The following is a 57,671-nucleotide window of genomic DNA, read 5'->3' on the forward strand; positions in this document are numbered from 1 at the left end:
TAACCTGATTCATGTTACCTCTCAACTGCATGTATGATTTCGATGATTCCCTAATTGAAATGGGTACTTTGGCAGGGTGCCTAGCAATAGCCTGCATTTCTAGAACCAATTGCCGTTTAATTCCCAAAAATAAGAATAAAAAGCAAATTAATCGCTATTAATTCTCGTAATTTGAGAAAAATGTGAACATAAGCCCTCACACGAGTCACGATTAAAAAAGGTTGCTTATAGCCAAACAACTTAGAGTTGCAGATAGGCGGTAAGTGAGTGACAAATTTGAACAGCCGTAGGCTGGCCTTTGGTAAGAGCCACGGATGGATCTCATCATCCCCATGAGCATGGATAGGCTATGTGATTGGGTGAGCGAACATAGCCAACACCCCTACAGCTGCCAGTAGGAAGGGTATATGAACAATCTCAGAAAAAGAGAAAGGAAAAAAGCAAGCCCAAGCGGCGTTTAGCAACTTGGGCTTGCTTTCTATTAGCGGTAATTTAAACGCTAACCTCAGTCATCGTCTCAATACAATCGTTAACCAAAAAAGCTGATATAGCCCTGCAAGACGATCAGGTTAACAATATCAATGAAAAAAGCACCGACAATCGGCACGACCATAAAGGCTTGTGGTGAAGGACCATAACGATTGACAATCGAACCCATGTTCATCACTGCCGTTGGTGTCGCTCCTAAACCAAAACCACAATGTCCACCAGCAATGACTGCTGCATCATAATTGCTACCCATGAATTTAAAAGTCACGTAGTAGGTAAAGAAAGCGAGGACGATGGATTGAACGGTGAGGATAATTAAGAATGGAATGGCTAAATCAAGTACATTCCACAGTTTTAAACTCATTAACGCCATCGCCAAAAATAAGGACAGCGAGACGGTTCCCAGCATGTCGATGGTTTCAGTATCAAGTTTACGAACTTTCGTCACTTCGAGTACGTTAGTGATGATCACGCCGATAAATAAGGCATAAACGAAATCAGGGATCATCAGCCATTGGATTTCTAAAGTACTTGCCCATTGTGACACGTATCGCGCTCCAACCACGCAAACAATCAAAAAGAACAGTTGTTCAACCACTTTCTTTCCGGTGACTTTATCTTCTTCATTTTCGTTATAAGTGATAATTTCAGGATGCCGTTCATGAGTTTTAGAGCTTCGACCATACTCGGATTCCATATTATGTTTGTTCACCAAACGTTGGGCTACTGGGCTACCAATTAAGCCGCCAATGATCAAACCGAAGGTGGCCGATGCCATGGCTATCTCAAGCACATTATCAAGGCCATACATCTCTTGGAAAGTTTGCGACCAAGCGGCACCAGTACCGTGTCCGCCAGAAAGCGTAATTGACCCTGCCACTAAGCCCATTAAAGGATCTAAACCCAACGCGGTCGCCATCGAGACACCGATGCCATTTTGAATAATGATATAAAACGACGCGATGGCCAAAAACAGAAACACCTTGGCCCCGCCTTTGATAAGTTGCGTGTAGTTCGCCGCCAAGCCAACAGTGGCAAAGAACATCAGCATAAAGGTATTTTGCAGCGGTAAATCAAACTCTAAATCCATACCATAAAAATGCAGCATGCTGATCAGGCATGAAACGATTAAGCCTCCGACAATCGGCTCTGGTATATTGAATTTATTTAAAATCGGTAGCCTAGCATTAACAAAGTGGCCTAAAAACAGCACGCTGATCGCCACTAAAAAGGACTCCAGTGCCCCAACTGAAATTAAATGATTCATACAACCTCATCATAATATGCTCTTCATCCTCCATGATGATTGAGGGTTAATGGGATAGTCTATTCGATAGCTCACGTTCACAAAGATACGTATCTCAACCGTTGTTGTGCGCCTTAGGCTGATTTAATGGGTGGAATAAGCGATGGTTAACTCACGCTGTTTACCCTTTAAAAGGTAAAAAGGAGCACACCACAAGTCGGTGGCGGCGCTCCTTTTTGCTGTTGAGCGTGCGCGAAAGCGGGTCTTTCTGGACTAATAGGTTCCTTTAGAGCAACAGAAATGACCGATGCTATCGGATAGCGTTGTGGCTATAACCTCTATCGCCAAATCATTTGGGATAGAACAAGAGAAGATGTCCCTAGAGCGCATTCACCTTTAGCTATGCGTTTTCAGCTAAAAATCAACACGCCCTAGCCTGCAATTTACTTGTTCCTATCGTAGTGGAATACTCTGACTCATGGATAGGTTGTGAGTCGAAACCAAGGAAAAACTCAAGTTCGCAACAGGCTGCATGGCTATAACCGGGCCGGACTATAGCACAGGAATCACGATTTTAGGTAATCCTATCCCGTTGGCGGAAGGCACATTATTACAAATATGTGACAAAAATATGAATTAGGATAATCACAAAGGTAAATGATTCTCACCAATCGTCATTGAACGATGGCGCCACCACCTGTATTGGGAAGCCATTTTGCGCAGCAATCGCCGCTCGAGCTCGCGAATCCGAATGATTGGATGCGCTCAACCACCAGGTTAATTCAATGGGTAAATCAAGAGATTTTTTACTCCCATCACTGCGAGTTAAAGGCTCATGAACTTCAAGGTATACACTGCGATCTGGCTCTAAGGTGACTTTTATCGGCTCATCGATGATCCGCACTTTGACTCCGCGATCCACTTGATGAAAGAGCCACTCAATGTCTTTCGGATCCATACGAATACAGCCAGCACTCACACGCATACCAATCCCAAAATCTTTATTGGTGCCATGAATAAGATACTCTCCTGAGCCATAAGCTAAGCGCATCGCATAGTTACCCATCGGATTATCTGGACCAGCGGGAACTACCGCGGGTAACTCTATGCCACGCTGCAAATACTCATTACGTACTGACTGAGGCGGTGTCCAAGTTGGATTACGGCGCATTTGGCTGATTTGTGTGGTCATTTCTGGCGTATCACGACCAATTCGACCAATTCCAACTGGGAAAATATGCACCTGCTGAGTATTCGGCGGAAAATAGTACAAGCGCAGCTCAGCAAGATTGACCACAATGCCTTGATACTCAACCTCAGGTAAAATGACTTGTGAAGGAATCGTCAACACTAAACCCGCTTGCGGTAGAAACGGATCAACGCCTTTATTGGCTGCCATTAAAGCCAGAAAACCGACATCATATTGACCTGCTATCTGCGCTAACGTTTGTCCCTCTTGCACCTCATGATAGTGCATGCGGCCGACTAAGCGGCTGCCTTCTTTAGGCAAGTCATACACTGCCGCCTGCAAAGAGGCGAGCCCACTTAACCAGAGTAAGCCAATAAGAAACCCGTTACGCCACATCAATATGATTATCCTTTGCTTCTTTATAGAGACGTAAGGTTACTTCTCTTTCTACTTTATGATCAACCATCGGTGAAGGATATAACAGAGACTTAACACCCGGCCATTTCCAAGGCGTATGAATATAGGCAGCAGGCACACAGGCCAGTTCAGGCACCCATTGACGAATAAATTGTCCACTGGGGTCAAACCGCTCACCTTGCGTGATCGGGTTAAAGATTCGAAAATAGGGCTGACCATCGCACCCCGTTGAAGCGCACCATTGCCAACCACCATTATTCGCAGCGTAATCACCATCGATTAATTGCTGCATAAAGTAGCGCTCTCCCCAATGCCAATCGATATGCAGATCTTTGGTCAAAAAACTCGCCACGATCATTCTTAATCGGTTATGCATCCAACCGGTTTGATTTAATTGCCGCATAGCCGCATCAACAATCGGATAGCCAGTGTTACCTTCACACCAACGAGCAAAAGCTTGCTTATTATCCGACCATTGCAGTCGGTCACCCCATGAATGAAAAGCTTTGCCTTTCGATAATTTACTTTCAAACACCAATAGATGCTGATAAAACTCGCGCCAAATCAACTCGCTCAACCATGTTTCTGCACCAGACGATAATAAGGCAGATTGTGCTTGCGCATACATTCGCGCCATACATTGCCGAACCGAGAGCATGCCAATCGCTAAATAAGGAGAAAGCCGACTCGTACCTTCCTGCGCCGGAAAATCACGTTGCTGATGATAATCATCGATCGATTGCTGGCAAAACTGACGTAATTGACGGCGTACAGTTTCAAAATCTACAGGCCATTGATCACTTGATACTCGTGGATAAGCAAAGTCTTGCCTCTCATTCCACAACGCGTTGTGTTCAGAACCTAACAACGGATTGACTGCGGCAGCTGAAGTTGAAGCGATGACTGGCGGTGTAAACCGACTCAACCAGGCCCGTTTGAAAGGAGTAAAGACTTTAAAATACTCCCCTTGTTTATTTAATACCTGCCCAGGCGTAAGCAGGCACTTATCATCAAACGCTAACCAATCAATCCCGAGCGTACTTAGTGCCTGTTCAGTTTGGCTATCCCGCTGCTGTTCATTCCATTCATAGTCGCGATTGACCAACACTTGATTGACCGACAAGCTTTGGGCAAACTCACTGACCACTTGGCTTGCTTGCTGATAATCATCAACCTGTTTGTAAAATAAAGGAATATTTAACGCTGCTAATTCTTGCTGCAAAGTAAACAAACGACGATAAATAAAATCGGCTTGGATCGGAGCCAAGTCATGACGTTGCCACTGATGAGGGGTAGCAACGAAAAGTGCCGAGACCGATTCACCACTAGCAATCGCCTGCTGTAGTGCCGTGTTATCCACCGAGCGTAAATCTCGGCGTAACCAGACCAGTTTCATGACTCATTCTCCTGATGAGTTAAAATGTCCAGTACACTGGATAAAACTAAGTGATCCTGCAATTGAACTTTTAGCTGAGCCAACGCAGAGCGCTGCGTTTCAGCCAAACTTCGATGTGAAAACACACTCACCCGTTGCCAGTCGTGCAAACTCTCGTGCTGGAGTAAGCCACTGATATCATCAACGCCTTCAATAAAGGTGACTTGATAGCCTTTTTCGGCCCATGTCACCGCCCAAAGCCAAGCGAGAATGCTGCCATGTCCATCAAAACTAATACACAGACAAGGGCCACGATGCGCCGCTTTATTTTCCGATTCAAGAATACTCGATAATTTACTGAGCATCAGGCTAGTAAATAGCCCTTTTTGCAACGAGCGCAACGGACCTTTGACCTTTTCCAGAGCTTCAATCACCGGCAACACAAACTGCGCCTCAACAATATCTAAAGGGTATTCTTTCATTACTGTCGCAATCACATTCGCAGCTTTGGCTCGTTTCAGTTTAGCCAAGGCGTCCAGTAACGCCGAACACGCTTCTAACTCTCCCTCTGCTTCAAGTAGCTCACTTTCCGGTAGCTGATTACTGTGTAATAACTGACTGACTTTGCCAATCGAGACCCCTTTTAGTAACCAGCTCTGAATGGTTTGGATAGTTTGAATATCCTGTTCGGTATACAGCCGGTGCCCTTTCTCTGTGCGTAAAGGTTGCAACAAGCTATAGCGTCGCTGCCAAGCGCGTAACGTCACTGGCTTTACGCCAGTTAACTCGGCGACTTCTCGAATCGCATAATGTTTCTCTTTATAGTCCATAGCGTAATCTCAATGCTTGTGGGTGTGGGTCTAAATAACGCTGCTGGCTAAGGTATTCATCCGGATACATGGAGAGATAGTGCTTAATTAATGTTAAAGGGGCGAGTAGAGGCAATAGCCCTTGACGATATTCGTCAATCACTCGCGCTAACTCGGCTTTCTGCTGCGCAGTCAAGGATCGTTTAAAATACCCTTGGATGTGCATCAGCACATTAGTATTATTTTTGCGGCTAATACGGTGAGTAAGCGCTTGCATTAAGCCTAAACGATATTGCTCAATAAAAGTTTCGGTCGGATATTTGGTTACTTCCGCAACTAATCGTCCTAAGGCTTTATAAGACATCGGATGATGAGCCATCAAGGCAAGTTTGTAGCGAGAATGAAACTCTACCACTTTACCGGCCGTTGGCTGCGAGCCAAGCGATTGGTAGAAATCATTTAAGCAAAAAACGCGGGTGATAAAGTTTTCTCGCAGCACAGGATCATTTAATCGACCATCCTCCTCTACGGGTAACCAAGGCATACGTTGCATTAATTGTTGTGTGTACAATCCGACGCCATTTTTTTCTGCGCCACCTCGCTCACTGTAGACTTTGACTCTTTCCATGCCACAAGTCGGCGATTTAGCACACACGATATAACCGGATAAATGCTCAGATTGCAGCTGCTCTATTTTCTGCTCAGAATAATTGAGTAAGGCCGCCGTATGATCACGGCTGGCATCTTTTGTCTCAACCAAAGCGATACGTTCATTATTCGACATTAAACGTATGGTTGGCCGTGGCACTGGTAGCCCCATACCCACTTCGGGACAAACGGAAACAAATTCGAAGAAGTTGGCTAACTCCTTGGTGACAAAATTGCTTACCTTATGGCCTGAGTCAAAGCGAACCGGCTCACCAAGAACACAAGCACTAATGCCAACGCGAACAGGGATCGATTCCATCTTCTTTTCTCCTAATGACGATAATGTTGGGTAACATCACTCATGGTTGTACAATTATTTTATTTGTATAAGGTATAGCACAGCTCCGCAAAGTTATACAAATTATTTTTTTGTACATGAAAACGGGGCGTCGTCAGTTTCCCTATTCGATCAAGCCGCTAAAAACCTAAAATGACAGCGAGGAAACGAGTGTTTTGTGATTCAAACGATTAACAAATCGATTGCGCCATCACATTAAACATATTTAGTTATCAATAAGGCAATAAAATGGTTATCTACGTATTTTTGTGACTTAGTTCTCATGGAGTACTGGTAGGACAAGATAGTATTGCTGCAACTGAACATTCATCAGTCAACAATAATCGTAATTAACTATTGTGACTGATTAACTCTTGGAGAAAAATGATGGCGACCCCACATATCAACGCACAAGCAGGCGCATTTGCAGAAACGATTTTGATGCCTGGCGATCCCCTTCGCGCAAAATTCATCGCCGAAACCTATTTAGATGATGTGACCCAAGTTTGTGATGTCCGTAACATGTTCGGTTACACTGGTTTTTACAAAGGTACCAAATTGTCGGTCATGGGCCACGGTATGGGTATTCCATCTGCGAGCATTTATGTGCACGAACTGCTGGCCGAATATGGCGTAAAAAATATCATTCGTATCGGTAGCTGTGGTGCTGTTCGTGATGATGTTAACTTAATGGATGTGGTGATCGCGATGGGCGCATCAACCGATTCAAAAGTAAACCGCATCCGTTTTGGCGGACACGATTTTGCTGCTGTGGCCGATTATGAATTACTAGAAACCGCGGTTAACCAAGCGCGCGCTCATCAAATTCCAGTTAAAGTCGGTAATATTTTCTCTGCCGATCTCTTCTATACTCCAGAGCCAGAAATTTTTGAAAAGATGAAAAAACTAGGCATCTTAGGTGTCGATATGGAAGTCGCTGGTATTTATGGTGTTGCGGCTGAGCATGGCGCTCGCGCACTCGCTATTCTCACCGTCTCTGATCATATTTTACGTGGTGAAAAACTCAGCTCTGAAGAACGTCAAAAATCGTTCCATGAGATGATGACCATTGCACTCGATACCGCAATCAACCTTTAAATTTTACCCCGAGGGGGAGATCGTGTCTAACGACCAATTACCGGCGGCCGCTGAAGGTTTGCAACTCAACTTTTGTAAAACATTGGCGTGTGATAACTTTGGCTTGAGCGACGCAAAACATTATGTTTTGCAACATGCAAATCCAAAGCGACCAACGATGGTTTGTCGTGAGTGTGGAGCTTTCCCCCCCTTACTTAACAATCGCGATGTGCTCAATGAGCTGCATCGTTTGCGGCAACAGCACAGTGACGGTTTACCAGCATGCCGACGGGATAGTTGCCAAAACTTTGGCTTATCGGTGCATACCCATAAGCACCTTTATCACGCTTTTGGTTACAGTGGTGACAGACAGCGTTACCGCTGTAAACAGTGTCACTCGACTTTTGTCGACAAATGGTCAGGATCTAATAATAAGCTTTCATTACAAGAGAGCTTACTCGGCTTACTGTTCACCGGATATTCTGTACGCGATATTTGCCGCAAGTTACACATCAATCCTAAAACCTTTTATGATCACGTCGAACACATTGCCAGCCGATGTCGACGTAAATTAGCCATGATTGACGCTCGATGGGTCAATCACGCCAAGACGTATCAGTTAGCCTCTTATTATTTGCCGCTACAACCTCGCAGCAATAATGGCGCGCTGTGGATGGCAACGGGTGATGCCAAAACCGGTTATATTTTGTGTCAGCATGTCAACTATTCAATCCATGAACAGGCGCAAGGAACGAACGATCACGATCCTTATCATCTACCTGCCCGTTTTGTCAGTAAAGATTACTCTTCAGAATCAAACCTGCCACTGTCAGTTTCTTCATCTATTTTACGGGAACGGATTGATCAAAAATATCAAACGATTTTAGCGCGAGGCAATGTTGAAGACCCAATGGGGAATTTAACGCGTTTTGATTATCCATCAAAAGGAGCATTGATTCGCCCGCCCTATACCGCGTATGCTCATTATCTGCATGTGCTCGATCTGTGCCACAGTGATAAACCTGTGACAATTTTTATGCCCCAAGATCCTTTACTACGCTCTGCCTCAATGAGTGTCTGCTTACCTCGCATTCAAAATAACACGGTACATCTGATGTACGTTGAAGAAGATGAAAATTGGTCAAATCATCATCCATTCAACAAAATTGATATCGTCCTTATGGGCTGGTGGCGAGATCGATGGGCGATTATTCATCACCAGAATAGCGCGAAAGGGATCTGTTATTTAGCGGGTAATCAGCCCGATCCCGAGCATTGGCTATCGATCGCTTCCACCCGTCAAATAGCTTTCTACCAACAGCGTTTCCAATTACTGTTTGAATCGCTAATTAATGAGCCGCGTCGTAAATTACGTCCCGGTGGCATCTTGCCGTTATTGGATATTTTCCGAGCTTGGCATAACCTCTGTTATCAAGATAAATATGGCTTTACCGCCGCACAAAACTTAGGTGTAACTCAGCATCCTTTAACATTGAAAGAGCTCTTATCGTAACGCTGCCTTGCGCGACATTTAAATGTTGTCCTCGTTTTCACCATTTGGGACAAGGTTCAGCACAACATTACGTTTATCGAACTCAATCATCACGGTTCGATTCAGCGAGCATTCGTATTAAACGAAGAAGAGAGAGCGTCTTACTGATCCTGAGAGTGAATCAAGAAATGTGAACTGAGATCAATAAATACGGTGCCATCAAGTAATTCACAGTACATTACGTGTCGATAAAGATAAGCTTAAGCCTAAAGATCATACATAAAGAGGCTCAACCCTCCTTGGTTAGGGAAAATGGCCTAAGGTTAATAATAAGTATGGTACTGATAAGGACGATCATTTGGATAAGCATCAGCGCCTCCTCGAGCAGGAAATTAAGCCGTTAAAATCGCGCATTGATTCTGAGCCACATCAGGTCATCGCTATTGCTCAGCAATGTTTATCTCGAGCCGAGCAGTTGGATTATTCTCAAGGTATCTTACAATTACAGATCATTCTCTCACGTTGCGCTTGGGTCAATGGTGATTATCGCCTTGGTTTGAAAATCATTAAGCAAGCGTATCTCCACCAACACAGCCAAGATAATGATGACTATCTTGCTGAGATCTTCCATGTTCATGCTCTGCACTTTTGGGGACAAGCAAAATATTACACCGCACAACAATATTGGATTAACGCGCTGGAACAAGCTTCCCTTGTCGATGATACCGAAATCCTAATCGAAAGCCTTATCGGACTGGGTAATATTTGGCGCATGACCCATGACTATCAACTGGCTTGCTCCACCCATGAATTAGCCGTTAAAGTCGCCAATAATTGTCGAATCGCTTGGTTAGAAGGCAAAGCTCGAATTTTATGGGCTTGGGACCTTTATCTACTGAATCACTATTTAGATATGCTTTCCGTACTCGATGGCGCAGAAGAAGCCTTACAAACTCATGCTGATCAAACTTGGCAAGCAGAAATATGGGATTTTCGTAGCCTCGCATTATTAGGGCTAGAACGCTTAAAAGATGCCGAACAAGCCACACAACGCGCGCATGATTTAGCTGAGCGACATAACCTGCCCTGGATGAAAGCTCATGCTTATATTAGCCGCGCACGATTAGAATTATTGCGTAAAGACATCGATAAAGCCGGTCAGTTACTCGCTTTGGCCGAACAATCTGCAGAAAAATTCGATGATCGAGAGCTGCTCTCGCAAATTTGCTATCAACAATCGTTAGTCGCGGAAGAGTGTGGTAATTACCCGCAAGCCTTGGCCGCTTTTCAAAAATATCGACAGCTTTCTCTTACCATGCAACGTGAACACACCGCGCACCTAGTGTTAGATAAGGCGCGTCTCTCAAAACGGCAATTAGAGCAGCGGGCGAGAAAACTCACTCACCGTATCCGCTCCCAGTATGAATATGACCCACGGAAACATTTATCTAATGTGGTGTCCGAAAACTACTGGTGGGAGCAACTGATGCTTTACAAAGCGGAATTAAAGCAAAGTAAACATTGCGTGTTGATCATTCGTCATGACGATCCCTCCTATTTAGATACCTGCACGGAAATCATCCATACCTTATGTGTCGCGCCGGATTTATTATCCCGTTTAAGCCCAACACGATTAGCGTTATTGTTGGCAGAAACCGGTCCTCAAGCCCAGCAGTTTTATCATACGCTAGAGCAAATATTGGATGTCTATCCATGGCAACGTAAAGGATTAAACGGGCCAAAACCGCGCTTAACTTGGCATGATATTTTGAGTTTTCCGTTTACTTTGGAACAATTAGAACAACTTCAAGCACAGGAAGAGATCAATGGAAACACTGCTCAATAAAATTCAGGATGCAGGGTTAGATGTCACCGCCGTGAATGGAGAAGAAGCGATCATCTTTTGGCGTCATGTTTATCAACATCTCGCCAATTCCCCTGAAGAAAAAGCCTTGTGTCTTACATTAAGTGCCGAGTATCGTGCAGAGCTTCACCAATTAGCAGCCAGCTCAGAGGAATTAAACGCAGCGCTGGATCTACTTAGCGCAAGCAAAAACATCGAGCTCATTTTGAATATTAAACAGAGTCTCAGCGAGCGCTTAATCGAACTTAGCCACTATCATGCGGCACTCAACGAATACGTGACGATCTCGCACCTTGCCGTTACTCATGGCTATATTGATGATTTTGCACAATCTGTACTGGGGATGGGGAGCTTATGTGAAGCCTATGGCGACCATAACCGTGCACTGCGTTACTACCAAAAAATTGATGCACTGGACCACGCTCTCAGCAGCCGATCATTACGCTTACGCTATAAATTACATATGCTGTCTTGCTATTTGCACCTGCAACGCTTTTCTGCTGCCCATGATCTGCTCAAAGAGTGTGAAGAGCTTAGTATCTTAGTCAGTGATAAAACCTTGATGGGGCAAATCGCGCTGTATCAAGCGAAGTTATATCGCCAACATGGTCAACTGGAAAAAGCAGTCACTCGACTATCCCATGTCCAATACGTGAGTGGTAACGTCCATTCGATGTGGCTATCTAACATGATACGCATTGAACAGGCCTATTGTTTGTTAGAATTAGATAAAGCCCACATGGCCGCACTGCTATTAACGACGACGGAAAAACGTCTTAAGAAACTTAACGTACCGATTTTAGAACAGAGCCTCTATGCGGCATTCAGTGAAGTATGTGAACGGCAAGGCGACTATCAACGCGCTTTATATTATGAGAAAAAAGGCTTTCGTTTAGAATCTGATTTAGTAAAACGTATTCCGATTGGCGAGCTAGGAGCAGCTCAATTGCGCCGCTTGGCTCGCTTCGAACCACAGTTAAAACTGATTCTCTCTGAACAAGAAAACCGCGAACTAAAAGAGACGACTGAGCACCAAAAAAACACCGTCGCCCAATTACAGCAAGACGTCTTCACCGATCCATTAACCCAATTACATAATCGCCGTTGGTTAGAAATAAAACTGAAAGATTTACTGCTCCACGAGACGTCTTTTGCTTTTTTAGTGGTAGATATTGATCACTTTAAATCGATTAATGATGAATTAAGCCATTTAGTCGGCGATAAAGCGATCACTCATGTCTCTGAAACGCTTGCCGACTATTTTAAGTTTCGTGGCGCCTCCTGTGTACGCTTTGGTGGGGAAGAGTTTTTAGTCATACTCGAGGGCTGCTCATTAGACCAAGCCATTATGCACGCCGATACCTTTCGTGAACGCATCGTCCATTATGATTGGCAAACCATATTAGGCGAACGAGGGCTTACCGTTAGTATTGGCGTCACCCTCCACCGCGAGGGTGAAAATACTCAACGCACTTTCTACCGCGCCGACAAAGCGCTTTATAGAGCGAAAGCCAATGGCCGCAATCAAGTTTGTAGTGAATAGCTAAACACAACAAACTTGATCTAAAACGCTTAATTTTTGCTTAAACTGCTTGGAAAAGACCCCGAATCCACCTAGGATCGGGCCTTGAACATTTTTATAAATTTCACAAAAAGCGAATTCAGACCCCATAAAAAATCGACAAAGCAACGATTGCACCCAAAAAGTCTGAACGCGGAGCATTTATGCATACAACGTCATTAATCAATCATGAAAAACTGGCTCACCCGAAACCACAATCAGCGGCCGATATCGTCACCACGGTCAACAGCATTGATGCTTTAGCGATGGTCGAACATGGCAGTGAGTTAACGTTGAGTATTACCACACCGGTAGGAACAAAATTTCTTTGCAAAACAGCGTTCATTGGTACTCATTCAGACACTTATTTACTGATTGAAACGCCTAAGATCTCAACCGATGACTTGAATTACTACTTCCAGCAAGGTTTTTGGATCCATATTCGCGCCATTTCATCACGCGGTGAAGGTGCAAAAATTCATTTCCGTAGCCAACTGCTGCATACGATTCAAGATCCTTTAGCCCTCTTGGTGCTTTCTATCCCCAATACCATGCAGGTAACACAATTACGCCAAGAACCCCGTTATGAGGTTAAATTAGCAGCTCGTGTGATTTGTGAAAACCAACGTTCTGAATGTGAAGTGAGAGACTTATCGAAAAATGGTTGCCGTTTCATCACGCCGCCATTGGCAAGTTGGCGATCATGTCAGTATTGATATCTCGACTGAGCGGCAACATAGTCAAGGTTTTTCACCTCTAACTGGACGAATTTGTAATCTACAGCACTCGATTCACCACGTTCGGTATGGCTTGAAATTTGACGAGTCAGGAAGAGAAAGTGCGAAAACACTGCTCGGACAGTTGAAATTCAATGGCACCAAACTGATGCTGACGACATTACCTCAATAAAGCTCAATAAAGCTCAATAAAGCATGTCGTTACTAAGGACAAAAAATAGCCAGTCGCAATACAGCGACTGGCTTGTATTGGGTGAACAAATTGTCGTTCACTAACAACGTCAGTTGATTAAAACGGCCCTCGGCTTAAGAAGGGCCGCAACAAATTATGCACTAGGTTTAATTATATTTAAAGTTGCAATCAGTGACTGGCGTTATATTTACTAATATTTTCATTCGGTTAATTGCAAAAAAGCATCATTAAACTCAGAAAAACAAGGTTTAGATCACACTCAAACACGATAGCGATGAAAGCATTACAGGTCCGTGATACATCGCCGTTAACAATAACAATAGTAGGATGGGCAAACGAATTTAACTATACTTCTCTGCCGCTCAATCTCCACCACCTTCAGGTCAGTATAATGAATTATCTCAGCACATTTTTAAAAGGGATCGCTATGGGAGCAGCGGATGTTGTTCCTGGTGTTTCTGGTGGCACCATCGCTTTTATCACTGGTATTTATGATACGTTACTAGAAAGTATTCGACGCATTAACCCTCACTTGATTCAACATTGGCGACAACATGGCTTTATCGCGACTTTTCGGCATATCAATGGCGGATTTTTATTGGTTTTATTCAGTGGCATTTTCACCAGCATACTTACCTTAGCGAAATTCATTTCTTGGCTCTTAAGCAGCCATCCTATTCCAACATGGTCGTTTTTTTTCGGATTAATTATGGTCTCGGTGTGGCATATGCTGCAGCAAATAGAAAAACGACAGGTTTCTCGTTTACTGGCTTTGGTCGTCGGTGGTGTCTTCGCTTATACCATCACCATGATTAATCCTATTCAACTCGATGTGACAACATTCAATGTCGTGCTAGCAGGCAGCATTGCGATTTGTGCAATGATTTTACCTGGCATTTCAGGCAGCTTTATTCTTCTATTACTCGGCATGTATACCCCGATCCTCAATGCCGTCAAGACGTTACAAATTGATATGCTGAGTTTATTTATGTTTGGCTGTATCCTAGGCATCACCAGCTTTTCCCATCTTTTATCATGGCTACTCAAACGTTATCGAGATGTCACTCTGACTTTTTTAACGGGTTTGATGATGGGGACACTACCTAAAATTTGGCCGTGGAAAGAAACGGTGACGTGGCGAACCAATTCCAGTGGCCAAGAAGTTCCGGTATTACAGCACAACCTATTGCCTTGGGATTACGAGCAACTCACCACTCAACCAGCACAATTAGGCATCGCCATACTATGCATGTTAAGTGCGGTGATCGTAGTCCTAGGACTCGAAAAAATTGCTCAGCAAGAAAAAAGTGATTGAAGTACGCTCGAAAATCCAAACTCTACGCAACACACCAAAAACAAATTCGACACAAGCCGACAACATAAAGCCAATGCAATTACTTTCATTTTACATTGATATTTTTCATGATTGTGAGTAATTAAACCTAGACAGCAGATATCGGGTGATTATCATTGGCTACCTTCATTGAATCATCACTGAAGTAAATAGCACGGATTGATTTTTCGAACAAAAGTCGCTGCAGCTAACAATGCCTTGAAACGGATGATGACAGCCCTATAGGTTCGTTTAAGCCTCTTATCCATCGTTAAACACCGATAAGAGACATCCATGGATTCCGTTTCAAGGTTCGATACTCTAATAATTACATTTAAACACAGGGATAATTATGCAAAGCAACTCTCTCCTTGCCCGTTTTGCTCGTGGAAATCTGGTATTACAAATTTTAGCTGGGATTGTGCTAGGTATTGCACTAGCTATTATTTCACCAGAAAGAGCAGAAAGTGCGAGCTTGATTGGTAATCTATTCGTCGGCGCACTTAAAGCCGTAGCACCGATTTTAGTTTTTATCTTGGTTGCCGCTTCAATTGCTAACCAAAAGAAAAACAAACACACTTATATGCGCCCGATTGTGGTGCTTTACCTTTTCGGTACCTTTGCGGCTGCATTAACGGCGGTTTTATTAAGCTTTATGTTCCCAACCACATTGACACTGGTTGCTGGAGCTGAAGGAGCAACACCACCTCAGGGCATTAGCGAAGTCATCCAAACGCTTTTGTACAAGTTAGTCGATAACCCAGTCAACGCGCTGATGTCTGCCAACTACATTGGTATTCTTGCGTGGGCGGTTGGCCTTGGCTTAGCACTGCATCATGCTTCTGCAACCACGAAATCCGTATTTGAAGATCTTAGCCATGGTGTATCGCAAATTGTTCGCTTTATTATCCGCTTAGCTCCATTTGGTATTTTTGGTCTTGTTGCATCCACCTTTGCCTCAACCGGGTTTGATGCACTCATCGGCTATGCTCAACTGCTGGCTGTCTTGCTAGGCGCAATGCTCTTTATTGCATTAATTGTCAACCCTGCCATCGTTTATGCAAAAACAAAAAGTAACCCTTACCCATTAATCTTCCAGTGTTTACGTGAAAGTGGAGTAACCGCCTTTTTCACCCGTTCAAGCGCAGCAAATATTCCTGTGAATATGGCACTGTGTGAGAAATTAAAGCTTGATGAAGATACTTATTCTGTTTCGATCCCCCTTGGTGCCACCATTAACATGGGTGGTGCGGCAATTACGATTACCGTATTAACGCTGGCAGCCGTTCATACCATGGGCATTGAAATAGATATTTTCACCGCATTATTACTGAGTGTTGTCGCAGCAATTTCAGCCTGTGGTGCTTCTGGTGTAGCGGGGGGGTCACTACTTTTGATACCACTTGCTTGTAGTTTATTTGGTATTTCGAATGATGTGGCAATGCAGGTGGTCGCTGTTGGCTTTATTATTGGCGTGATTCAAGATTCTGCTGAAACAGCACTGAACAGCTCAACCGATGTGGTGTTTACTGCTGCCGTTTGTCAGGCGAAACAAAACCAAGCTTAACCCCATTAGAAAGATTTGCTACAAAACAAAAACGCCTCTTCCATTAAGAGGCGTTTTTACTGAATGAACCGTTATCGAACAAAAATAACCAATTTATCGCATTCGCTCGCTAGCCATCTCTTTATAGGTTATCGAGATTAAGGGACTTTCGGTTTATCCATCGGCGATTTATCGATTGGGCTGTGTGAAAAGTCCAATGGTGCTGATGCTGGTGCTGATTCTGTTTCAACTTGATCAGTTAATACATTTACTTGAGAACTACCTTCATTTTTAGGCTCTTCCACTCGCTCCTCTTGATCAATATCTTCACCTTTTTTAGGGATAGGTACCGAGCGCTTATAAAATTTATTCAGTGCACGAATAATACCGTGATTACTGACGGCATAAGTGGCGATTTTCCTTTGCAGTGGCTTGGCAAGAAATTGCAACTCAACAACCGAATCGACGCCAATCTTAGTCCCCACCTGATCACGTAAAGAAATCGCTGGCTTATGACCAAAAGCCGCCGACAAAAATAGCCATATATAAGCGACTTCATTACCATTCGCTCCCTGCTCTATCCATGCTTTACCAGCAAGATACATCGCCTCAGGATGACCTTTCTCTGCGGCCCGTTCTAACCAATAGCAACCTTTGGCATGATCTCGTACCACACCCACACCATCGAGGTAATTAAGGCCGAGTTTAATCATTGCTTCTAAGCTATTGAGCTCTGCCGCTCTTGAATACCAATAAAACGAATCTTGTGGTGATGGCGACAAATTATCTTTCGATACACACCAGTCCCCCATAAACAGCATCGCGTCAATGTGTTGGCTTTCTGCCGCCTCTTGAATGAGCTCAACGCCTTTGGCAACGTTAACTTCTGTTCCTCGGCCATAAATCAACGCCTCTCCAGTAGCAAGTTTTGCGGCCAAATCACCTTCAACAGCTCGAATAAATTGCTGCCAAAATTTGGTTTTTTCTTTAATTAACACATCTTCACGAATTTTCCCACAGACCCGCACTACGCCATACATACCATTAATATTGTCGAAATTCGCTGCACGTTCATACCAAAACAACGCTTCTTTGAGGTTATTTCGTTCCGCTTCTTTAGCAAGGAACAGCATCGTCGGTACATGACCAGACTCCGCTTTAAAAAGCCGATCTTTTTTCTCCTGCTCACGCATTCGTTCTAGCGTTTTACGATATGCTTCTTCACGCGCTTTCTTCTCTGCTTCTAGGCGTTTTTTACGAATTGATAGTGAAATCATCCAGATAAAAATCAGGATGAGTGAAAGACCGGTAGCGCCAATAGCAATTCCAATGGTGTTCATGTAATAAAGTTCTTAATCCGTGTTTTGACTAATGATAGCGTGAAAAATAATGATGCTGGTGTATAAGGTACCTTAATAATCATCAAACTGCTTGTTCTTCCTTACGATAACGATTAGGACATGAAGAAAGCGACACGTTGGTATTGACCATTAAACCAAGGCAGAATAACACATCCGATGATTAAATAAGAACATGCCGCATTTTTCAATGCGGCATGTTCATGGCTTAGAAATCAATCTCAGCATTACCCAAAGTAATCTTAAATACTCACTGGTTAGTTCTGCTATTAACCGCTTTAACAAATACCGCTTGTGCGCTATCGATACCTAAGGCTTTGGCTTCATCGAGTAAACCAAGCGCTTTAGGGATATCATTCGCAGCAACCGCTTGTTGGATAGCTGAGTGATAATAATTTTTAGTATCTGTCTGAACGGTTGCTGCTTTGGTTGAGACTGACGTTTTAGATGGGGAACGATTGAACGACAACCAACTTGGACCGGCAACATCAAGCTCAATAGTTCCCGTTAGATGATGAGGTATTGGAATATCTTTAAGTTCAGGCATATAGTTACCGCGAGCCTCTGCATCAATGCGGCCGGGATGTGCAACATACGTACTAGCCTGAAGATCAGATGGTTTTGTGTAAACAATTAAATAGAGTGTGCTATATCCTTGAGGTGGAAAAAAGTCTATTTCTGAAACTAAGCGATTTCCTTTATTAAGCCGAGGTTTACGATACTCAAAACTCGCGCTATCAAATGACTCAATCACTTGACCTTGCTTGTCTGTAACCATAACGTGTGGATAAAAAACAGAATCTTTAATTTCACTCGTTATAGTTAAAGAAAGCTGACCTCGATCTGCTGGGATTTCAAACATCGCGACAGGGCTAGAAATAAGATCATTCTTTAAATATTGTGTACTAGGCGTGATAGAGACCTTTGTTGTGCTAGGCAACCTCACTTTGGTAGCTTGTAATTGAGCAACCATTTCAAATTGTTGTCTTGCTGAATCTGCAGAAGTCTGTTCGATAAGCGGGTTAGACTGACACCCTGCTAAAGCAATCCAGCCTCCTAATAATAATGCTCGAAAATACATAAGGATCCCCTATTTTATTTTTTTAAAGATTCGCATAAACCTTTAAAAAAATAGCTGACCTAAGTCAGCTATTTATCTATGGACTTAATAATGTGAAACTTTTAGCAGTTTACCACCAAGCTTCTACTTGCACACCAACAACAAACTCTGAATCATTACCTGTACCGAAACGATCATCATTTTTTGTATCATGCAGGTAGCTGCCATAAACGCGTAACTCAGGACGAGACCAGAAACTATCACCCATTGCCCAAGCTTGAGCAACAGTTAGTTTAGCATGACCAAAGTCTTCGGTTTCTGTACCTGCAGCTTTCTTACCACCGTGATAACCGGCTTCAAAGACAGTGCGCATCGTATCATTCCACTTATACATCGGACGTACTACTGCCGAGTATTGGTCTGTACTTAACTTCGCGGCGCTGATATCTGAGCCGTTCATATAAGCTAATTGGTGGCCCATTTCCCACTGTTCGCCAAGGCTCATTACACCCCAGTTAATCAAACGAAACGCGCTTGCATCATTATTAGCTGACGTACCACGGTTATACCACGCACCTGAGCCAAAATCCGCTACTTGATTTCCGTAACCATTAGTGCCGTATTGTAGGATAGTTTGGTTAAATCCATTGCTTAAACCTTGATGTAAAATCGCACTGAGTAGTACGCCATCGTCTGCTTGCTCACTGACATTATCTTTATCAGTAGCAAAGTTATAAGCAACAGCAAGTTCTAAAGAAGCGTTATCCCATACACCAATATTCGCTAGACGAGCATCAAAAATATAGCCCGTTGAGTTCTCATGAGCACCATCTTGAATCAATGCAACAGAGAGCTTTTGATCACCGATAGAAACATTTTCAATACCACCACCAGTACCTGATGTGTTTAGGAAGTAGAAATCCGTAATGTGGATATCTTTACGTTGGTAGTAGCGTTTACCAGCCCAAAGAACAGCGTCAGGATCTGAGGCAAACAAACCTTTTGCTTGTACGTTAAACTGAGCAACGTTAATTTCTTTGCTCTCCCAACCACTCTTACCTTCGTCCGAGCTGGCAATCATTGATTCAACTTTCCAAGTTTGCTCACCAGTTTCTAACTCTTTAGCAAAACCGAACTCGTAATAGTTATCATCTTCATTACCTAGACGACCTACGCCATTTTTTTCAAACGCTTGATCACCAGTACCATGATTGCTGATGGCCGTACCAGCACGCATGTAACCATTAAAATCGACAGCAAAAGCAGAACCTGCTGCTAAAGAAGCAGCCACTGCGGCAGCAATTACACTTACTTTTTTCATTGTTAACTCCATTTAGGGTTTTCTTTTATGACTTTATTTTTATCCTCAACCATGACGTGACTCATAAAGGCAGAAATGAATAACGAAAAGTAGAGGTGAGACGGGATGAATCCCCTGTTGTTTCAGCTGTTGAGCAGGTTACTAAAAGTACATAAGGGTGACGTCCTCCACCCTAACTATATTTAGGGGGGATGAGAGAGGATGAGATATTTTACCGTATGGTATTTTTAATAGATTGATCACGAAATTAGGGGGGAGAGCAGTACCAAGCAAGACCATTAATTCATACAAAATGTATTAGTGATCACTGTTTCACAATAAGTTAACCGCAAAGATGAAATAAAATTACATAATAATATTTGTGACTAGGCGCTTGACCTTATGCTGACAAAGCCTTTTACTTAATGAGTCAGTGACTGAAAATAGAATAACAACGGTAACTTACCATGAAAGCCATGCTCTCTCAGCCGTACCCACTCGGCGCGACACTCGATAACGATGGATGCAATTTTGCTGTCTTCGCCCCCGCTAACAAAGATATGGTGTTAGCGCTTTTTCATGTCGACGGCAGTTACCAAACTCACCCTTTGGATCAAGAATATGCGGGTATTCAACATACCTATGTGGAAGGCATTAAAGCGGGACAACGTTACGGTTTTATTACTCAGGTCGAAGGGGAGCTATTTTATCTGTCCGATCCTTATGCTCAAGCTTTAGATGGCCCACTGACCTATCAGCCGCCGTTAACACCAAGCGGTAGTTTTGATTTGCCCAAATGTGTCGTGGTCGACGATCAATTTGACTGGCAAGGTGTGCAACGGCCTAAACGGCCACGTGATGAGATGGTTATTTTTGAAACCCATGTTAAAGGGCTGACTAAACTCAATCCTAATGTCCCTCAATCGCAACGCGGTACCTACTTAGGGTTAATCAGTGAACCCATGCTGACCTTTTATCGGCAGCAAAATATCAATACATTACAACTACTGCCTATCGCCGCCTGTATGCATGAGCCTCATCTACTTGAAATGGGCAAAGTCAATTACTGGGGCTATAACCCATATTTATTTATGGTGCCCGACCCACGTTACGCCAAAAGTGATGCGGTACAAGAGTTGAAAACCGTGATCCGCGAACTGCATAAGCAAGGCATCGAAGTGATCTTAGATGTCGTCTATAACCATACCGCTGAGGGGGGAGAAGGTGGTGCCGTTTTTAATTTGAAAGCCCTCGATCCCAATTACTATCTTAAGCATGGCTCAATGTACGCTAATTTTACCGGATGCGGCAATACGCTTAACCTCACTTATCAACCCACCTTAAATCTCGTTATGGATACTTTGCGCTATTGGGTCAATGAGTATCAGATTGATGGTTTTCGTTTCGATTTAGCCGCCACTTTGGGGCGTGATGGCGATAATTTTAGTCGTGAAGCGGCCTTCTTTAAAGCCGTGGCTCAAGACCCTGTTTTACAACAGGTGAAATTGATTGCCGAGCCATGGGATATTGGTCCAAATGGTTATCAAGTCGGTAATTTTCCTTTTGGCTGGAATGAAACCAACGATAAATTACGAGATATTTCACGAAGTTTTTGGCGTGGCGATCAAGGATTTTTAAAAGAGTTTGCCACACGAATCATGGGGTCACGCGATTTATACAGCGCCTCACAGTGGCCCTATAAATTAACCGTCAACTACATCACCTATCATGACGGCTTTACCCTACAAGATCTCGTTTCTTACAAACATAAGCACAATGAAGCCAATGGCGAACAGAATCGTGATGGTCATGGTGATAATCGCTCGGATAACTATGGCTTCGAAGGCGATACCGATAATATGGTCATTCGTACCATTCGTGAGCGACAAAAACGTAATTTTATGGCCAGTTTATTGTTTGCGTTTGGGATCCCCCATATTCTTACTGCGGATGTCGTCTCACATACTCAACAAGGTAATAATAATGCCTATTGTCAAGATAACGAGATCAGTTGGCTAAACTGGCAATTGACGGAACGTAAAGAGTATTTCAGACAATGGTTAGGTGAGATGGTTGCTGCTCGTCAGCGTTATATGGTGCCGTTTATTCGAGCCTTCAGTGGTGAAACACGCAATTCAAACCGCGTTTTTTGGCGACGTAATGATGGTACATTAATGGAGCAAGATGACTGGAATCAGCGCAACTCCGTGATACTGCATATTGGCATTGGTGATCATGGCCAAGAGCTCGCTTATTTGATTAATCAAACCAACGCTAATACTCGCTTTACACTGCCAGGAGAAACGGATCAAGAATGGTGCGTTATCTGTGATACGAATATGCGTACCGTACATCAAGACTCGGTAAAAGATGAAGTTGTTCTCCTACCGATGTCGATGGCGATTTTACACAGCCATCCACGGAAAAAATCACCTAAATAGCGTCAAACAAGTAGGTGTTCATCGATTTGGCCACCTACTTGCTGTCGATAATAGCGATTTTGATCTCCCACACCACTTCTGTTATAACAGCGCTTCCTCATTGATGTCCCCTATTTATTAGAAACGCTATTTCTCTCAAACTATAGAGCGTAGATTAAGGTTTTTGCATGTATAAACGATTTGAAAGTTTGACGGATGCTTTCCCCAAACAAGAGCCACAACGGCCACCCAATACCTTATGGGCCTTTTGCTTACACTACACCAAAGGTTTTGAAAAACCGTTGATCACTATGGCGCTATTAAGCACCTTGATCGCGGTCATTGAAGTCTCTCTATTTGGTTTTATGGGACACTTGGTCGACTGGCTATCCACCAGCCAGCCAGAGACGTTTCTCAGTGATAATCGCAATACACTGATCGGTCTAGGATTACTCCTTTTAGTGGGGATGCCGCTGCTCGTTTCGGTGTATTCACTATTAATTCATCAGACCATGTTGGGTAATTATCCGATGTCGATTCGCTGGCTCGCGCATCGTTATTTACTCAAACAAAGCCTATCTTTCTATCAGGATGAATTTTCCGGACGAATTGCCACAAAAGTGATGCAAAGCGCTTTAGCGGTACGCGAAACGGTCATGAAGACACTGGATGTTTTTGTCTACGTGATTGTTTATTTCTCAGCCATGCTGTTTATTTTAGCTCAAGCCGATTGGCGACTCATGCTGCCGATGTTGCTCTGGCTTGCCGCTTATATCGCGATTCAAGTGCACTACGTGCCGAAATTAAAAAAAATCTCTACCGAGCAAGCCGATGCTCGGTCGCTAATGACCGGACGAATTGTTGACAGTTATACCAATATCATGACCGTCAAACTGTTTTCTCATAGCCGACGTGAAACCGATTATGCCGAACAAGGTATGGAAGGGTTTCTCGATACGGTGCACCGCCAAATGCGCTTAGTCACTGGCTTTAATATTTGCGTCGAAATCGCCAATTATGTTTTGGTCTTTACGATTGCTGCTATGTCTATCTATTTATGGATGGGCAGTGCGATCACCGTTGGAGCGATTGCGATTGCCATTAGTTTAGCGCTACGTATCAACGGCATGTCAAAATGGATAATGTGGGAAGTCGGTGCTCTATTTGAAAACATGGGTACCGTTGTCGATGGCATGAAAATGCTATCCAAACCAATTGCGATAGAAGATAGTCCTAATGCCCAAACTTTGCAGGTACGGGAAGGAAAAATCGAGTTCGAAAACGTCAGTTTTCATTATGGTGAAAATAAAGGGGTGATCAATCACCTTAACCTGACCATCAAACCTGGAGAAAAAGTTGGCCTCGTCGGTCGCTCCGGAGCTGGGAAATCAACTTTGGTTAATCTCTTGCTACGCTTTCACGATGTAGAAGGTGGCGCTATCAAAATCGACGGTCAAAATATTGCTGAAGTTACCCAAGACTCATTGCGCGCTGCCATTGGTATGGTGACGCAAGATACTTCTTTGCTCCATCGTTCGATTCGTGAAAATATCTTGTACAGCAACCCTAATGCTTCCGAAGAAGCGATGTTAAGGGCTACGCGTCAGGCGCATTCTCATGAGTTTATTGAAACCTTAACCGACCCATTTGGTAACATCGGTTATGATGCACAAGTTGGCGAACGCGGCGTTAAGCTCTCAGGTGGCCAGCGTCAGCGGATTGCCATATCACGTGTACTGCTCAAAGATGCGCCACTGCTGGTATTGGATGAAGCCACCTCAGCGCTCGATTCAGAAGTCGAAGCCGCCATTCAAGAAAGCCTCAATGAGCTAATGCAAAATAAAACCGTGATAGCGATTGCCCATCGGCTATCAACTATTGCCGCCATGGATCGCTTGATTGTATTAGATAAAGGACACATTGTTGAACAAGGCACTCATCAAGCGTTGATTGAACAAAATGGCATCTATGCACAGCTCTGGGCACATCAGACTGGCGGCTTTATTGGTGGTGAAGAAGATGATTTGGCATCATTGAACGATAAAAAGTAAGTACTTCCTATCATCATAGTTATGAATGTTGGCTGCCTCCCATGCAACCCACATTCATAGGACGCCAACTCAACAATATTAACTAATTTTTTCTGTTCCTTTCGTCCCTTTGGGACATTTCATTTTGGTGTAACGTTATCATGAACAACAAAAGCATTATGACCAACCTTATTGCCTTACTGGTATTAATCGGTGGTTATTACTTCTCTTATCCTATGATGTTTAGTGCAGGATTATTCGCTTTTTCTGGTGCAGTAACCAACTGGCTAGCCATCCATATGCTATTTGAAAAAGTGCCTTTTCTTTATGGTTCAGGGGTTATCCCTGCGCGATTCGATGATTTTAAGAACGCGATTAAAAGCCTGATGATGGAGCAGTTTTTTACTGATGCGAATATTGAGCGTTTTCTCAATCAAGAAATGAGCAGTTCACAATCCATCAATCTTGAACCGGTAATTGCTCAGGTTGACTTTAATCCAGCGTTTGATTCCTTGGTTGAGGTCATCCAGCAATCTTCCTTTGGTGGAATGCTGGCTATGTTTGGTGGTACCGAGGCACTGCAACCGCTTAGAGCCCCTTTTGTTGAAAAGATGCAAGCGTCCATGATCGACATCAGTCAAAACGATTCCGTGAAAGACGCCTTAAAAGCCCAGCTTGAGTCTCCGGCGATGCTGGATGAAATAAAAACCAATATTGAGCAGATTATCGAACAGCGTTTACATGAGTTAACACCACAAATGGTTAAAGAGATCGTCCAGAAAATGATTAAGCAACATTTAGGCTGGCTCGTTGTATGGGGCGGGGTCTTTGGCGGTTTAATTGGTGTCGTGGCCGGTGCATTGTAGGCCTTCATACTCAAAAAAATGGGCGTAAAGCCCATTTTTTATTGTTTTTGATAACGTAAAAAAGACGGTAAATAGCGCCAAGCCCAGGGGTATTGTTTCGGTACCACTATGTATAGCGCACCGATTAATAAGGCAGCAGCAAATAAATCTTCCGGCCGATGCATACCAACCCATAAGCGAGAAAAAGCGATAGCGCCACTCCAAGCTAATAATAGCAAAGCACTTAATCGATGTTTTTGCTCTAACCAAATACCGCCAAAAAACAGCAAACAGAGCGCAGCAAAAACGGTATGACCTGAAGGGAAAGAGTAATCTCGCTCTTGTTCCCACACCGCTAAACGTGCGGAAGATACTTTACCGTTCATTTGCTCCATCGCTAACGCTTGCTGCTGACTATCTAATCGATAAAAATGTTGCGGAGAAGGCAGAGTGAGTAATTGAGTCATCACTTCAGTGTAAGGACGAGGGCTTTGAGTCACGTGTTTGATGCCTGTTTTTAGGATCATCGCCAGAACTAAGAGCATCCCAAGTTGCATCGCTTTATCTAGCCATTGGCGTCGACACTCAGGCACGCGATACCAAGTCCAGCCAATCAGTACCACTAAAGTCAGCAAAAACCCTTCTTTACCAGCAGAGTGAGTGAGTAAGACCAGCCATTGGGTCAGACGATCATCGTCTAAAGCGAATAAGTTAACTTGTGTCCCGACAAGACTGATGGGGATTAATAGCAGCATGAGCGCTATAAATAGCATCAATCCAAATTTAGATTGAGTAATTGGTTGCTTCAACACGTTTACACCTCCACTTTGAGGCTAAGGAGTGTAAACGAGTTTTTATCCACTTCTATCAAACTCTATTCATTTCTTTGTCAATTTTTTAAAAACGCGATCTTCGACGGTTACACAATAATCAACGCCTAATCACGGTACTTGTTCTTAGACAAGCCGTCATCACTTTAAACGCTCAACCAGCCATATCAACAGACAACCGATTCAACTCATCAATAATCGCTTTCGTCTCCTTAGAGTAGATCAACTTATCTTTGGCTCCGATTAACTGAATCATTTTTACTTTACCAGAGAGAACAAGCTGACGAAGCATACGCAGCACCATTTGGCAATCAATAACATGATGCTCATCTAATCGATTCAATGGGATCAATGAAGCAAGATCAATAGAAATCAGCAATTGGTCACAGTGATCAATATAATGATTCAATTGGCTTTTGACCTGATTTCGTTGCCGAAAATGGCATTCTTGATCGGTTAACCAATCGCAACCTAAATCTTCTGCGTAATCTAAGGTTTGGCTATTTACTCGCTGGGCATCAATCCCTAAATAGAGTAACCGCGTCTGAGCATAACGAGATAATGCAAAATGATAAGCAGACCCAACTTGACGATCTAAGGTCTGTTTTAATTCAAATTCATGACCAATATGAATAATCCCGAGTTCATCATTATCGAGCGCTAACAGCGGTAAGGCATTGAGCAACAATTCATGGCAATTGCCCAATATCACCGGAATCGAATGCAAGGTAAAATGATGACTGAGCAAGTCACGAAAACGAGTATCGGCAGGATCATGCAAGACCAAATGGCCAGCATCAGCGTAATGGGCATGGATACCTTGCTGGTAAAGCCAATCGGCGGCAAATTCTAAACTTTGCTGAGCCAATTCAAATTCTACTTGAGACATCGGCTTTATCTGTTCGCACACAGTACAAAACGTAAAAGCAGACATCGACTGAGGCGCTGGACGGCTGAGACGGTAGCGTTTGAATAGACTAAGCATGATGAATTACCTTTCTGGTGGCAACGCTCGCGCGGCCTGTAATACATGTAAAATGATCCGTTGCCGGTGGGTCTCGACACGATGAGCAGGTGCCATAACAGAAATGGCTCCGATCAATTTACTCCCTTTCATTACCGGAGCGCTGATCCCAGAGACCCCAGGATCAATTTCAGATGTGCTCACGGCATAACCATGGCGACGAATTTTCTCTAATTCGATTTGCCACTTTTCCATTTGATGATCTTCACCAAAATAGCGCAGTATTTTTTCACAGCGCTGAGATGGCATAAATGCCAACATCACTTTAGATGAGGCACCCCGAAGCAGGGGTTGACTTTGACCCTGGACGAAGCTGCATCGAAGTGCCTGCATACTCTCTTTTTGGCTGACACACAAAGCTCGGTATCCCACCGGAACCATGTAGGCCGCCATTTCACCAGTCTGTTTCTGTAAACGACTCAGTACGGCTTCCACCGCGTCTAAATTATGTTGGCTGGTCTCATAACTGTGCATGAGCAGCAGTGCTGCCGGGCCAATAATTAACGTTTTATCGTGTGGGCTTTCTTCTATTAAGTTCCATTCTTTAAGCAGTTTAAGATGTCGATATAAGCTACTCAATGGCACTTGCAGTTGATCGCTTAACGTTTTAGCCGAAACCGGTTCATGATTAACGGCAACTTGCATCAATAACTGCAGCGATTTCTCATTAACCTGACTGGTTGTTGTTTTTGCTTCATTCATGTTGTTCTTTTTAGCCTTTATTGCTTTATCGCTCAAACTTACATTCTTATATATCGAGAATTCTAAACGATTGAAAGCATTGCTTTCTCAAAATGTGGGAAAATTAGATTAAAAATCGCATTATCTTATCCATTCAATAGTGCAATGAAAGACATATAAGAATCTAGATGTTTAGATGGCTAAATTTGACAAACCTTACTGGAACGATTAGTCTGCGTCTCCTTGTTGCTGATAATCAAAGTTGTTGTTCCATGTCTTCAAATTCTTCTACTCCCGTTACCCCATCGGCGATCGCCTTACTCCCTTTGCTGGTATTTCTTGCGCTCTTTATTGGTGTCGGTACTTATCTCACGTTTCAAGGCGTTGAGTTTGCGTTTTATCAACTCCCCGCTCCTATCGCTATTTTACCTGCCGTGATCATCGCGCTCTTGCTGAGTAAAGAATCTCTGAATCGCGCTATAGAGCAGTTTTTGCGTGGCGTTGGACACCAAGATATTATTGCAATGTGTATGATTTACTTATTGGCCGGCGCCTTTGCCGCCGTAGCAAAAGCGTCTGGTGGCGTCGATGCAACGGTAAATCTGGGACTATCAGCGATCCCAAGTGAAATGATTTTACCGGGGATTTTTCTTATTTCTGCTTTTATCGCTACTGCAATGGGCACTTCAATGGGCACCATTGCCGCCGTTGCGCCCGTGGCATTGGGCATTGCTCAATCGTCCGGTATGAGCCTCCCATTAACTGCGGGAGTCGTATTGAGCGGTGCGATGTTTGGGGATAACTTATCCATCATCTCAGACACTACCATCGCCGCTACGCGCTCACAAGGCTGTGAAATGCGCGATAAATTTCGTGAAAATATTCGCATTGCCCTCCCCGCGGCTATTTTCTCACTAATCGTATTTGCGTTTAGTAGTACAACCACACAAACCCCTGATACCTCAGCTATTGAATGGTTAAAAGTGCTGCCATACATGACGATTTTGGTTCTGGCAATCTCAGGGATCAATGTCTTTGTCGTCTTAACTGTAGGCATTGTATTAGCCGGCAGTGTCGGACTTTGGCAAGGAGATAATTATAGCTTAGCCAATTTTGGACAAGATATTTACCGTGGCTTTGGCAACATGCAGGAGATCTTCTTATTATCGATGTTAATTGGCGGCCTAAGTGAGCTAATGCGTCGTCAAGGTGGGTTGGCCTTTTTAACTCAACTGGTCAGCCGTTGGATCCAGCGCTTAGCCAAAAAACAAACTCCAGCCGCCCAAAGCCGCGCCAGTGAGTTAGGGATCGCCGGTTTAGTCTCTATGGTCAATACCTGTACAGCCAACAATACCGTGGCTATCATTGTGTCAGGCGGAATCGCTCGTCAGTTAGCTGAAGAGCATGCGGTTACGCCGAAACGTTCGGCAAGTTTGTTGGATATTTTTTCGTGCGTGATGCAAGGTATCTTGCCATATGGGGCACAAGTACTCTTACTTGGTTCGATTTTCCAACTCTCTCCTTTAGAGATTGTTGCCCACTCTTATTACTGCTTTTCATTAGCCTTTGCGGCGATTGTGGCGATTTTATTTACCCGCCCATCCCGTCGTCGTTACTCACAAACGGTGACTCACCAATAAGTAAAAGCACGCGAGCGATAAAACGGCCCCTAAGTCTACACTGAGGGGCCGTTTTAATGATCGATTAGGTCATGCATGCCTTACAAAGCAAAGGCGGTAAGCGTCGATTAACTCACTTTAAACGTTGCCACTTTTGCACTCAACTCAGCGGCTTGCTGCTTCAACTGATTGGATTGACTCAAACTATCTTCAGCCCCCACCACTAGCTGCTCAGTCACATCTTTAATCGCCGTCACATTTTGAGTGATTTCACCCGTCACATGCGTTTGTTCCTCTGCTGCTGTGGCGATCTGAGTCGCCATATCACTGATCAAAGCAACAGCGGCATTAATTTCTTCTAATGCATGCGTTGCTTTATCAGCATCATCGACCGAATTATTCGCCAAACTTGAACTGCTTTCCATCAATGTAACGGCACGCTTGGTCGTCTCTTGCAGCGTATCAATGGTCGATTTTATCTCTTCTGTTGAGGTATGAGTGCGCTGTGATAATACTCGAACTTCATCAGCAACCACCGCAAAACCTCTCCCTTGATCGCCTGCTCGCGCCGCTTCAATCGCTGCATTTAACGCCAATAGGTTCGTTTGTTCAGCAATGCCTTGAATGGTCGCTAATACGGTTGAGATTTCTTGTGCATGTTGATTGAGAGCCGAAATAACCGAGCTGGCTTGTGATACCTCTTTAGCAAGATGATGAATCGACGACTTGGTATTAAGCACTAAAGTACGACCATTATTGGTGCTGGTCGCTGAGTTCATTGCCGCTTGAGCCGTTTGCTCAGCGTGAGAGGCAATTTCCTGCGTCGCTGATGCCATTTCAGTCACCGCTGTAGCAACCATGGTGATTTCTTGCTGTTGAAGACTTAATTCAGAAGCCGATTGGTTAGCTCGCTGAGCGCCATGCTCAGACTGCGCGGTTAATTGCTCAGATTGCTGACGAATATGACCAATCAGTTGCTGTAAACTTGCCACAAAGGTATTGAAGCTTTCCGCTAATTTTCCTACTTCATCGTTATTTTCAACCTGAATTCGCTGAGTTAAATCACCGCTACCATTGGCGATTTGCTCTAAGGCATGCGAAACATTGCTTAACGGACGGAACAAAATATTACACAACACATTAAATAAGACCGTACAAACAACGACAACTAAAAAGGTAACTAACAACTGCCCCCAGAGCGCATCAAAGAGAGGGGCAATCAACGATGAATAATTGATAACAATCACTGTACTTAGCGCTGTACCTTCAATCGCTCGTGCAAATAGTACATTCTCTTCACCATTGATCATCACTTTACTGTATTGACCAGACCGCTGTGCTGCTTGAATATCCCGAAAATTCAGTCCCAATTCACTGACATTTTTATTCAATAACTGAGTATTTGCATGAGTAAAAACATTGCCTTGTTGATTAGCAATAAACATATAACCAGAGCCGGGCAAAATGGTTTGCTTCATACTATTAAGAATATCAGTGATCTCCACATCGGCACCAAGTACTAATGTTTGACCATGTAAGTTGATCGCTTTACCAAGAGAGACCACGTTGGCTCCAGTCGCAGCGGCTACGGTAGGATTATCCATAAATACGGCATTGGGGTTAGCTTTAGCGTTAATGTACCATCCCCATTGGCGAGGATCGTTATTACCTGGTGGTAAAACGACACCATTGGCATTCTGTTGTGAGCCATCAGGATAGGCTAAAAATACATTGTCGAAATCCGCGGAGTGCTTAACTTGTTTAAGGTGGGTAACAATCGCCTCTGGTTTCACCTCCTGTGATAAAGAAGTCAGCGCACGCTCTTTAGAGACTAGCCAATCAGAAACGTATTGATTATAAGAAGAGGTCGCACTTTGCAAACGTTGTTCGATTTCGATATCCAATCGCCCGAGTGCAGCATTAAACGATACGGCCTCAACCAATACACCACCAACAATGATGGCAATACTGGCTGAGATAGCCAACTTATTCTTTAGTGAAAGGTTTTTAAACATACGCTATCCCCGTTATGACCTTGTCGTGCTTCGTGTGAGAAGCGCTTATTTATTTGTTTTCGGTAATCTTGCATTATAATTTTTAGGCTAGAAATAAATGAGAGACTCTCTACGAAATGGTTTATTCGCATCAAAAAATTATAGTTCATGATCGAGAAAGATTAACGATTTGGGTCGATTGTGTGAGTAAGGTAGAAAAACTGGGCATCCATGAGTCATGGCTATAACACAAAAAAACAGGCTCTTCCCTAAGGGAGAGCCTGTCAGTTAATCACTCAGTGATCCCGTTGAGAGATCAATAAGGCATTATTGAGTTGCACAGTCCGCAATGCCTATCTCTTTCCATACCCCCCAAGCACCTGACTGAGCGGGATCATCCCCTTGTGTCCACCATTTGGCTTCCCACACTTTACCAGCCCATGTTACTTGACTCCCGCCGACATAAACGGCAGAGACATTCCATAGATTATCGCACTGATCATTGTCGCCGGCCGCTAAAACAATAATCGATACTGACGCTGAGCTACTCAGCTCTCCATCACTGACCGTTACCGTAAAGTTAAGCGTGGTATCAACAGAATAAGAACCCGCGGTAAAGCTCAGTTGACTGCCATTGATCTGTACTTCCAGTCCAGTTGGTACTTGCCAATCAAAGCTCAAGGTCTCTTGCTGCGCATCGTAAGACGCCGACGCATCCACCAATACTTGTTCACCAGCAGTGACTTCAGAAGGCGCAGCAACAATCGCTACAGGAGGCGTATTTTCCACACCACCATCTTCGGCTTTAACGGTAATTTGAACCGTCGCGGAACCACTTGCTCCCTCATTGTCTGTCACAGTAAGCTTAAAACGTAAAGTTTCGGTTTGAATGACTTCACCAATCGAAAAGCTTGCCTGTGCTTGATCCGCATGACTGAGTTGCACGGTTGGCCCAGCAATTTGTTCCCATTGATAACGGGCAATCGTGCCATCGGTATCTCTGGAAGCGCTGCCATCTAAGGTTACGGTCGCTGGAGCGACAACGGTTTGCGCCATACCTGCATCAGCAATTGGTGCACGATTAACTGGCGGGTTCGATCCTTGAGCAAGCCCTTCATGCTTGGCATTAAGAATATCGCCGTTATCCGCATCAATTTCCCATGAGAATAAACCGGCTAAACCTAGCTGACGAACATAAGCCCCTTTGGCTTTAATCGAGCGCGGATCATCAAACGTAACCAATTCTCCTGTGGTGCGATTCCATACCCAAGGAGCTTCGGCTTGGGCATCATAACCGTATTCAAAGCCATTAATCCCTTGGTTATTATCACCAATCATATACGCTTTAAGGCCTTTATAATCAATGACCCCATCTTCCCAGACTCCCTGAGCGGTCGAGCCCGTTAATTTGCCGGTCGCAACACCCGTCATCGGATCGGTAGGATCGGTCAACGAAGCAGGCATCACACCTTGCCAACCTCGACCATACATCGCAGCCCCAAGGACCAGCTTATTGGCTGGTACACCTTGGGCTAGCAATAATTGAATTGCGTTATCCGCGGTGTAAGCAGGGCCTTTATACGGTTCACCGTTTTCATCGATTCCCGTTCCATCACACTGACCTGGGCGCATAAAGTTACCGCAATACAGTGCCGTTTGATGGCCAGGAACGTTATTCCAACCACCATAAAAATCGTAGGTCATCGCAAAAATATAATCCATATATTGAATTGCCTGACCATAATCGACTTTTTCTATTTTATCGAAACCGACACCTATCGCAGAAGTGAGCTCGTAAGAGCGCCCCGTCTCCGCTTCAAGTTCATCCAACATCACTCGTAACTCTTGCATTAAGGCAATATAAGCTGGTCCATCATTGATCGGATCGCCTAAATCAGGGGCTGCGCCATTACCACCGGGGAATTCCCAATCGATATCGATGCCATCATAAAACTTCCATGTCTGTAAAAAACGTTTCATCGATGCCACGAACGTATCGCGTTTCGCTTTGTCCGTGAAATCATAGAAAGGATCGGATAGCGTCCATCCGCCAACCGATGGCAAGATTTTTAAATCGGGATAACGCTGCTTAAGTGCCATTAACATCGCATAGTTACCCTTGATCGGTGAGCTATACTGATGCCCTGCTTGAGGAAAGCTTTTTTGGTATGCCGCCCAAGGATCGTGGATCACCACTTCGTAATCAGGGACTCCCTGACACGCCGTCATCAGGGCATTATAACTATTACCACCGACCGATTTGACCGACTCATTCGGACCACAAATAGGGATAAAACCATACAAGATATGCGTTAAGTTATGGGCTGGAATATTATCCACCGTATAATTACGACCATAAATGCCCCACTCAACGAAATAGGTACCAACGACAGTATCAGGGTCCAGTGAATAGGATTTATTATTCGGATCAACGTTCATGGTCAGAGGTTCAAGGTGTGAACCATCGGTATCAGCCAGAATTAACTCTGCTGGCGCACTGGTCGTACACCCAGAATCATCACAGGCTGCAACTTGGAGTTGATAACGGCCACCTTTATCATAGGTAAAGTTGGCGGTGGTTTGACTGCCACTGATCGGCCCAGAGGCCACTTCCACACCATCAAATAAAATTTTATAAGTATGCCCGCGTTCACCGCTCCATTGATTAAAGGTAATCGAAATAGGTGCTTGTTCTCGATACTGCACCATTTGGTGATAGCCCGCGGTCGTTTCCATTGCTAGCTGTATTTTAGAAAACTGCAGGTTATTTGAGCCATATACATCAATATTTGGTGCGCTTGGCGCTGCGATTACCGTGCTAGTGAACGACAAGGCAAAAGCCATCCCCGCCGAACACAGAATAGTACGCTTCATATCCGTCTCTCTTATGATTGGTTAAACATCTGAGACAGTATTTGATACTTGTGAGCGTTTGAAAAATGGAGTTCCAGAGTTTTCGAGGCACAACGAGCAATGAATGGGACAGATTCAACGTGTTACATGCTAAAGGCAATCTTCAGCCAAAAAAACGGATTTTTTATCCTATAGAGTAGAAAAACGGCTATTTTGGGCTATGCTCGCATCGTTTCATATTGAGGGTAGGTAAGCGTATATTGAAGCGAATCGAAAGATGATATTTTGATGAACGCTCAGTGATTACCGATGTGAAAACTTGCTTTTATCACGGACAAGCGGCACCCTGACAGTCTTCCCTTCTTCAAGAAGTAATCAATAGGATAAAATAGATGAATGCCATCAAGCCATTATCGTGTCTTTTTGCGATTGTTTTTAGTGCGACTACCCTAGCTAAAGTCACCATTGATATTCCTGATAGTATTAATATGTTGGTGGTTAATGGAGAGAAACCTGCGGTTTCTGGCGGTTTTTTTTCTGCAAAAAAAACACTAACTTTAGAAGATGGACAACAACAGATCGTCTTTCGCTATCAACCTTATTTCACACAAGGTAATGATCGTATTCAAGTGGAAAGTGAAGTGATTGTTGCGACTTTTTCTGCGCAAGAGACCAATCTAACCTTTGATCTACCAACCTACCGTAACACCGTTGATGCGGAAAACAATATCCGCCATCTGACTTGGTCACTGCAAGATTCTAATGGGCAGTCTGTTGCTCTCCAGCAAGATCGACTGATCAAACCTGGAATGCAAATAGGGCGAAACTATCAACAAGAATTGTTGGAATACAATCGTACAGGAGGCCCCGCAGCCATCGTCACGACCACTTCAGCACCCGCCAACGTGAAAACTCCACAGGCGATCGATAATACCGCCGAAGAGATGCTGTATTTCTGGTACAACAAGGCTGATGCCGCCACTCAAGAAAAGTTCAAACGCTTTATTAATCAGTAACCATCGCGATATTCGCCCATAATAAAACCCCAAGTATTCAGAGATAAACTTGGGGTTTTATCGTTTTCAACAACAGAGACGATGTGCTGTCCCGATTAATTCCAGAATAACATCGCAATCGCTGATAAAATCACAATACAAGCGATGTTCAATGCCATTCCTACTCGCATCATTTCACTTTGCTTAATATGTCCTGTCGCAAAAACAATCGCATTCGGTGGCGTTGCTACAGGGAGCATGAAGGCACACGATGCCGCTATCGCAATCAACACCGACAGTATCACGGGTGAAACACCTAAAGCTTCAGCAACACCAGCAAACACCGGAATTAATAACGCGGCACTGGCCGTATTACTGGCAAACTCCGTTAAAAACACCACAAAAGCCGCTATCACAATAACAATCAGTAAAATATTTAAGTCTGAAATCATCGAGCTCAGTTCATTGGCTAGAAATACACTGGTTCCAGTCTGTCTGAGAATATTACTAAGACAGATACCACCACCAAACAGCAGTAATACACCCCAGTCGGCGGTTTTTTCAATATCTTTCCAGTGAACCACTCGTGCAAAACAGACCAGAACAATCGCGCCTAAGGCGACAATCGTATCAAAGCTTTTAAAACCGCCAAGAAGTTCATTCACCGGTTTACTGAATATCCACAATGAAACGGTCAGGGCGAAAATGGCCAAAGTCACTACTTTCCCTTTATCCCAACTCACCGTCTCATGATTAAGCTCGAACTGGCCTTTTAGATCGGGTTTAAGCATCCAATAAAGCAGCAACATCGCAACAGGTAACATGACGATAGTTGTTGGTAAACCAAACTGCATCCACTCAGAGAAAGATAACCCGACTTGAGCCGTGGCAATCGCATTCGGAGGACTACCAACGATCGTTGCAATACCACCGATACTGGCACTATAAGCAATACCTAACAGCACAAATACATAAGTATTATGGCCTTTGTCTTGATCAACTTTACTTAAAATACCAAGCACTAAAGGCAGCATCATCGCCGCTGTGGCCGTATTACTGATCCACATTGACAGACCAGCCGTGACACCAAACAGCATGAACACCGCGACACTAAAGCGCCCACGTGCCAGTATTAACACTTTATCAGCAATGACTTTATCCAGCCCTTGACGATGCATCGCGGCCGCTAACGCAAATCCGCCTAAAAAGAGAAAGATGATCGAGTTAGCAAAACTATTCAGTGCAGCCTGAGTTTCAAATACTCCAAATATCACCGCTAATATCGGCACTAAAATCGCAGTTACCGTGACATGCAACGCTTCGGTTAACCATAGCACAGCGATAAACGCTAAAATGCTCAATCCAAGGACGACATTAGGGGCAAAAGGTAAGGTATTCAGTAGGATAAAAAACAGGGCAATATCCGCTAACACAATCAAGCTGTTGCGGTTGAATAACCATTCTCGGGTATTGTTGGGCAATGGGACATTCTCGTTTCGATTCATTATTATTTTTCCTTATCGGGCCAAACGGCAGCCAACATGATCCCATAGATTCAAACGAGAGGATAATTATTATTGCGAAATTGTTAACCTTATCAAAACTATGGGCAACAATTTAACAGCTTGAAATGAATGCGCTTCTCAGCACGAAAATCATTAACAAAGTTTGCACAACAAAGCGTGACTTAAACAAAGGTTCCCCCTTAGCAAAAGAGAGATTTTATGGATTGGCTATTCTCGCTCTTGCTTATCTATGAAAGAATGAAAACTCTCTCCATTGGAAGGTCCATCATGCAAGCGCTCATCACTCAACTGCAATTTTCCGCCTCCATTACCGGCCCGATTTGTTTAATGTTACTGTTGGGGGTATTACTCAAGCGTGTGCAGTTGATTAACGATAATTTTATTGATGTCGCCTCAAAACTGGTTTTTCAAGTCACACTCCCGGCGATGCTTTTTCTCAGTATTGTCGGTGCCGAGCATGACTTCTCTTCCAGTCTGGCCTTGATTGTGTTTGGTCTCATTGCCAATTTTATTTTTTTCTTGTTTACCTGCTGGATGACTCAGCGACACTTTCATCATCCTCAAGATCAAGGCGTCATTATTCAAGGTGGCTTTCGAGCCAATACCGCAATCATAGGTTTGGCATATGTTGCTAATTTATACGGTAATAGTGGCGTCGCATTAGCCGCGATTTATGTCGCAACAACCACTGTCTTATATAATATTCAAGCAGTGATCGCCTTAACGCCTAAAGGCGAAGCACAAGGCACGAAGGCACTCACAACGATACTCAAAACATTGACGAAGAACCCGTTGATTATCGCTATCCTACTTGGGGTATTGTGTTATGCGATAGCGCTACCGATCCCTACCATGATCAGCGAAGCTGGACACTATTTTGCCAACATGACTCTGCCTCTTGCTTTGCTCTGCACTGGTGGCTCACTGAATATCCAATCACTAAAAAATGATTCCCGATCGACTTGGTTTGCGACTCGCTACAAACTGCTTTGGTCACCGCTGTTAATCACAAGCGCTGCATTATTGTTTGGCTTTCGGGGTATGGATGTTGGGATTATTCTATTAATGACTGGGGCACCAACTGCTGCCGCAAGCTATGTTATGGCCAGAGCGATGGGAGGAAATGCACCACTCGCCGCCAATATTATCGCCTTAACGACAGTGTTTTCTTTTATCAGTTGTACCTTAGGGATTTTCTTACTCTCAAGCTTGGCACTAATTTGATAAACATAATGTAAGGATGTTGAATGAGGCGGATTTTTTGCGAACTGCCTCTCAGTTGCAATTTGCAAATGCAATTATGAAACACGACGCTATAAAACTGCGAAAATCAGCTAATTTTGCTGATTTTGCCACCAAAAAATATTGGCACGGTAATTGTATTGTAATAAGTGACCCTTTTAAGCCGAGGGTCACCTAGCCAACTGACGTTGTTAGTGAATATTTTGTTCACAAATAGATAGCCAGCCGCCCAATTGCGACTGGCTTTTTTTTGCTAATTCAGTTTGTAAAATAGCGTCGCTAACGGTGGAATACGTAACCGCAATGATTGCGCTAACCCTTCGCTTGGCACACGATCGCTGTTGACGACCGATAAGACGTCAAAACCACTCCCGCCATACCGCTTTTCATCCGTATTCAATAGCAATTGATAAGTGGCCGAGACAGGAACACCTAAACGAAACGCTTCGTGCGGTACTGGCGTAAAATTGGTGATCACCAACACGCGCTCACCTGCACTATTGATCCGTTCATGAGCGATAATGCTCGCATCAGCCGCATCTTGTAGACGCCATTCAAACCCTTGAGGATCACAATCCAGTTCGTGCAGCGCACTGTGTGTACGATACAGCTGATTCAAATCGCGGACTAAGTTCTGTACCCCTTTATGACGCTCAAACTCCAACAAAAACCATTGCAGTTGATCATCGTGGTTCCACTCCCCCGTTTGTGCGAATTCAGCGCCCATAAAGTTAAGTTTCTTACCTGGTTGACCATACATGTAACCCAAATAGGCACGCATATTCGCGGTTTGCTGCCATTCATCACCGGGCATTTTGTAAATCAACGACTGTTTACCGTATACCACTTCATCGTGTGACAGCGATAAAACATAGTTTTCACTAAAGGCATAAATTAATGGGAAGGTTAAGGTATTGTGATGATATTTACGATGCACCGGATCTTCTTTGATATAAGAAAGGCTGTCGTGCATCCACCCCATATTCCACTTAAAGCCAAAACCTAACCCCCCAACAAAGGTTGGTGCAGAAACGCCAGGGAAAGCCGTTGACTCTTCAGCAATGGTCATGGCATTCGGGAAATGCTTGTACACCTCTTCATTCATCCATTTCAACATCGCGATCGCGTCGTAATTTTCACGTCCCCCATCAACATTTGGGATCCATTGATCATGACTGCGCGAGTAATCGAGATAAAGCATAGAAGCAACAGCATCGACTCGTATGCCATCAATATGGAACATCTCGAACCAATAGAGCGCGTTAGACACCAAGAAGCGCCGCACATGTTCACGGCCTAAATCATAAATATAGGAATTCCAATCTTGATGCCAGCCACGGCGAGGATCAGGATCGTGATACAGCGGCGTACCATCAAAATTCGCTAATCCATGGGAATCGGATGGAAAATGAGCTGGAACCCAATCGAGCACCACTCCAATTTGCGCCTGATGGCACTGATCGACAAAATATTTAAAATCATCCGGCGTACCATAACGACTGGTTGGGGCGAATAGTCCTATCGGTTGATATCCCCAAGACCCATAAAAGGGATGCTCAGAAACTGGCATTAACTCTACGTGGGTATAGCCCATATCCACCAAATAAGGTACTAGCTGATCAGCCAATTCACGATAAGTTAAAAAACGCCCGTCTTCACCGCGCTTCCAAGACCCCGGATGCAGCTCGTAAAAAGACAGTGCTTGTTTACGCTTTTCGGAAACAGGGCGCTGTTGCCATTGAGTATCTTGCCATTGATAGCGGCGATGATCGTAAGTCACAGAAGCTAAAGAAGGATACTGCTCAGCGTAGAAACCCCATGGATCAGCCTTATGAGGTAAGCCTTCCCCATGAGGACCTTTCAGTTCGAATTTATATTGTGTTCCTTCGGGTAAATTAGGAATGAATAACCCCCAGATCCCGTAATCAAGACGTTGCATCGGATGACGACGCCCATCCCAATGGTTAAAGGCACCGATTAAACTGCAAGCTGAAGCATGAGGCGCATAGACTAAAAAACGAGTGCCGCTGATCTGATGTCCATCACGCTCTAAGGTAACAAATTGTGCTCCCATATGATGGTACATCTGCTTGGGCGTATGCAGCTGTTCAAATTCAGCATATAAGGAATGATATTGGTAAGGGTCATCAATGATTTGCTCTGTGCCGGCCCAATCAACCGCCAGCTGGTAATGGGTAAACCGCAGATCATGATCGGATTTTAGGATAAACCCACCGAACTCATCACGCTCTAAGGCGATTCTTGGTTGCCCTTCTAAGATCAGCTCAACCTTATCTGCATTAGGAAGCCATACCCGCAATGCTCCTTGCTCTTGTGGAAGATAAGGGCCCAGAAAGGCAAAGGGATCGGCACATGCAGCATGCAATAATTGTTGATAGGTCTGCTGTAACTTAACGATTTTTTTCAGCGGTTTCTTTTTTACGGGGTTCAATATACTTACTCCTAACCAAGACTCTCAAAAGGAAAAACGCCCGCTAAGTGCGGGCTTGCTAGCATGGCATCCATGACCTTGAGTTTGACAGATCCGATTTGTGCTGTAGTAGACACTCGGAATTTATTCGATCACTTAGCCTGATACATCTTAACTAACCCGGTAAAAACATGGAGTGACCTAGCGTTTATTTCTTAACCTTAACCCCAAAAGATGCCCTATTATTGACATAAACAGCACATTGATGAGTGAACAACGCCAGTATCATCGCCGCCCAAAGGCGGCTACTCCGGTTTATTATTGGCTCGCTTTCGCGCGAATCTGGGTCAATTTAGTCGCAATACGATTAACATCGTCGCGGGCAAAGATCTCATCTAAGTTCATTGATAGCTTACGACGCCAGTTGGGGTACTCATTTACGGTACCTGGAATATTGACAGGCTTATCCATTTCCAACCAATCTTCGAGTTGAACACTGAGTAACGCGGAAGACCCAGCCGCAACGTGCAATTGCAATGCTTCACTTAAGTAAGAATCCATAGGAACTAACTGAGCATCACGTCCAATGCCTGCGGGTAAGTAACCGTGCCAATCAACCGAATTCAGAATGCCTTGTTTACACTTCAAACGATCCGTAAACAGCTCTTGCAGCTGCGCCTCATCAGGATACAAACCAATCTCGCGGCCCATTTTCAAATCATCACAGTGCCAAAAACCACGTAATGTTGGCATATCATGGGTACATAATGCCGCCATCGACTGCTCGGCATAATGAGTCGGAGAAATAAACCCGCCATCTTCTTTTGAGGTTTCAAAGAAAAAGACTTTGTAAGAGTGCACCCCAGCATCACGCAGCAATGCGACAATTTCATCAGGAACAGTGCCTAAATCTTCACCGATCACGCTACACTGGTGACGGTGTGATTCGAGCGCCAAAATAGCCAACATATCTTTCACTGGATAGTAAATGTAAGCACCTTGAGTGGCATTTTCACCTTTCGGGATCCACCATAAACGCAATAAACCCAGCACATGATCAATCCGTAACGCACCACAATGTTTCATATTGGCACGAAGCAACTTGATGTAAGCATCGTAAGCCGTGGCGTGTAAGGTTTGTGGATTAAGTGGCGGTAAGCCCCAATTTTGCCCCAAAGGACCCAGCACATCCGGTGGCGCGCCAATGCTGGCATCCAAAACTAAGCTGCCGTTATCTGCCCACGTTTCAGCGCCAGAGTCAGCGACTCCCACGGCGAGATCGCGATATAAACCAACCGCCATGCCTTTTTCATCGGCTAATGCTTGTACTTCATTGATTTGTGTATCGGCGACCCATTGTAAATACATGTAGAGATGAACACGTTCACGATGTTCTTCAATGTACTTTTGTACCGCCGCATTATCAAAATGACGATACTTTTCAGGGAAAACTGGCCACCCCCACACTTGGCTATCTTGCGCATGCAAATCCGTGTGCAGTGCATCGAACGCGGCTTGGTGAACAAGACTTTCGCCACCTTGCTCGACAAACGCTAAGAAGGCACGCGCGCGATCGGTATTATTATCCAGATGGCGGCGCTTAAACTCATTAAACAGTAACGGCAAGACACTCATTTTAAGCTCGGCCACTTCGGTATAATTAACCCAGTGAGTTTCACGAACTTTTTGCAAACGTTGCTGAAAATCCTGACTACCGACTTGTTGCTGAGCTTCAGCGCTGAGCGCAAACTCAGGTACCGAGCTCACATCGATATACAGGATATTTAGCCAGCGACGTGAAGAAGGGCTATATGGGCTTGCCCCTTCAGGGTTAGCCGGAAATAGCGAATGAATCGGGTTTAACCCTACAAAATCACCACCACGCGAAGCGATATCAGCCACCAACTGTTTAAGATCGCCAAAATCACCCATTCCCCAGTTGTGTTGGGTACGTAAGGTATAAAGTTGAATGCTTGGTCCCCAGAGCTTTTTACCTTGAAGCAAAGCTGGTTGCTTATAGCACGCTCGCGGCGCGATGATCAGCGTCATTGTGTACGGCGCTTTACGCCGCTTACGAGTAACCAATAAAGTGTGATATCCCCACGCCAAACCGCTTGGCAACGCAAACACTAAAGGGCCACCCTCTGCACGTTCATCACGAACTATTTGTGATTGAAGATAGCCTTCAAGTACTTCTCCCTGCTCAGTTTCTATCCGCCAATTAAATTCGCTTTCCCGAGCACTGACGCCTAGGTACAGCGGAACCTCAATGGCATCACCCTCTGAGATCACCAATACAGGATCCAAGACTTCTTTTTTATGTTTTTTCTGAGCTGACGCTAATAACGTTTGATCATTGGTTGTATCGTACCCCAAAGACGCCAAAAGACGACGGATAGTGTCGTCTGAAACGGTAGCCTCGTCTCCCCAAGCGCTGACATAGCTATCGGCAATTCTTGCCATCTCTGCGACTTGTTTTAATGCATTATGTTCTTTCATCGCTTTCTCCGAAGGGACTACTTACCCCTCAAAAATCATGTAGGGTGTATAAAAAGGGTTATCCAGCCAAGCAATGTCTTGGCTGGATAGTCGGTTAATTAACGCTTAACCGCTTTTAGTTTCCAAATATTATTCACATAGTCTCGGATACTACGGTCCGAGCTGAACTTACCCACCAACGCAGTATTCAAAATGGCTTTTTTCGCCCAGCCAGCTTGATCGCGATATTGCTTGTCCATCGCTTCATGCGCTTGAATGTAAGAAGCAAAATCAGCAAGTACGAGGTAAGGGTCTCCGCCATCGAGTAAACTGTCGTAGGTCGCGCGCAATTGCCCCGGAGCACCAGGAGTAAATTCCTCACCCAGCAGTAAATCCATCGATGCTTTCAACAATGGATCGGCTTGATAATAGTCGTAAGGGTTGTAGCCTCGTGCTTTCAACGATTCAACGCCATCGACATCCAAACCAAAGATGTAGATATTCTCATCACCAACTTCTTCACGAATTTCTACGTTTGCGCCATCCATTGTGCCTATGGTGAGCGCACCATTCAGTGCCATTTTCATATTACCGGTACCTGATGCTTCTTTACCCGCGGTAGAGATTTGCTCAGACACATCCGCTGCCGGAATAATGATTTCCGCCATGCTGACGCGATAATCGGGAATAAACACCACTTTCAGTTTGTGATTCACACGAGGATCGTTATTCACTTTCTCCGCAATCTTGTTCAGCGCATAAATAATTTCTTTAGCAAGGTGATAGCCCGGCGCCGCTTTCGCGGCAAAGAACACCACGCGTGGCTGCATATCAAATTTTGGATCGTTCAATAAACGATGATACAGCGAAAGAATGTGCAACATATTCAGATGCTGACGTTTGTATTCGTGTAAACGTTTGATCTGGACATCAAAGATAGCGTTAGTATCAAGCTCAATACCCATATTGTCGCTTACCCAGTCAGCCAAACGTTGTTTATTGGCTTTCTTAACGGCCATAAACTGCTTTTGGAACGCTTTATCATCGGCATACTTGGCAATGTCTTTGAGTTGATCCAAATCTGCTGGCCATTGATCACCGATCTTCTCAGTAATCAATGCGGTTAATCCCGGATTACAGAATTTTAACCAGCGGCGAGGAGTTACCCCATTCGTCACGTTTTGGATCTTACCAGGGTAAAGCTCAACGAACTCGGGGAAGAGATCCCGTTGTACTAACGCAGAGTGTAAGGCGGCCACGCCGTTGACGGCATAAGACCCGACAACACACAGATTAGCCATACGCACCATGCGATGAAAACCTTCTTGAATGATCGATAATTTTTGCTGTTTGGTTACATCACCAGGCCACTTAGCACGAACTTCTTGCAAAAAGCGATGGTTGATCTCATAAATGATCTCCATATGACGAGGCAACAAGCGTTGGATTAACGATTCACTCCACGTTTCTAAGGCTTCGGGTAATAACGTATGGTTGGTATAAGCAAACGTTTTTGAGCTGATGTCCCATGCCGCTTCCCAAGTCAAATCATGCTCATCAATAAGAATGCGCATTAATTCAGGAATGGCGATGGTTGGATGGGTATCATTTAACTGAATGGTTTCATATTTTGGTAGGTCTTGTAGCGAGAAACCCGCTGCTTGATGGCGACGCAAAATATCACGCACAGAAGCTGCACTGTGGAAATATTGTTGCATCAAACGTAGCGTTTTGCCTTTTTCATGGTTGTCATTGGGATAAAGCACTTTAGTGATATTGCCCGCATCAATCAACGCGTGCTGAGCTTCAAAGTAGTTACCATTATTAAAGCTCTCTAATGAGAAAGGAGCAATGGCACGGCACTCCCAAAGACGCAACGGGTAAACGGTCTCACTCTGGTAACCCACAATAGGCAGATCCCACGGCATCGCTTGTACCAACATGCCCGGTACCCAGCGGCGCTTCTCTTTACCTTGATCATGGTAGACTTCGACATGACCATAAAAGCCAATTTCTTGTTTAATGTCAGGACGAGCGACTTCCCATGGATAGCCCTCAATTCCACACCAAGCATCTGGCGCTTCTTTTTGATGTCCATCCTCAAACGATTGTTTAAACAAACCGTACTCATAATGCAAACCATAGCCAACTGTTGGATACTCTTGCGCAGCACACGAGTCCATAAAACAAGCGGCTAAACGACCTAAACCGCCATTACCTAATGAAGGATCGCGTTCTTCTTCTAATAAATCAGTCAGGTTCTGTCCAAGTTCACTCATTGCTTGGCCAACCTGCTCATACAAGCCCATGCTGATCAGGTTATTGCCTGTTAATCGCCCAATTAAGAATTCAAGTGAAAGGTAGTTAACACTTTTCGCGTTAACGATGCGTGGGTCTTGCTCTGTTTCAAGTAGATCAAACGTGGTCAATTCCGCTAGTGCTTGACCCATTGCTAAATACCATACTCGGCTAGAAGCGTGTTCAATCGTTGTCGCATAGGTAGCGGTAAGGTGGCGTTTAACGTTTGCTTGAAATAGCGCTTTATCAAAAGTTTTCTGTTGCGTAGGTTTCATTGAGAAATCTCACTTTTCGGTTTAATCCATCTGTGGCCTATCCTGCATTGCCTCTTCCAGCAAAACATCCTCCCACCGAAATGGCAAATTAGGATGAGAAGCAAGGGCGTAGATACACCGACAGCCTCGTAGAGGTGATCTGTCTCTCATCGATCAAACAGAGAAACAAACGATGAGTGATAACGATCACAGCAACGCGTTTAATCAGCATAGTGTTCCCGTTTTACAAAACTCGGTCAGCCAGATAAACATTTACTCAAAATGCAACAACGATCACATGAGTTTATTTTTTGTTGCTTAATTTGCAGTGAATCTCGTATGCAAAACAGTAATATCACGCTATTCAAAACCAGCAATAGGTGATAGATGTCACATAATTTGGGCGTAGTTAGTGAAGAACTGTGAATCTGGCAAGAAAGTCGTCTGGGATCAATAACAGTCTGCGGCAAGTTCCAGTAACATCCCTGTCATTAACGATGACGGGACAAATATCATGTGGATTCCATCGAAATTAACTCGCCCAGGACGGCTGCACAACGCGATTGTCCGTCCGCGCGTTTTAGAACTCCTACAAAAGGCCCCCTGTTATAAACTGGTCCTTTTCCGCTCACCTGCGGGTTATGGCAAAACAACTATGGCCGCACAATGGCTTGCCGATAAGCCGAATGTCGGCTGGTACAGTATTGATGAAAGTGATAATGATCCTTTTCGCTTCATGAATTACTTACTGCAAGCGATGAATAAAGCGACTCAACAAAGCTGCCCCAATGCACAAAAATTGGCAGAACGACGCCAATTTTCATCGCCCCATTCACTGTTCAGCGAAGTTTTTGCTGAGATTTCTCAGTTTGATCAAGAGTGCTTTGTCGTGCTGGATGATTATCATCTGATCAGTGATGATGAGATTCACGAAGCGATGCGCTTTTTCCTAAAACATATGCCCGATAATCTCACCTTAGTCGTCACGAGCCGTATGACACCGCCACTGGGCACTGCCAATCTGCGTGTACGTGATTTAATGATAGAGATAGGTAATGAGTTGCTGGCGTTTGATACTGAAGAGACCACGCGTTTTTTCAATCAGCGTGTTGTAGAAGGTATTGATGATGTCACCGCTCTCAACTTGCGTAATTATGTTGAAGGTTGGCCTTCAGCATTACAACTCATCGCTTTGCAAGCACAACATCAAAAGCGCACCTTAGCCCAATCCGTTGAATCGGTCGCTCATTTTAACCATGCCCATTTATGGGACTATTTAGTCGAAGAAGTGTTTGATTTACTTGATAAAGAAACACGTCACTTTCTGATGCAGTGTTCAGTATTGGATCACTTTAACGACAGCTTAGTCAGCGCCTTAACACAACGAGACGATGCCCTAAGTATGATTGAATCGCTCAATCGCTATGGTCTGTTTATCTATCCATTAGAAGGTGAGCACAACTGGTATCGCTTTCATAATTTGTTCGCTGAATTTCTCGCCCATCAACGGATGGCTCGGATCCCTCAGCAAGAGCAAGAATTACATCGCTCCGCCGCGCGCGCTTGGCTTGAAGCCTCTACCCCACATCAAGCCTTACGTCATGCTAACTTAGCGCAGGATACCGATCTTTTAGCGAGTATTTTGACTCAACATGGTTGGAAAATGTTCAACCAAGGTGAGCTTAATGTCCTTGAGTCGGCGATTAATCTCCTCGCGCCACAACAGCTTTATAAAGAACCAAAACTCTGTTTACTGCAAGCTTGGTTGGCACAAAGCCAACATCGCTACGATACCGTGGGGGCAATGCTTGAGCAGGCAGAAAAAGAGATGCAAGCACTGAACGTCGAACTCAGTAGTAAACAGCAAGGTGAGTTTAATGCGCTATTGGCTCAAGTCGCAATCAACAAAAATGAGCCCGAGAAAGCCTTAACCCTCGCTGAACTGGCATTAAGCCAATTAGACAGCACCGTGTATCGAAGCCGCATTGTTGCTACATCGGTTGTCGGAGAAGTGAACCACGTTCTTGGTCACCTCAGTCGTGCGCTATCAATGATGCAACAAACCGAAAAACTGGCGCGGCAATATCAAGTCTACCATCAAGCGCTCTGGGCCTTATTACAACAGAGCGAAATCTTAATTGCCCAAGGCTACGTACAAGCGGCTTTCGAAGTGCAAGATAACGCCTTCAAGCTGGTGGAAGAGCAGCATTTACACCAAGTTCCCTTACATGAGTTTTTATTGCGTATTCGCGCCCAAATTCTCTGGTGTTGGAATCGCTTAGATGAAGCAGAAGAGTGTGCCCACAAAGGATTAGAAGTGCTTGGTCAACATTCACCGAGTCAACATTTACACAGTTATTCGATGTTGGCTCGTATCGCCGTTGGCCGCGGAGAGCTGGATAAAGCTGGACGTTATATCGAGCAAGTCCATCACTTGATCAAGCAGTCACATTATCATGTCGACTGGACGGCCAACGCCTCATTATCTTTGTTGTTGTATTGGCAAGCTCGTGGGGATAAAGCCGCGATAGAGCATTGGTTGACCACTACCCATCGGCCAGAAAAAGCTTATAACCATTTCTTCCAACTGCAATGGCGCAATATTGCTCGCGCACAAATTTGCCTCGAACAGTATCCAGAAGCCAAGCAAACCTTAGCATTTTTACAACAGCAAGCGAGTGAGTACCAACTACTGACCGACTTAAATCGCAACTTAATTGTTGAAGCCACGCTCGCCTCGCTCGGCAATGATGATGAACTCGCGCGTGACAAACTCAAAGAAGCACTGCGTCTCACCAATCAAACGGGCATGGTGGGTAATTTTCTGATCGATGGACAAAAAATTGGTCATTTACTGGAAAAAATGGTTCACCGCGGAGAATTAGGCGATCTAGAGCGTCATCGTGCCCAGTTGTTGATTAAAGAGATTTCAACCTCTCAGCGTAGTCGCTCTATTCATTTTGATGAAGAATTTGTCGAAAAGCTGATTAACCATCCCAATATCCCTGAATTGGTTCGAACCAGTCCATTGACTCAACGTGAGTGGCAAGTGCTTGGGTTAATTTATTCAGGTTTTAGTAATGAGCAGATTGCTCAAGAGCTTGATGTGGCAGGAACGACCATCAAAACGCATATTCGTAACTTATATCAGAAGCTGAATATCGCCAACCGTAAAGAAGCGATGCACACCGCAGAAAATTTATTACAGTTAATGGGCTATTAATTGATGTTGAAGCCTCGGCCTACTGATCATAAGTAGGCCGAGCGCCGATTAAAATGGTTTAGGCGCAAAACCGGTCATCACTTCAACCCGCAAAGCTTTACCAATTTTAGTGGTGGGATGGACAATAATTAGTCCTTTAACCGATTTTTTCAGCTTTCCTAAATCGGCTTGCTCTTCTTTGGTTAACTCACGATAAAACGGCATATCTGCGAGCATTTTACGCTCTTTGTTTAGCTCATATTCGGCTTTGTTCTTCAGACTATTAAGTTGTTTGGTCAACTGATCAACTTCATCCGTAAATTTGCTCACCATAGCGCTATCACCGCGAGTCTTAGCCGCTTCTAACTTATGGGAACAAGTATCAAGACGGCTGTGTAATTTTTGCAGATCGTTTTTTAAACTCATGGGGCTTAAGGCTCTTACCGATAAATGGGCACAGATTATAGCACAGGAGAAATGGAGTGTTGAAATACAAAAACATCGATTCGCTCGCTCAAGGGTCTCTCACCGCAACGCGTAATAAACATTCATCAACCACAAAGTCAGACTTTTTCAGTAGTAAGATGCGCTTCCTTCTTCACTAACCATAAAAATGTGAGACACCACATAGTAATCTTTCATTCACCGTTAAATATCTGCACTAGTATTATGGTAATAGCCTGCATCGCTGACAATGATATCGATAAGATAACCAATCATTCTCACGCCACGAAATGATGAAGTAGGCAAAATGCTCTCAGTTGGTTTGAACTTAATAATCATGAAAGATGGAAAACACCATGAATCTAACCATACGCCAGCGCCTCTATATCTTGTCGATTGTGCCTTTATTACTGATTGCCTTAAGTATGATCTATTCAACCTTCGCAGAAACGCGCAGTTTGACTCAAGGGCAGATGAATAATACTCGCCTTGCGATGATGGAGATGAAAAAAACCGAGCTGAAATCTTATTTGGAGATTTCACGTACCGCAATCGAGCCATTACTGCGTCGTCAAGCGCCTTTAGAAGAGGCACTGACGATTTTGCGAGAGATTCGCTTTGGACTTGATGGTTATATTTTTGGTTATGACAGTAAAGGGACTCGCCTTCTCCTTGGTCAGAGTAAAGCGGGACTAGGCGATAATTTCATCAACATGACCGATGCCCAAGGTAACTTTTTAATTCGAGATATCATTAATAACGCGAGAAAAGATGAATTCTCGGTTTACTATTTTCCAAAACCCGGTGAATCGGTACCTTTACCTAAGCTCAGCTACTCGATTTATATTCCTCAATGGGATTTAACCATAGGTACTGGGTTTTATACCGATGACGTCGATGCAGAAATTGCTGCCATGGAAAAACGAGCCCAGCAGCAACTGACTCAAAGCCTTTGGACATTAACCACGATTGCCACTGTTATTGTCATTATTGTCGGAGTCATGGCGCTGTTCTTAAACCGCAGCATTATGCGCCCACTGGATATGCTGGATGACTCGATTCGCTCTTTTGCCAGTGGCGATGCCGATCTCACCGCTCGGATGGAAAGCTTCACCATTCCAGAGTTTGCCCGCCTAAGCAGTAATTTCAATGCTTTTGTAGCCAGCCTGCAAGGGATTATCCAACGCGTCCATCAACTCGGACAACAAGTGGTTGCAGAAACCGATACCATGACGCAACGAGCCGCTCAAGTGGATATCATTGCTACAGGGCAGCGCGAAGAGACCGAGCAGGTCGCCACCGCGATGACTGAAATGACAACGACCGCTCAAGAAATCTCGAATAATGCCAATCAAGCAGCCAATTCGGCCAGACAAGCCGAAGACAATGCCCAAGAAGCGCATAAGATTGTCGAATCTGCAGCTCGATCAGTACAAGCCTTAGCTAAAGAGGTTGCCGAGGCCAGTACCGTAATTTCTAAACTCGAAGGCGATGTCAAAAATATTTCCAGCTCTTTAGTGGTTATTCAAGATATTGCTGAACAAACCAATTTACTGGCATTGAACGCTGCAATTGAAGCCGCACGAGCAGGCGATCAAGGCAGAGGCTTTGCCGTTGTGGCGGATGAAGTTCGTAAATTAGCCAGCCGTACTCAAGACAGTACGGAAGATATCCATAATATGATTCAGCAGTTAAAGTCTGCTTCAGACAACGCCGTGAAAGCAATGGATTCAAGTCAACATCGCAGCACATCAACCGTCAAAGAAGCCAGCGAAGCAGCAAAAGCTCTGGAAAGTATTCAACAATCTATCGGTGTGATCATGGATATGAACTCATTAATTGCCACCGCGACTGAAGAACAAAGTATTGTTGGCCAAGAAATCTCCGAACGAATTGTGATCATTTCTGACCAAAGTAGTCAGTCTGCCGATCTGGCTAATGAAAATAAAGCCAGCAGCCAAGATCTTAATGGCCGTGCGCATGAGTTATATAACTTAGTTGGGCGGTTTAAAGTTTAAGGTGTTTACAGTGTAAATTACTGACTCTGGGCCATAACGGAGTCATAAGCAGTCAGCAATAGCCAAGCGATCTGGCCTAGCTGAGAGATAAACCGTGAATGAATCTCCAATCACCTTGATAAGCGAGGTGATTGGATTCGAAGTCTTCGATCAAAACGGAAACCGCTTCATAAAGAATACCGAACTTAATAATTAAACGTTACAACTGTCGAGTTGAGAAAGAGAACAATAACAAACGAATAACGAGCCAGCTCTTATAGATAGCGTTGGCGACTTTCAATTAATGGCTCAGGTAACACCCGATAAATATGGGAACAGCGTCCGATTAGAACCATTGGGAGTATTACTGTGCAACATTCCGTACTCATCGTTGAAGACAGTCGAGCTTATCGAAATTACTTAACTGCCCTTCTTTCAAAGCTAGAGGTGGATTTACTGATTGCCGATGACTATCAATCGGCTCGTCGTTTGCTCGATGCCCCAGAATCAACCAATATACTCTGTGCGGTATTGGATTACTGCTTACCTGATGCACAAGACGGAGAAATCGTCGATCTGCTGATCGAAAAGAATATCCCTAGCATTGTCCTCACCGCTCATGTAAATGATGATATTCGTCAACGACTTGTCAACAAAGGGATACTCGATTATATCCTTAAAGATAGCGTTGCATCTGTCGCATATTTAGCGCCACTCATTGATCGCTTGATTAATAACTTAACCCATACCGCATTGGTGGTTGATGACTCTGTGATGGTACGGCGTCATATGTGTCAATTATTACAGCGTTGTTATATTCATTGTTTAGAAGCGGAGAATGGTCAGCAAGGCTTAGAAATACTGAAACAACATCCGCGAATTACGCTAGTGATTGTCGATCATGATATGCCCATTAAAAATGGCGTCACCATGATCCAAGAAACTCTAGCTTTGTATCCACGCCATAAATTTATGCTGCTTGGGGTATCAGCAAGTAATGATCGCTCAATTACCTCACAGTTCCTGAAAGCGGGAGCAAACGACTTTTTACATAAACCCTTCAATCAAGATGAGTTCTATTGTCGGGTCAATAATTTATTAAATTTAAAAGATTCCAACGACCAGATGTTTTATCTTGCTAATAAAGATGCGTTGACTGGATTGTGGAATCGACGCTTCTTTTTTGATCATATCTATACCACGAAAAACCTGATCAGTATTGCGATGCTCGACTTGGATCATTTTAAAAAAGTGAATGACTTATACGGTCATGCGATGGGAGATCAAGTTTTGCAATCGGTCGCTCAGTGCATGCAAAATCTTTTTAATCATGAAGATAACGAACTGGTAGCACGTTTTGGTGGCGAGGAATTTTGTCTCTATTCTAAACAAGAGTTTCCGATAGTCATTGAGAAGCTCGAACAACTCATCAAGCAGGTCGCGAGTTTATCCTTCAGCCATAATCAACACTCCTTCTCAGTCACGATCAGTGTTGGTCTATTTTGTGGCTATCAAGATATTTCAACCTTGGTGAATCGAGCAGATGATATGTTGTATGAAGCCAAGCGACGAGGTAGAAATCAATTGATCTACAAACCAACCAACTTAGATACCTAAATGAAGCGAGGTAATAATCAACCATCACTGACATTGAAACAACCCAGTCAATCTATTCGCTCGTCAAAACAACCCGAGGTAAACCTAAGCATCAAAGAAATAAATCTCTTTCTTCTCTGCACTCATATTCGCCCATTTCAAAGGCGCGACAAACCCAAGGGCGCAATTCATAAATAGTACACATAAAGGTTTCACGATCGAGCGCCGAACACCACCCGTCATCCAAACGACGCATCGTTTCTCCACCCCATTGATCCACCGCGACGTGCTGCTTAGGAACCCCTGTATCGCTAATGAGCATCACTTCTAATCGGCAGCAACAAGCCTGACAAGTTGCACAGGTGATTGGCGAAGAGGGATCAGGATTGAATTCGGTATGGACAGGAATTGATTTAGTCATAAAGGTCAATAATAACGGCGATGAGCGCATCATACGCCAACTCAGACAAGATAGCGAAATCTCCGTTTTTTATTTGATTATCATCAAACGTTAAGGCTTCGCTCCGCATCATAAAATGGACAAAACGTAATTACCAAGGTAAACGCTCTCCGTTATACGCCAAAAACTGTCCCGTTTGCTGCGAGGTCGCTTGGCTGATTAACTCGACGAGCAGCGCTGCAGACTGCTGTGGCGTTAATAGTTTATCGACAGGGACATTGGCTTGAAAAGGCTTAGACAACGGTGTATCCGTGCTCCCAGGATGTAGTGCCAATACTACACCTTGTTTGATCGTACGTTGCCACTCAATAGAGAGAGTTTTCAGCAGCATATTTAACGCCGCTTTCGAAGCCCGATAGCTATACCAACCGCCAAGACGATTATCACTAATACTGCCCACTTTCGCGGAAATGGTCACAAACTTGGCAGCAGTGCTCGCTTTCATTAGTGGTGAAAAATATTTGGCCAATAACAGCGTAGGTAAGGTATTAACAGCAATATTTTGCATGAAAAAATCGCCATCCAGTGCTTGCAAATTTTTTTCAGGACGATGATCTTGAGCGTGAAGCATACCAACGGCGTTAATTAACCAGTCAATTGTCGAAAAACGCTGGCTGAACATAGCAACATCAGACTCTTGGGTGACATCCAACTGAAACCAAGTCACCCGTTGAGAAGTGAAATCTGGACGTTGTCGATGATAAGTGGCATGAATATTTGCTTCAGGTAAAGCCGTCAATAACTGCTTTACGATGGCCAAACCGATGCCACCATTTGCGCCAACCACCAAAATATTCATCACAACTCCCCAAGATGACTCAAATAATATTCCGCCGTCTGCAAGATATCAGCACGTTGCTGATCAGCCATTTTATCCCATGAGCGATACAACATTCCGATACGGGGATTGACTGCTAAGCGATCACGCTGCTGGTGCATAAATCGCCAATAAAGACTATTAAACGGGCAGGAACCCTTGCCACTGCGCGCCTTATTATCATAGATGCAGTTCTTACAATAATCGCTCATTTTATTGATATAAGAACCGCTGGCCGCATACGGTTTAGTCCCGACGATCCCACCATCGGCAAATAAAGCCATTCCTCGCGTATTTGGCATCTCTACCCACTCAATGGCATCGATGTAGACACCTAAATACCAAGCATCGACTTCATCGGGATTGATTCCAGTTAATAAACAGAAGTTTCCCGTCACCATCAGACGCTGAATGTGGTGTGCATAAGCAAAATCGAGTGATTGACCGATCGCTCGCTGCATACAGTGCATTTTGGTTTTTGCCGTCCAAAAATAATCAGGTAACCGACGCGTAGCCTGTAATACATTGATCTGAGCATAATGCGGCATGTTCGCCCAATAAATACCACGTATATATTCACGCCAGCCTAAAATTTGGCGAACAAAACCTTCCACTTGAGCAAGATCGATCTGGCTCTCACGCTGATAAGCGGTAACCGCTGCATCAATCACTTCTTTAGGGTGTAGAAGCTTACTATTAAGGGCAAAAGACAATCGGCTATGATAAAGACTCCATTGCGCAGGATGCAGATGGGTCATCGCATCCTGAAATTGGCCAAAGCGTGGTAAACATACACGGCAGAAGTGAGCAAGCAGTGTCAAACTCTGCGCACGATTAACTGGCCAAAACAAATCTCCCTCTAGGTGTCCAATCGTTTGTATTCCATGTCGATTTAGCCGCTCAAGGATTTGCGCCGGATTATTTTTGAATAGTAAAGGTTCGGGTAGCTGGGCAATATCTTGTGCTTTTAATTTATTACGGTTACTGGCATCAAAATTCCATTGCCCAGCAAGCGGTTTCCCCTCTTCGACTAAAACCGCAAAACGTTGCCGCATTCGCCGATAAAAGTGTTCCATCGTTTTATGCTTCCCTTTAGGGAAGTATTGCTCAATCTCATCAAACGGTAGTAAAAAATGCTCGCTATCGACACAATCAATGACCGTATTAGCAAGCCGTAAGTTCGCCAGTTGAGCGAGCAAACGATATTCATCAGGACGCTGATATTGAAAAGAGATAGCTCCCGTCAGTTGCACGTAGTGCGTAATCAATTGTGGTAGCTCAGCAAAACCCTGTGTCTCATCGAGGGTCAGATAGAGTACCTGATGGCCTTCTTCCTGTCTCGCTTGAGCAAATTCTTGCATCGCTAAAAAGAACGCTACGGTCTTTTGAATATGATGAGTCACATAACGACTTTCTTGATGAAGCTCAGCAATGATATACAGCACATCATCATCAACCTGCTTAAACCAAGCGTGTTGAGCATTAAGCTGATCGCCTAATAGTAAACGAACCGTTTTGAAATTCATGTCGGGATCAGATCCTTGATTCAAAGAGAAATAGAGACAACAAAATCTTTACGCGGATACCATCAATAAGATCATTCACTGCTGTTAGATTAACTTTTTATGATTAAAAATAGTCGCGCCATCAAAACGTTACTAAATTGTTAAGCATATTTATGCTCATTTATTACTCACTTTATTAAACAGACACTATTATCTATAGGTTGGTTAATAATAATAAATGAGGCTTATGTTATGTATTGGAAAACGCTATCAATTCGTCGCAGAATTAACTGGGTTCTATCTATCATACTGGTGACTTGTACATTGATTGCCATGGGGCAACAGGCCATGCGCACAGCAAATGATCAGTTGAATGAACTTAAATCACACACTCTACCGAGTCAATTACGTGGGCTCGCGTTTGAAATCAGTAATCAGCTACAACCGGCGATCACTGGATCAAATTTTCTTGCTCATCATTCAGGTTTACTGGACTGGAGCGCTGAACAAAGATCCATTCGTAATCCCGCGGTAGCTCATCAGGCATTAGAAAATGCGATGACTCGGCTCGGAGCAGACAATGCGTTTGCCGTGTTAGACAGCGCAGAAGGAAAATATATTTTTACTTATGATGGTCAACATCGAGCCACTCGCCTTAGCGACTATCCATTTAAAGATTTCTATCCCAACTTTCTCGGTAAAAACAAGGCCATTGAATTGAACATGAACCAAGACCAGGTCGGTGGTCAATACGTTATTTTTATTAATTATCGCAGTACACAAGTCAATCCTCAAACCAATCAACCTTATGTGGTCGCAGGATTAGGCTTTAACGTCAGTAGCTTAGTTAGCATGATCGAAGGTTTTAGGATAGGCTCTAACGGTCGAGCTATGTTGGCCTCAAGCGACGGTAAAATCCAAGTCGCTCCTAAAGACTCTGTATTAGCCAGTCATACCACTGGACAACTGCAGCAAGCCATCAGTGCAGGAAAAGCGGCTCCCATTATTACTGAGCTCACCGTTAATCAACACGCCTATTTAATCGGCTCTTATTGGTTAGCAGACTTAGACCGCTTTGTGGTTGTTGAAATACCAAAGTCTCAAATCATCTCACCAATCATCGATCAATTTATTCAATCACTTCTATTTACGCTAATTTTTATCGCCGTAGCCTTAGTTATCATGCATTTTGTGGTCACCGCATTAACTAAGCCTATCCAACAACTAAGCAGCGAGATTGATCATATTGCTCAACATCTTGATTTAAATCACAAAGTTAATATTTTTGATGGTGCTGAGGTCGCGAATTTATCGCAAAAAATTAATCTTTTTATTGAGCGCTTCCGAGACTCATTAAGCTCCGTCAACCAGACGGTAGCGGAATCACAAGTAGCTTTTTTACAATTAAAGCATAACGCCAAAGAGACCAATCAAGCGACAGAGGAACAGCGTAGCGCCTTAGGAACGATTTCTCAAGCCAGCCAACATATTACAGAACGTACAGAAGAAGCCACGAGACTTGCTAACCATGCCGGGGAGCTTTCCGCCCAAGGCAATAGCTCATTACAAAATGCACTCTCTGCGATGCACAGCAGTCTTACCCACATAGAACAACTGGGTTCAAATATGGCCACGAGCCAACAAAGTTTGCAACAACTCAATAATCATATTGAAAATATTCTCCGCGTTCTCGAAGTGATTAGCTCTATTTCCGAGCAAACCAATTTATTAGCGTTAAACGCAGCGATTGAAGCAGCAAGAGCAGGAGAACATGGTCGAGGGTTTGCGGTAGTCGCCGATGAAGTACGTTCGCTTTCCCAGCGCACCAGTGAGTCTACCACCGAAATCCAAGACATTATCAATAAGCTTAGATCGGCATCGAATTCAGTAACCACACAAATTGAAGTCGTACATGAAAATAGCCAGCACAGTTTAACCACTCATCATCAGGCAGTAAAAGATGTGCAAGCATTAAATACGACTCTACAAGCACTTTTCTCAATGAACCAACAAATCGCTCAAGGTGCTGAAGAACAAAGTGCAGCGGTAGTAGAAATTAATCAAAGCATAGAAAATTTAAACGAACAAAGTAGCCGCAC

General features: G+C 44.0%; 38 protein-coding genes and 1 pseudogene (2 of these 39 running past the window's edge). 17 read left to right on the top strand and 22 right to left on the bottom strand.

Annotated features, from left to right (window positions below; translation table 11 throughout):
- From gltS (AACS00_RS11355) to AACS00_RS11380, 6 genes are all read right to left on the bottom strand, one after another.
- On the bottom strand, positions 1-13 hold the beginning of the coding sequence (gene gltS, locus AACS00_RS11355) for a sodium/glutamate symporter (RefSeq protein ID WP_110167462.1). The gene continues 1,214 nt to the left of window position 1, outside the view; only the first 13 of its 1,227 coding nucleotides appear in the window; its start codon is at positions 11-13; the stop codon falls past the left edge of the window.
- Positions 14-529: 516 nt separating this feature from the next.
- Positions 530-1,756 (bottom strand): sodium/glutamate symporter, encoded by a 1,227-nt coding sequence (gene gltS, locus AACS00_RS11360; RefSeq protein WP_072670794.1) that lies wholly within the window; start codon positions 1,754-1,756, stop codon positions 530-532.
- A gap of 643 nt (positions 1,757-2,399) precedes the next feature.
- The gene (locus AACS00_RS11365; protein WP_072670795.1) at positions 2,400-3,320 is read right to left on the bottom strand and encodes a L,D-transpeptidase family protein; all 921 of its coding nucleotides are present in this window, start codon (positions 3,318-3,320) and stop codon (positions 2,400-2,402) included.
- Positions 3,310-4,737 (bottom strand): deoxyribodipyrimidine photo-lyase, encoded by a 1,428-nt coding sequence (gene phrB, locus AACS00_RS11370; protein ID WP_072670796.1) that lies wholly within the window; start codon positions 4,735-4,737, stop codon positions 3,310-3,312. The genes AACS00_RS11365 and phrB overlap by 11 nt, the downstream gene beginning before the upstream one ends.
- Entirely contained in the window at positions 4,734-5,546 is an 813-nt protein-coding gene (locus AACS00_RS11375) for a MerR family transcriptional regulator (protein ID WP_072670797.1), read from the bottom strand. Before AACS00_RS11375 ends, phrB begins: the two co-directional genes overlap by 4 nt.
- Entirely contained in the window at positions 5,536-6,492 is a 957-nt protein-coding gene (locus AACS00_RS11380) for a YbgA family protein (RefSeq protein ID WP_072670798.1), read from the bottom strand. The genes AACS00_RS11375 and AACS00_RS11380 overlap by 11 nt, the downstream gene beginning before the upstream one ends.
- 405 nt (positions 6,493-6,897) lie before the next feature.
- Between AACS00_RS11380 and deoD the strand changes: the two genes are divergently transcribed.
- The 7 genes and pseudogenes from deoD to sstT all read left to right on the top strand — a co-directional run bounded on the left by deoD (position 6,898) and on the right by sstT (position 16,334).
- Entirely contained in the window at positions 6,898-7,608 is a 711-nt protein-coding gene (deoD, locus tag AACS00_RS11385) for a purine-nucleoside phosphorylase (protein ID WP_072670799.1), read from the top strand.
- A gap of 22 nt (positions 7,609-7,630) precedes the next feature.
- Entirely contained in the window at positions 7,631-9,100 is a 1,470-nt protein-coding gene (locus tag AACS00_RS11390) for a lactate dehydrogenase (protein WP_072670800.1), read from the top strand.
- A gap of 337 nt (positions 9,101-9,437) precedes the next feature.
- Positions 9,438-10,925, top strand: a complete 1,488-nt coding sequence (locus AACS00_RS11395) for a hypothetical protein (RefSeq protein WP_110167463.1) — start codon at positions 9,438-9,440, stop codon at positions 10,923-10,925.
- The gene (locus AACS00_RS11400; protein ID WP_110167464.1) at positions 10,906-12,486 is read left to right on the top strand and encodes a GGDEF domain-containing protein; all 1,581 of its coding nucleotides are present in this window, start codon (positions 10,906-10,908) and stop codon (positions 12,484-12,486) included. Before AACS00_RS11395 ends, AACS00_RS11400 begins: the two co-directional genes overlap by 20 nt.
- 284 nt (positions 12,487-12,770) lie before the next feature.
- Positions 12,771-13,413: pseudogene (locus tag AACS00_RS11405) on the top strand (flagellar brake protein).
- Positions 13,414-13,825: 412 nt separating this feature from the next.
- The gene (locus AACS00_RS11410) at positions 13,826-14,749 is read left to right on the top strand and encodes a DUF368 domain-containing protein (RefSeq protein ID WP_072670804.1); all 924 of its coding nucleotides are present in this window, start codon (positions 13,826-13,828) and stop codon (positions 14,747-14,749) included.
- 370 nt (positions 14,750-15,119) lie between these two features.
- Positions 15,120-16,334 carry a serine/threonine transporter SstT gene (sstT, locus tag AACS00_RS11415; protein ID WP_072670805.1) on the top strand — a complete coding sequence of 405 codons (1,215 nt, stop codon included), beginning with the start codon at positions 15,120-15,122 and terminating at the stop codon, positions 16,332-16,334.
- Positions 16,335-16,471: 137 nt separating this feature from the next.
- Here sstT and AACS00_RS11420 read toward each other — a convergent pair whose 3' ends face one another.
- The 3 genes from AACS00_RS11420 to lamB all read right to left on the bottom strand — a co-directional run bounded on the left by AACS00_RS11420 (position 16,472) and on the right by lamB (position 20,052).
- Entirely contained in the window at positions 16,472-17,653 is a 1,182-nt protein-coding gene (locus tag AACS00_RS11420; protein WP_110167466.1) for a tetratricopeptide repeat protein, read from the bottom strand.
- Positions 17,654-17,921: 268 nt separating this feature from the next.
- The gene (locus tag AACS00_RS11425) at positions 17,922-18,752 is read right to left on the bottom strand and encodes a MalM family protein (RefSeq protein ID WP_110167467.1); all 831 of its coding nucleotides are present in this window, start codon (positions 18,750-18,752) and stop codon (positions 17,922-17,924) included.
- Positions 18,753-18,861: 109 nt separating this feature from the next.
- Entirely contained in the window at positions 18,862-20,052 is a 1,191-nt protein-coding gene (gene lamB, locus AACS00_RS11430) for a maltoporin LamB (RefSeq protein WP_181397559.1), read from the bottom strand.
- 446 nt (positions 20,053-20,498) lie between these two features.
- Here lamB and glgX point away from each other — a divergent pair, with 446 nt between their 5' ends.
- From glgX to AACS00_RS11445, 3 genes are all read left to right on the top strand, one after another.
- Positions 20,499-22,472, top strand: coding sequence for a glycogen debranching protein GlgX (glgX, locus tag AACS00_RS11435; RefSeq protein ID WP_072670808.1), 1,974 nt, complete (start codon positions 20,499-20,501; stop codon positions 22,470-22,472).
- Positions 22,473-22,639: 167 nt separating this feature from the next.
- Positions 22,640-24,502, top strand: a complete 1,863-nt coding sequence (locus AACS00_RS11440; protein ID WP_110167469.1) for an ABC transporter ATP-binding protein — start codon at positions 22,640-22,642, stop codon at positions 24,500-24,502.
- Between the two features lie 140 nt (positions 24,503-24,642).
- Positions 24,643-25,347: a DUF445 family protein gene (locus tag AACS00_RS11445; RefSeq protein ID WP_110167470.1), complete on the top strand. Its 705-nt coding sequence runs from the start codon at positions 24,643-24,645 to the stop codon at positions 25,345-25,347.
- A gap of 38 nt (positions 25,348-25,385) precedes the next feature.
- On the opposite strand, the gene AACS00_RS11450 is transcribed toward AACS00_RS11445, so the two are convergent.
- The 3 genes from AACS00_RS11450 to AACS00_RS11460 all read right to left on the bottom strand — a co-directional run bounded on the left by AACS00_RS11450 (position 25,386) and on the right by AACS00_RS11460 (position 27,882).
- Entirely contained in the window at positions 25,386-26,138 is a 753-nt protein-coding gene (locus AACS00_RS11450) for a phosphatase PAP2 family protein (protein WP_110167471.1), read from the bottom strand.
- A 172-nt stretch (positions 26,139-26,310) separates the two neighbouring features.
- Positions 26,311-27,141, bottom strand: coding sequence for an arginase family protein (locus tag AACS00_RS11455; RefSeq protein WP_110167472.1), 831 nt, complete (start codon positions 27,139-27,141; stop codon positions 26,311-26,313).
- 6 nt (positions 27,142-27,147) lie between these two features.
- The gene (locus tag AACS00_RS11460; RefSeq protein WP_004396815.1) at positions 27,148-27,882 is read right to left on the bottom strand and encodes an IclR family transcriptional regulator; all 735 of its coding nucleotides are present in this window, start codon (positions 27,880-27,882) and stop codon (positions 27,148-27,150) included.
- A 251-nt stretch (positions 27,883-28,133) separates the two neighbouring features.
- On the opposite strand from AACS00_RS11460, the gene AACS00_RS11465 reads away from it, so the two are divergent.
- Positions 28,134-29,501, top strand: a complete 1,368-nt coding sequence (locus AACS00_RS11465) for a Na+/H+ antiporter NhaC family protein (protein WP_072670812.1) — start codon at positions 28,134-28,136, stop codon at positions 29,499-29,501.
- A gap of 107 nt (positions 29,502-29,608) precedes the next feature.
- On the opposite strand, the gene AACS00_RS11470 is transcribed toward AACS00_RS11465, so the two are convergent.
- The gene (locus AACS00_RS11470) at positions 29,609-31,495 is read right to left on the bottom strand and encodes a methyl-accepting chemotaxis protein (RefSeq protein ID WP_072670813.1); all 1,887 of its coding nucleotides are present in this window, start codon (positions 31,493-31,495) and stop codon (positions 29,609-29,611) included.
- 306 nt (positions 31,496-31,801) lie between these two features.
- Positions 31,802-34,348, bottom strand: a complete 2,547-nt coding sequence (locus AACS00_RS11475) for a glycosyl hydrolase family 18 protein (protein WP_110167473.1) — start codon at positions 34,346-34,348, stop codon at positions 31,802-31,804.
- 371 nt (positions 34,349-34,719) lie between these two features.
- Between AACS00_RS11475 and AACS00_RS11480 the strand changes: the two genes are divergently transcribed.
- Positions 34,720-35,343 carry a DUF2057 family protein gene (locus tag AACS00_RS11480; protein WP_110167474.1) on the top strand — a complete coding sequence of 208 codons (624 nt, stop codon included), beginning with the start codon at positions 34,720-34,722 and terminating at the stop codon, positions 35,341-35,343.
- Positions 35,344-35,438: 95 nt separating this feature from the next.
- Here AACS00_RS11480 and AACS00_RS11485 read toward each other — a convergent pair whose 3' ends face one another.
- A complete protein-coding gene (locus AACS00_RS11485; protein WP_110167475.1) occupies positions 35,439-36,827 on the bottom strand; it encodes an SLC13 family permease in 1,389 nt (462 codons plus the stop codon).
- Positions 36,828-37,115: 288 nt separating this feature from the next.
- On the opposite strand from AACS00_RS11485, the gene AACS00_RS11490 reads away from it, so the two are divergent.
- Positions 37,116-38,072 (top strand): AEC family transporter, encoded by a 957-nt coding sequence (locus AACS00_RS11490; protein WP_072670817.1) that lies wholly within the window; start codon positions 37,116-37,118, stop codon positions 38,070-38,072.
- A gap of 271 nt (positions 38,073-38,343) precedes the next feature.
- Here the strand turns inward: AACS00_RS11490 and glgB are convergent, their stop codons facing one another.
- The 3 genes from glgB to AACS00_RS11505 all read right to left on the bottom strand — a co-directional run bounded on the left by glgB (position 38,344) and on the right by AACS00_RS11505 (position 45,572).
- Positions 38,344-40,542: a 1,4-alpha-glucan branching protein GlgB gene (glgB, locus tag AACS00_RS11495; protein WP_306331145.1), complete on the bottom strand. Its 2,199-nt coding sequence runs from the start codon at positions 40,540-40,542 to the stop codon at positions 38,344-38,346.
- 297 nt (positions 40,543-40,839) lie between these two features.
- Positions 40,840-43,020 (bottom strand): 4-alpha-glucanotransferase, encoded by a 2,181-nt coding sequence (malQ, locus tag AACS00_RS11500; protein ID WP_072670819.1) that lies wholly within the window; start codon positions 43,018-43,020, stop codon positions 40,840-40,842.
- 98 nt (positions 43,021-43,118) lie between these two features.
- On the bottom strand, positions 43,119-45,572 hold the full coding sequence (locus tag AACS00_RS11505; RefSeq protein ID WP_072670820.1) for a glycogen/starch/alpha-glucan phosphorylase: 2,454 nt from the start codon (positions 45,570-45,572) through the stop codon (positions 43,119-43,121).
- 493 nt (positions 45,573-46,065) lie between these two features.
- Here AACS00_RS11505 and malT point away from each other — a divergent pair, with 493 nt between their 5' ends.
- Positions 46,066-48,774: an HTH-type transcriptional regulator MalT gene (malT, locus tag AACS00_RS11510; RefSeq protein WP_072670821.1), complete on the top strand. Its 2,709-nt coding sequence runs from the start codon at positions 46,066-46,068 to the stop codon at positions 48,772-48,774.
- Between the two features lie 48 nt (positions 48,775-48,822).
- Here the strand turns inward: malT and AACS00_RS11515 are convergent, their stop codons facing one another.
- Complete coding sequence (locus AACS00_RS11515; RefSeq protein ID WP_072670822.1) at positions 48,823-49,179, bottom strand: YibL family ribosome-associated protein; 357 nt, start codon at positions 49,177-49,179, stop codon at positions 48,823-48,825.
- A gap of 374 nt (positions 49,180-49,553) precedes the next feature.
- Here AACS00_RS11515 and AACS00_RS11520 point away from each other — a divergent pair, with 374 nt between their 5' ends.
- Both AACS00_RS11520 and AACS00_RS11525 read left to right on the top strand, forming a co-directional pair.
- A complete protein-coding gene (locus AACS00_RS11520) occupies positions 49,554-51,215 on the top strand; it encodes a methyl-accepting chemotaxis protein (protein WP_110167476.1) in 1,662 nt (553 codons plus the stop codon).
- Positions 51,216-51,563: 348 nt separating this feature from the next.
- Positions 51,564-52,811 carry a GGDEF domain-containing response regulator gene (locus tag AACS00_RS11525; protein WP_110167477.1) on the top strand — a complete coding sequence of 416 codons (1,248 nt, stop codon included), beginning with the start codon at positions 51,564-51,566 and terminating at the stop codon, positions 52,809-52,811.
- Positions 52,812-52,902: 91 nt separating this feature from the next.
- Here AACS00_RS11525 and AACS00_RS11530 read toward each other — a convergent pair whose 3' ends face one another.
- The 3 genes from AACS00_RS11530 to AACS00_RS11540 all read right to left on the bottom strand — a co-directional run bounded on the left by AACS00_RS11530 (position 52,903) and on the right by AACS00_RS11540 (position 55,593).
- Complete coding sequence (locus tag AACS00_RS11530; protein ID WP_110167516.1) at positions 52,903-53,211, bottom strand: YkgJ family cysteine cluster protein; 309 nt, start codon at positions 53,209-53,211, stop codon at positions 52,903-52,905.
- Positions 53,212-53,341: 130 nt separating this feature from the next.
- The gene (locus tag AACS00_RS11535; protein WP_110167478.1) at positions 53,342-54,049 is read right to left on the bottom strand and encodes an SDR family oxidoreductase; all 708 of its coding nucleotides are present in this window, start codon (positions 54,047-54,049) and stop codon (positions 53,342-53,344) included.
- Entirely contained in the window at positions 54,049-55,593 is a 1,545-nt protein-coding gene (locus AACS00_RS11540) for a cryptochrome/photolyase family protein (RefSeq protein ID WP_110167479.1), read from the bottom strand. The genes AACS00_RS11535 and AACS00_RS11540 overlap by 1 nt, the downstream gene beginning before the upstream one ends.
- 231 nt (positions 55,594-55,824) lie before the next feature.
- Here AACS00_RS11540 and AACS00_RS11545 point away from each other — a divergent pair, with 231 nt between their 5' ends.
- Positions 55,825-57,671 carry the 5' portion of a methyl-accepting chemotaxis protein gene (locus tag AACS00_RS11545; protein WP_110167480.1) on the top strand. The gene runs 97 nt beyond the window's last position, so the window shows 1,847 of its 1,944 coding nt (coding positions 1-1,847); the start codon lies at positions 55,825-55,827; the stop codon falls past the right edge of the window.

This window comes from Vibrio sp. 11986-1-5, assembly GCF_963878025.1.
In the GTDB taxonomy this organism is placed as follows: Bacteria; Pseudomonadota; Gammaproteobacteria; order Enterobacterales; family Vibrionaceae; genus Vibrio; species Vibrio injensis.

Bases quoted from the DNA above. Each gene is read 5' to 3' on its own strand.
- malQ (WP_072670819.1), bottom strand. From the start codon at position 43,020: ATGAAAGAACATAATGCATTAAAACAAGTCGCAGAGATGGCAAGAATT.
- sstT (WP_072670805.1), top strand. From the start codon at position 15,120: ATGCAAAGCAACTCTCTCCTTGCCCGTTTTGCTCGTGGAAATCTGGTA.
- phrB (WP_072670796.1), bottom strand. From the start codon at position 4,737: ATGAAACTGGTCTGGTTACGCCGAGATTTACGCTCGGTGGATAACACG.
- AACS00_RS11535 (WP_110167478.1), bottom strand. From the start codon at position 54,049: ATGAATATTTTGGTGGTTGGCGCAAATGGTGGCATCGGTTTGGCCATC.
- AACS00_RS11445 (WP_110167470.1), top strand. From the start codon at position 24,643: ATGAACAACAAAAGCATTATGACCAACCTTATTGCCTTACTGGTATTA.
- AACS00_RS11515 (WP_072670822.1), bottom strand. From the start codon at position 49,179: ATGAGTTTAAAAAACGATCTGCAAAAATTACACAGCCGTCTTGATACT.
- AACS00_RS11460 (WP_004396815.1), bottom strand. From the start codon at position 27,882: ATGAATGAAGCAAAAACAACAACCAGTCAGGTTAATGAGAAATCGCTG.
- lamB (WP_181397559.1), bottom strand. From the start codon at position 20,052: ATGAAAAAAGTAAGTGTAATTGCTGCCGCAGTGGCTGCTTCTTTAGCA.
- AACS00_RS11375 (WP_072670797.1), bottom strand. From the start codon at position 5,546: ATGGACTATAAAGAGAAACATTATGCGATTCGAGAAGTCGCCGAGTTA.
- malT (WP_072670821.1), top strand. From the start codon at position 46,066: ATGTGGATTCCATCGAAATTAACTCGCCCAGGACGGCTGCACAACGCG.
- AACS00_RS11505 (WP_072670820.1), bottom strand. From the start codon at position 45,572: ATGAAACCTACGCAACAGAAAACTTTTGATAAAGCGCTATTTCAAGCA.
- AACS00_RS11490 (WP_072670817.1), top strand. From the start codon at position 37,116: ATGCAAGCGCTCATCACTCAACTGCAATTTTCCGCCTCCATTACCGGC.
- glgX (WP_072670808.1), top strand. From the start codon at position 20,499: ATGAAAGCCATGCTCTCTCAGCCGTACCCACTCGGCGCGACACTCGAT.
- AACS00_RS11440 (WP_110167469.1), top strand. From the start codon at position 22,640: ATGTATAAACGATTTGAAAGTTTGACGGATGCTTTCCCCAAACAAGAG.
- AACS00_RS11480 (WP_110167474.1), top strand. From the start codon at position 34,720: ATGAATGCCATCAAGCCATTATCGTGTCTTTTTGCGATTGTTTTTAGT.
- AACS00_RS11475 (WP_110167473.1), bottom strand. From the start codon at position 34,348: ATGAAGCGTACTATTCTGTGTTCGGCGGGGATGGCTTTTGCCTTGTCG.
- AACS00_RS11530 (WP_110167516.1), bottom strand. From the start codon at position 53,211: ATGACTAAATCAATTCCTGTCCATACCGAATTCAATCCTGATCCCTCT.
- AACS00_RS11380 (WP_072670798.1), bottom strand. From the start codon at position 6,492: ATGGAATCGATCCCTGTTCGCGTTGGCATTAGTGCTTGTGTTCTTGGT.
- AACS00_RS11485 (WP_110167475.1), bottom strand. From the start codon at position 36,827: ATGAATCGAAACGAGAATGTCCCATTGCCCAACAATACCCGAGAATGG.
- AACS00_RS11410 (WP_072670804.1), top strand. From the start codon at position 13,826: ATGAATTATCTCAGCACATTTTTAAAAGGGATCGCTATGGGAGCAGCG.
- AACS00_RS11520 (WP_110167476.1), top strand. From the start codon at position 49,554: ATGAATCTAACCATACGCCAGCGCCTCTATATCTTGTCGATTGTGCCT.
- AACS00_RS11420 (WP_110167466.1), bottom strand. From the start codon at position 17,653: ATGAACACCATTGGAATTGCTATTGGCGCTACCGGTCTTTCACTCATC.
- AACS00_RS11465 (WP_072670812.1), top strand. From the start codon at position 28,134: ATGTCTTCAAATTCTTCTACTCCCGTTACCCCATCGGCGATCGCCTTA.
- AACS00_RS11470 (WP_072670813.1), bottom strand. From the start codon at position 31,495: ATGTTTAAAAACCTTTCACTAAAGAATAAGTTGGCTATCTCAGCCAGT.
- AACS00_RS11365 (WP_072670795.1), bottom strand. From the start codon at position 3,320: ATGTGGCGTAACGGGTTTCTTATTGGCTTACTCTGGTTAAGTGGGCTC.
- gltS (WP_072670794.1), bottom strand. From the start codon at position 1,756: ATGAATCATTTAATTTCAGTTGGGGCACTGGAGTCCTTTTTAGTGGCG.
- AACS00_RS11540 (WP_110167479.1), bottom strand. From the start codon at position 55,593: ATGAATTTCAAAACGGTTCGTTTACTATTAGGCGATCAGCTTAATGCT.
- AACS00_RS11425 (WP_110167467.1), bottom strand. From the start codon at position 18,752: ATGTATTTTCGAGCATTATTATTAGGAGGCTGGATTGCTTTAGCAGGG.
- deoD (WP_072670799.1), top strand. From the start codon at position 6,898: ATGGCGACCCCACATATCAACGCACAAGCAGGCGCATTTGCAGAAACG.
- AACS00_RS11455 (WP_110167472.1), bottom strand. From the start codon at position 27,141: ATGCTTAGTCTATTCAAACGCTACCGTCTCAGCCGTCCAGCGCCTCAG.
- AACS00_RS11400 (WP_110167464.1), top strand. From the start codon at position 10,906: ATGGAAACACTGCTCAATAAAATTCAGGATGCAGGGTTAGATGTCACC.